The sequence below is a fragment of the Streptomyces antarcticus genome (assembly GCF_026627255.1).
GTDB lineage: Bacteria > Actinomycetota > Actinomycetes > Streptomycetales > Streptomycetaceae > Streptomyces > Streptomyces antarcticus.
In genome coordinates, this window is the sequence record NZ_JAPNLM010000026.1 from 55,221 (window position 1) to 110,433 (window position 55,213).

Genomic DNA, 55,213 nt, shown 5'->3' on the forward strand with positions numbered 1-55,213 from the left:
GAGGCCCCGTCCCGGGGTACCGGGGCGGGGCCCTGTACGCGTCGAACCGGGCGGGCGGCTCAGCCGCCGCACTGGCACGGGGCGCCGGACTGGCAGCCGCAGCCGCAGCCCGAGCCGCAGCCGCAGGCGGCGAGCAGCGGAAGCCGCAGGGGCTCCGGCCTCGGCGGCTGCTCCTGCTCCGGGGTGATGGGGACGGGGGAATCGGGCATGGTTCCTCCTCGCAGGCGGCGTACGGGACTTCGCACGACGGACCGCCTTCGCCTCATTCATGCCCAGCCGCACCGGCGCGTCAACGGCGCATTGGGTCGAGGCCCCGCAAAGCCCGTACGCCAGGCCCGTCCGTACGCCAGGCCCGCCCGTACGTCAGGCCCGCCCGGGCCCCGCCAGGACGCGGCCCCGGGCCGCCTCACGCCAGCCCTACGGCCGTCCGGTCAGACGCCGTCGACCGCCGTCGGCGGCTGGAGCTCGTCCGCGTGCTCGCCCGTCACCAGGTAGACGACCCGCTTCGCCACCGACACCGCGTGGTCCGCGAAGCGCTCGTAGTACCGGCCCAGCAGCGTCACGTCCACCGCCGTCTCGATGCCGTGCTTCCACCGGTCGTCCATCAGGTGCTGGAACAGCGTGCGGTGCAGCTGGTCCATCTCGTCGTCGTCCTGCTCCAGCTGGAGCGCCAGGTCGACGTCCTTCGTGATGATCACCTCGGCGGCCTTCGCCATCAGCCGCTGCGCGAGCTGCCCCATCTCCAGGATGGTGGCGTGCAGGTCCCGCGGCACCGCCGTGTCCGGGAAGCGCAGCCGGGCCAGCTTCGCCACGTGCTGCGCCAGGTCGCCGGAACGCTCCAGGTCGGCGCTCATCCGCAGCGAGGTCACCACGATGCGCAGGTCGGTGGCGACCGGCTGCTGGCGGGCGAGCAGCGCGATGGCGCGGGCCTCCAGGTCGTGCTGGAGGTCGTCGACCTTCTGGTCGCCGGCGATCACGCTCTCGGCGAGCTTCAGGTCGGCGTCGAGCATGGACGTCGTGGCCCGCCCGATCGCGGAACCGACCAGCCGGGCCATTTCGACCAGGCTCTCGCCGATCGAGTCCAGTTCCTCGTGGTACGCGTCACGCATGTCTGGTGTCCCTCTCTTGACCTACTGCGCTACTGCCCGGGGGCCGGGCCGGGGCGGCCTCTTGCCCCACGTTGACACGGTGGGCCGGGAACGCGTCCGACTCCGGCACCGCAAGTGAATCACCCCCGTCGTCAGGGTGAACTCTGGGCGACGAGTGTTCGAGGTGCCACCCGAACGGCTGTGGAAGTGTCGTTCTGCCTGCTTAACCTGGATGCATGGACGTGAACGCGGCGGTCGCCGCAGCTGCAGCGATAGCCGGTCTTTGCACCGGTGTCATCGCCATGCTGGCGTTCCGCTGGAGCGAGCGCGACCAAGCCCGCCCCACCAGGAGCTCCATGCGCCCCGACATCAACGCGGTACTCCCGCCCGGAGTGGACACCGTCCTCTCCGTGCTCCGCTCATCCGCCGTCGTACTGGACGAGGGCGACGCCGTCGTCAAGGCCAGTTCGGCGGCCTACGCCCTCGGGCTGGTCCGCGGCGGCAAACTGGCCGTGGAACCCATGCTGCACATGGCCCGCGACACCCGCCGTGACGGGGAGATACGGCAGGTCGAGCTCGACCTGCCCCGGCGCGGCACCGGCCGCGGCGAGGCCCTCGCGGTCTCGGCGCGCGTGGCCCCGCTGGGGTCCCGCCTCGTGCTCCTCCTGGTCGAGGACCTCACGGAGGCCCGCCGCATCGAAGCCGTACGCCGCGACTTCGTAGCGAACGTCTCCCACGAGCTCAAGACGCCGGTCGGCGCGATCTCCCTGCTGTCCGAAGCGGTCATGGACGCCTCGGACGACCCCGAGGCGGTCAGCCGCTTCGCCGGCCGCATGCAGATCGAGGCCACCCGGCTGATCAACCTCGTGCAGGAACTCATCGACCTCTCTCGGGTGCAGAACGACGACCCGTTGGAGGACGCCGAGCCGATGCGCGTGGACACCCTGGTGGCGGAGGCCATAGACCGCTGCCGCCACACGGCGACCTCCAAGCAGATCACCATGGCCGCCGGCGGCACCGCTGACCTGCGCGTCTGGGGGAACCGCGGCCAGCTCGCGGCGGCCCTGGGAAACCTGGTGGAGAACGCCGTCAACTACAGTCCCGCCCGCACCCGCGTCGGCATCGCCGCGCGCCGGGTGACCTCGCCGGGTGGAGACTTGATCGAGATAGCTGTGACCGACCAGGGCATCGGCATCCCGGAAAAGGACCGCGAGCGCATCTTCGAGCGCTTCTACCGCGTGGACCCGGCCCGCTCCCGCGCCACGGGAGGCACGGGCCTCGGCCTCGCGATCGTGAAGCACGTGGCGGCCTCGCACGGCGGGGAGGTTTCGGTCTGGAGCTCCGAGGGCCAGGGCTCCACGTTCACCCTGCGGCTGCCCGAGGCGGCCGCACCCGAAGCAGCCGCGGCCGACCGGGCCGCGGCCCCCGCGTCCGCCACACCGCTGCACGCGGCAGCACCCGCCGAACCCGCACCGCACACCGCACCAGCCATCCCTGCCCCGGAGGTCCTTCCGTGACCCGAGTGCTCGTCGTCGAGGATGAGGAATCCTTCAGCGACGCCCTGTCCTACATGCTCCGCAAGGAGGGCTTCGAGGTCGCCATCGCCGCGACCGGGCCCGACGGACTGGACGAGTTCGAGCGCAACGGCGCCGACCTCGTCCTCCTCGACCTGATGCTCCCCGGCCTGCCCGGCACGGAGGTCTGCCGGCAGCTGCGCGGCCGCTCCAACGTCCCCGTGATCATGGTGACCGCGAAGGACAGCGAGATCGACAAGGTCGTCGGCCTGGAGATAGGAGCCGACGACTACGTCACCAAGCCGTTCTCCTCGCGGGAGCTGGTCGCCCGCATCCGCGCGGTCCTGCGCCGCCGCGGCGAGCCGGAGGAGGTCACTCCGGCGGCCCTGGAGGCCGGTCCCGTACGGATGGACGTGGACCGCCACGTGGTCACCGTCTCCGGCGGGAAGGTGGACCTCCCGCTCAAGGAGTTCGACCTGCTGGAGATGCTGCTGCGCAACGCGGGCCGCGTCCTGACCCGCATGCAGCTGATCGACCGGGTCTGGGGCGCCGACTACGTCGGCGACACCAAGACCCTCGACGTCCACGTCAAGCGGCTGCGCGCCAAGATCGAGCCGGACCCGGGCGCGCCGCGCTACCTGGTGACGGTCCGCGGCCTCGGCTACAAGTTCGAGCCGTAAGCCGTCATCCTCACGGGTGTACGGGAAGGGCCCCCGGTCGCAGGTGCGACCGGGGGCCCTTCCCGTACGGGTACGGTTCCGCGGCTCAGTGGCCCGCGGAGTGCGAGGCGGATCCCGACGGGGAGGAGCCCGCGGCGCCGCCCGAGGGGCTGCCGGAGGGCGAGCCCGACGGGGAGCCGGAAGCGGCGCCCGACGGCGTGCCCGAGGGGCTGCCGGAGGGCGTGACACCGGCGACCGGGGCCACGGTCGGGCCGAAGCCCGCGTACATGCCGGTGCCCGGGACCACGAAGGCCTCGAGCTCGACGTCGCCCGTGCTGCTCAGCTGGAAGACGACCTTCTGGACGTCGCCGTCCTTGGCCACCTCGGCGCCCGCGCCCGCGTCGATCTGCGCGGAGGCGTTGCCCTTGCCGCCCAGGACCACGGAGCCGCCGGCGGGCACGGTCACCTTGCCGGTGCCCTCGGCCGCCTTCAGCACGACCTTGGCCTTGCCACCCGGGAGGGTGATGCCGTCGAGGGTCTGCGCCTTGGTGCCGGAGTTGAACACCGTCGCCGAGACGGCGCCGGCGCCCTTCTTGTCCTTCTCGCCCTGGGTGATGACCAGAGCGTTCTGGATCTTGATCTCGCCCTTGGTGACGGCGGCGTTGTCCGGCTTGATCTGCAGGGTCTCAGCGTTGTTGCCCGCACTGCATGCAGCCAGCGAGGCGATCGAGAACACGACGGCGGTGGCGGCGAGGGCGCCGCGTCGAAGGCTGCGGCTCACGGCGGCGGCATCTCCTTGGACGAACGGAAGGGGAGGGTGGACGCTCGGAACGGCCGAGGTAAAGCCGCTCTAAGGGTGTGTCAGCGCGCTTAGGTTACCGAGCCGCCGCCCCGCCCCCGCACCCGACCCTCCGCAGCGCGGCCCCGCGCTCGGCCCGCCCCGCGATCTTGCATTCCGCCCCCGGCCGTTCCCCGGGACTTCCCCGCGCCTTCCCCCGCCGATCATGTGGCCGATCGGGCCGGTCCCGCATCCGGTCCTGCATCCGGTCCCGCATATCGTGCGCCGATCACCCGGTGATCAATTCCGGATTCCTTCGAACGCGGCGTCGTGATCAATTCCGGATTGGGCCGGAACCCGCTGGACGGGGGCGCCCGCCAGTCGAACGGAGTAGTTCGTTTTCCGGCCTCCGAACGTCGCAAATCGGGACGTACGTCACTCCAGCGGAGCTGCCGGACGGGTGTAGCGTGGCCCTTTCGCCTGGTCCGCACAGCGCCCCCGACCTGCGGATACCCCCTTCCCGAGCCCTTCCGCAGCACGTTCGTGGCGCTGTTGTCAAGCCCCGAGAGGTGCCCTGACCTGCGAAAACGCCATTCATAACAGTCAGTTCTCGTGTTACCCTGGATAGCCACGGAAGGGGTACCTGTCACATGACGTTCAAGGTTGGCGACACCGTGGTCTATCCCCATCACGGGGCCGCGCTGATCGAGGCCATTGAGACTCGTCAGATCAAAGGCGTGGACAAGACCTACTTGGTGCTCAAGGTCGCCCAGGGCGACCTGACTGTTCGTGTGCCTGCGGACAATGCGGAGTTCGTCGGTGTTCGCGACGTAGTCGGTCAGGAGGGGCTGGACCGGGTCTTCGAGGTGCTTCGCGCACCGTTCGCAGAAGAGCCGACGAACTGGTCCCGTCGCTACAAGGCAAATCTGGAGAAGCTCGCTTCCGGAGATGTCATCAAGGTGGCGGAAGTAGTGCGTGACCTGTGGCGTCGTGAGCGTGAGCGCGGACTCTCCGCAGGTGAGAAGCGCATGCTCGCGAAGGCACGCCAGATCTTGGTCAGCGAGCTCGCGCTCGCCGAGAACACGAACGAGGACAAGGCCGAGGCCCTCCTCGACGAGGTCCTCGCGTCCTGACGCGAGTATCCCGTTCCTCTGAGCACATCAGAACAGTGTTCACACAGTTGTGCCGCGGTGCCCGATGACGAGGCCCCTCCTCCACGAGGGGTCTGTTGCCGGGCGCTGCGGCATGTCTGTCTGCGGGATGCGCGCCCTGCGCACCGTCCGGCGTACCGTCCGGAACCGTACGTACTGAACCTCTGACCCCGCCGGTGTGCCGGGTCCGGGCAGCCGGCTCGACCGGTCGTCACGGAAGGGGCGAGGGCGTCGCACCCGGCACATCACCCAGGGCCATACCCATGTCGCCCGAAGCCACAAACCTGGCCGCGCAACCCGGAGCCGCCGATGTCTGACGAAACGCGACCGCACCGCACCGCCGCGGTGATCCCCGCCGCCGGGCGCGGGGTGCGCCTGGGTCCCGGCGCCCCCAAGGCCCTGCGGGCCCTGGGCGGCACCCCGATGCTGATCCACGCCGTCCGGGCGATGGCCCGCTCCCGCGCGGTCTCCCTCGTCGTCGTGGTGGCCCCCGCCGACGGCGCCGCCGAGGTACGCCTCCTGCTCGACGAGCACCCGCTGCCCGACCGTGCGGAGGTCCTGGTCGTCCCGGGCGGGGACACCCGCCAGGAGTCCGTACGCGCCGGCCTCCAGGCGCTGCCGGCCGACGTCACCTCCGTACTGATCCACGACGCGGCCCGCCCGCTGGTCCCCGTGGACACCGTCGACTCCGTCGTCGAGGCCGTCCGCGACGGCGCTCCCGCCGTGGTGCCCGCGCTGCCGCTGGCCGACACCGTCAAGGAGGTCGAGCCCGGCAGGCCGGGCGAGCCCGAGCCGGTCGTCGCCACTCCCGACCGGGCCCGGCTGCGCGCCGTCCAGACCCCGCAGGGCTTCGACCTCGCCACCCTCCTGAGGGCGCACGCCGAGATCGCCGTCGACGGGGAGGGCGCCACCGACGACGCCGGCATGGTGGAGCGGCTCGGCGTCCCCGTCGTGGTCGTCCCCGGCCACGAAGAGGCCTTCAAGGTCACCCGCCCCCTCGACCTCGTCCTCGCTGAGGCCGTACTCGCCCGCAGGAGGGCCACCGATGCGTACTAGTCCCGCAGACCGCGAGGGTGCTCCGGCCGAGGCCGGGGCCGGGGCGGGGAACGGGTCCGACTCCGGAGCCGGTCCGCAGGCCCCGCTGATCCCGCTCGTCGGGATCGGCACCGACGTGCACGCCTTCGAGACCGGCCGCGAGCTGTGGTGCGCCGGCCTGCTGTGGCCGGGGGAGACGGGCCTCGCCGGGCACTCCGACGGCGACGTCGCCGCGCACGCCGCCTGCGACGCCCTGTTCTCGGCGGCCGGCGTCGGCGACCTCGGCGCGCACTTCGGCACCTCCCGCCCCGAGTGGTCGGGCGCCTCGGGCACCACCCTCCTCGCGGAGGCCGCCCGCATCGTCCGCGCCGAGGGCTACGAGATCGGCAACATCGCCGTCCAGGTGATCGGCGTACGCCCGAAGGTCGGCAAACGGCGCGAAGAGGCACAGAAGGCGCTCGCGGCCGCCGCGGGCGCCCCCGTCTCCGTCTCCGGCACGACCACCGACGGTCTGGGCCTCACCGGCCGGGCCGAAGGCCTCGCCGCCCTCGCCACCGCCCTCGTGTACCGGACGAATCGGGCCTAGGGGGTGTCCGTCCGCGCCGCCGCCGACACCTCTTCGGCAACAAACGCGCCCCGAGCCGCGAAAGGGTCGCGGGGCACTGCTATGGGCGCACTACCCTGGATGCCGTGACTCTTCGCCTGTACGACACCAGCGCCCGGCAGATCCGTGACTTCACCCCGCTCACAGCGGGCTGTGTCTCGATCTACCTCTGTGGCGCCACGGTGCAGGCCGCCCCGCACATCGGGCACATCCGGTCGGGCCTCAACTTCGACATGATGCGCCGCTGGTTCGAGTACCGGGGCTACGAGGTCACCTTCGTCCGCAACGTCACCGACATCGACGACAAGATCATCGCGAAGTCGGCCGAGCAGCGCCGCCCCTGGTGGTCCATCGGCTACGAGAACGAGCGGGCCTTCAACGACGGCTACGCCGCCCTCGGCTGCCTCCCGCCCACCTACGAGCCCCGCGCCACCGGCCACGTCACCGAGATGGTCGAGATGATGCGCGGCCTCATCGAGCGCGGTCACGCCTACGAGTCCGAGGGCAACGTCTACTTCGACGTGAAGTCGTACCCCGGCTACCTCTCGCTCTCCCGCCAGGACCTCGACAACATCCGCCAGCCGGAGAGCACCGGTGAGACCGGCAAGCGCGACGCCCGCGACTTCGCCATGTGGAAGTCCGTCAAGCCCGGTGAGCCCTCCTGGGAGACCCCGTGGGGCCGCGGCCGTCCCGGCTGGCACCTGGAGTGCTCCGCCATGGCGCACAAGTACCTCGGCGAGGCCTTCGACATCCACGGCGGCGGCCTGGACCTGATCTTCCCGCACCACGAGAACGAGATCGCCCAGGCCAAGGCCTTCGGTGACGAGTTCGCGAAGTACTGGGTCCACAACGCCTGGGTGACCATGTCCGGGGAGAAGATGTCCAAGTCCCTCGGGAACTCGGTCCTCGTCTCCGAGATGGTCAAGCAGTGGCGCCCGATCGTCCTGCGCTACTACCTGGGCACCCCGCACTACCGGTCGATGATCGAGTACAGCGAGGAGGCCCTGCGCGAGGCGGAGTCCGCCTTCGCGCGGATCGAGGGCTTCTACCAGCGCGTGGGCGAGAAGGCCGGCAAGGCCGTCGAGCCCGCCGCCGAGGTCCCGCCCGCGTTCGCCGAGGCCATGGACGACGACCTGGGCGTCCCGCAGGCGCTCGCCATCGTCCACACCACGGTCCGTCAGGGCAACAGCGCCCTCGCGGCCGATGACAAGGAAGCGGCCGTCGCGCGCCTGTCCGAGGTACGGGCCATGCTCGGCGTCCTCGGCCTGGACCCGCTCGACCCGTTCTGGGCCGGCGAGACCGACCGGGGCGAGGACCTGCACGGCGCGGTCGACACCCTCGTACGCCTCGTCCTGGAGCAGCGCGAATCGGCCCGGGCCCGCAAGGACTGGGCCACCGCCGACGCCATCCGCGACCAGCTCCAGCAGTCCGGCCTGGTCATCGAGGACAGCCCCACCGGACCCCGCTGGACGCTCGGCCCCCGCTGAGCCCACCGGAGCAGTCCGACTGTGCCGCCCGGCCCCCCGGGCGGCACACTCTTCATACGTACACACCGCAGCACCAACGAAAACAGGTAGAAGTCATGGCCGGGAACAGCCAGCGCAGGAACCGCCGCACGTCCAACAAGAAGGGCGCGACGGTCGGCAGCGGTGGCCAGCGGCGCAAGGCCCTGGAAGGCAAGGGCCCCACGCCCAAGGCCGAGGACCGCAAGAAGCACAAGGCGAACCGCATCAGCAACGCCATGGCCCGGCAGGCCGCCAAGCGCCGCCCGGCCCCGCGCCGCGGCGGTCCCAAGGGCACCAGCGAGATGGTCGTCGGCCGCAACCCGGTCTTCGAGGCGCTGCGCGACGGCGTTCCGGCCACCACGCTCTACGTCCAGCAGTTCATCGACAACGACGAGCGCGTCCGCGAGGCCCTCCAGCTCGCGGCCGAGCGCGGCAACATCAACCTGATGGAAGCCCCGCGCCCCGAGCTCGACCGCATGACGAACGGGCTCAACCACCAGGGCATGGTCCTCCAGGTCCCGCCGTACGAGTACGCGCACCCGGAGGACCTGACCGCCGCCGCGTACGACAACGGCGAGGACCCGCTCATCGTCGCCCTCGACGGCGTAACCGACCCGCGCAACCTCGGCGCGATCGTCCGCTCCGTCTCCGCCTTCGGCGGCCACGGCGTGGTCATCCCCGAGCGCCGCGCCGCCGGCATGACCGCCGGCGCCTGGAAGTCCTCGGCCGGCACCGCCGCGCGCACCCCGGTCTCCCGCGTCACCAACCTGACGCGCGCCATCCAGGAGTACAAGAAGGCGGGCATCACCGTCGTCGGCCTCGCCGCCGAGGGCACGCACACCGTGAACGACCTGGAGGCGCTCGGCGGCCCGGTCGTCATCGTCGTCGGCTCCGAGGGCAAGGGTCTCGGCCGCCTCGTCGGCGAGAACTGCGACTACCTGGTGCGCATCCCGATGCCGGGCGGCGCCGAGTCCCTCAACGCCGGTGTCGCCGCGGGCGTCGTGCTGTACGAGGCCGCCCGCCGCCGCGCCGACCGCGGCCGCGTCTGATCCGCGGGCCCGGCCCGACCGGATCGGCAGGCTTGCCGGCTTCCCGGATCGCCAGGCCCGCCCGGCTCGCCCGGCTTGATCCACTTGGCTCACGGAAAGTGACCCGTGAGCGTGTCATCCCGCCCGTTACGGGCGGGGTGGCTTGATCTTGACGGGTCTCGGACAGATCCCTGATGTCAAGGCAGTGTCCTAAACACTGATCACTCGGTTAGATGAGTGTGGACACCAGAACGTCAGGGTTCGACGACCAGCCCGCGCTGAGCATGGTCAAGGTGCCGTGCGATCCCGCACAGGTCATCGTCAACCACGCCAGCTTCCGCGTGCGGCTCGCACCGAGCCCGAGCGCGCGTTCCAAGCCCGCGAACGCCCCCGGCCGCGCCCCCGTCCTCGGCGGTGCCGTGGTCGCCGCGGCCGGAGCCACCCGCCGCCGGGCCCCCGTCGTGTGGAGCGGCAAGGCCGCTCCCGGCGACGCGGCCGCCATGGGAGGACTCCTCCAGGCCGTACGGGAGGCCGGGCGCGGCCACGACGAGTACGACGGCGGGTCCACCCAGACCATCCCCCGGGTGGACCTGGCGAACGACCTCGCCGACGACACGCTCGCCACGCCGACCGTCATCGGCCAGCGCAGCTACGGGGACCCGGACGAGACCCGCCCGCTGGCCGCCGTACGGGACCTGCCGTACGGGCAGCCGCCCGGCGCCGAGCCCGGGGCGGACTCCCGGCGCGGCGCCACCGACAGCCGCGGGCAGGCCTCGTACTATCCGGGCCGCCGCATGAACCTCGGCGTCGTGCTGCTCCCGCTGCGCGTCTTCCTCGGCTTCATCTCCATCTACGCCGGCATGGGCAAGCTGTGCGACCCCGTCTACTTCGACGGCGGCGAGCGCGGCTCCATGGTCACCTGGCTGCACACCCTGAACCCGTGGGCGCTGGCCGAGCCGCTGCGCGACTTCGCGCTCGCGCACCCGGTGGGCGCCGGCCTGAGCGTGGCCTTCCTCCAGGTCATCGTCGGCGTGCTGACCGTCTTCGGCCTGTGGCAGCGGTTCGCCGCGAGCTTCGGGGCGCTGCTGTCCGCCGCGCTGCTGATGACGGTGAGCTGGAAGACGGTTCCCGCGTACGACGCGCCCGACATCATCTACCTCGCCGCCTGGAGCCCGCTGATCATCGCCGGCGCCCCCGTCTACTCCCTCGACGGGAGGCTCGCGGGCGAGGCCTGGCGCACCCTCGGGCCGCGTTCCGAGGTCTGGCGGCTGCGGCGGCGGGTCCTGCGCCGCGGGGCCGTCATGGCCACCGTCGTCTGCGGGCTCACCCTCCTCGTCGGCTCGCTCCTCGGCGGTGCCGTCCGCTCCAGCACGGTGGTCACCGTCCCCGGGCCCGGGGAGCCGCCGAGCAACTACCTGCCGGGGCAGCCGCTGCCGAAGGCCCCCGTCCGGCAGCAGCCCTCCGAGCAGCAGCCCACCCGGGCGCCGGCCAAGCCGTCCGCCACCGCCTCCGAACCGGCCGCCGAGTCCGGCCGGAGCGCGAGCGGCGAGCCCGCCCGGGAGACCCCCGGAACCGGTACCACCGGTACCGGCTCCAAGTCGCCCTCCGCGACGAAGGGCGCCACCGGTCGGCAGCAGACCCCGCGCAGCACGCCCCGGCAGTCCACCCCGCAGAAGCCGCCGTCCTCCTCCTCGGGGACCGGCGCCGGTCCCGCCGACGGGACCGGCGGGACCGCTCCGTCCAAGAAGCCCGGCCTGGTCGGCGGCCTCCTCGGCTGAGTCCGGCCGTACGGTCGGGGGCCCGGCGCGCCACGGCGTGCCGGGCCCTTCCGCGTGCGCCGGGCGGGTCCGGCGTACGGGCTTCCGGGCGGGGCGCCGTACGGGTGCGCGGGGCGCCGTACGGGTGTGTGAAAAGGCTCAGGAGCCCGTCTGCGCGGCCAACTCCCGTGCGGCCTCGGTCAGGTCCTTCGCGGTGTCGATCGCCCGCCAGTAGGCCCCCTGGGGCAGCGGGAAGCCCGCCAGGCGGCGCTCGCGCGCCAGCCGCGGGAAGGTGGTGCGCTCGTGGTCTCCCAAGTCGGGCAGCAGCGCCGCGAATTCGGGCCCGAAGACGTACACCCCGGCGTTGACCGGGTAGGGGGACGGCGGGGCCTCGATGAAGTCCAGCACCTGCCCGAACTCGTTGGTCTCCACCACGCCCCACGGGATGCGCGGCCGGGCCAGGGCCAGCGTCGCCGTCGCGCCCCGCTCGGCGTGGAAGGCCGCCATCTCGCGGAGCGAGAACCGGGTCCAGACGTCGCCGTTGGTCGCGTACCAGGACAGCTCCGGGTACGGGAGGCTGCGGGCCGCGTACTTCAGGCCGCCGCCGCGCCCCAGCGGCTCCTCCTCGACCACCGTGGTCACGCGCAGCGGCAGCCGGGCCCCGGCCAGCCACTCCTGGAGCACGCCGGCGAGGTGCCCGCAGGACACCACCGCGTCGGTGACGCCCTCCGAGGCGAGCCAGGCCAGTTGGTGCCCGATGATCGGCACGCCGGTCCCCGGGATCTCGACCATCGGCTTCGGGCGGTCGTCCGTGTACGGCCGCAGCCGCGAACCCTGGCCGCCCGCCAGGACGACTGCCTGGACGGGCGCGGCCGGGAACGCGGCTGCGGGATCGGACGGTTGGGGTGCTGCGGGTTCGGGAGCTGCGTCGGTCATGGCCGCCAGCGTAGGGACGCGGCGGGCGTCAGCCCATGGAGGCGACGCCGGTGGCGTACGAGGTGTCGCACACGGGACGGGCGAAGGACTGGGCCTTCGTCGGGCCGTACGCGTCGACGGCGGCGCGCCCCAGGGCCCGCGCGATGCCCACGCAGTGCTCGGCCAGCGACGGCCTGCGGTCCACCTCCTGCTGGAGGTGGGTGAGTACGTCACCCGGCTCCTCGCCCTGCTGCAGTTCGCTCAGCAGCTTGTCGCGCAGCACGTCCTGCGCGGCGCGCGGCTTGGCGGGGACGGAGACGTCCTCGGCGGAGGCGGTCAGGATCTGGGAGGAGGAGGAAGTGTCCGCCCAGGGGACCATGGTGACCGCGAGGGTCCCGGACAGGACCAGGACGGCGGGCAGGACCAGGGCGAGGGAACGGCCGATACGGCGGGCAGTGTGGGTCACGAGGGCGAGAGTAGCGCTCGGTGAAGATTTGGCGACATTTAGTCACCCTGTCGGGGGATGGTTCGACGTGGCTTTTCGAATAACGGGTTGACGGTTGGGGTCGAATGGCCCGGTCTGCCGGGGTTCCGGCACCGGCTCTGGCGTCGGTTGCGGAACCGGTTCGCGGGGCAACCGACGGGAAAGGGGCGCCCCTTGGCGGGGCGCCCCTCCTCACGCTTCGGACCGTGCCGCGGCGGCTACTTGGAGAGCCGCGCGCCCGAGGACGTCGAGAACACGTGGATCTCGTCGGCCCGCGGGACCACGTGCAGCTCGGAGCCCTTCTCCGGGACCTGGCGGCCGCCGACGCGGACCACGAGGTCCTGCGAGCCGTCGGCGGCGGAGGTCGAGCCGTACACGTAGCCGTCGGCGCCGAGTTCCTCGACGACGTTCACGGTGATGGTCAGGCCGCCGGTCGCGGCGATGTCGAAGTGCTCCGGGCGGACGCCGACCGTGACGGTGCGGTCGCCCGCGTCGGCCGCGGCGGACAGGGCCTCGCGCGACACCGGGACGACGCTGTCGCCGAACTTCACACCGCCGTCGGTGATCGGGACCTCGACCAGGTTCATGGCCGGGGAGCCGATGAAGCCGGCGACGAACAGGTTCGCCGGGCGGTCGTACATGTTGCGCGGGGTGTCGACCTGCTGGAGCAGACCGTCCTTGAGGACCGCGACCCGGTCGCCCATCGTCATGGCCTCGACCTGGTCGTGGGTGACGTAGACGGTGGTGATGCCCAGGTCGCGCTGGAGCGCGGCGATCTGCGTACGCGTGGACACGCGGAGCTTGGCGTCCAGGTTCGACAGCGGCTCGTCCATGAGGAAGACCTGCGGCTTGCGGACGATGGCGCGGCCCATCGCGACGCGCTGGCGCTGGCCGCCGGAGAGCGCCTTCGGCTTGCGGTCGAGGTACGCGGTCAGGTCCAGCATCTTCGCCGCGTCCTCCACCTTGCGGCGGATGGTGGCCTTGTCCTCGCCCGCGATCTTGAGCGCGAAGCCCATGTTGTCGGCGACGGACATGTGCGGGTACAGCGCGTAGTTCTGGAACACCATCGCGATGTCCCGGTCCTTGGGCGGCAGGTGCGTGACGTCGCGCTCGCCGATGCGGATGGAGCCGCCGTTGACGTCCTCCAGGCCGGCCAGCATGCGCAGCGAGGTGGACTTGCCGCAGCCGGAGGGGCCGACGAGGACGAGGAACTCGCCGTCCTCGATCTCCAGCTCCAGCTGGTCGACGGCGGGCTTGTCGCCGCCGGGGTACAGGCGGGTCGCCTTGTCGAAAGTGACGGAAGCCATGGTGGTGAATCCCTTCTACCGGCAGGAACGTGCCGGACGATCCGAGTGGAAGGTCTAGTCCAGTTGTCGGACTCCGCTCGACGCTACCCGCCCGGTCGGCTCCTGTCAGCACCCTGACGGACCGGATTGCCGGCCCGGCGCGTTTCCGTGCGCCCTCGCGCGCGGCCGGACGGGCCGCCCGGCGGCGGCGACAACGTGATGGTCCCGGTAAGGGGCCTCTGTGTAGAGTGAGAGCGCCTTGCCTCCTTAGCTCAGCTGGCCAGAGCGCCGCTCTTGTAAAGCGGGGGTCGTCGGTTCGAACCCGACAGGGGGCTCCGCGCACGAAGGCCCCGGACGTTCTCCGTCCGGGGCCTTCGCCGTGCCGTCAGTGGCGGCCCGCGACGCGGTCGGCCAGGCGGGCCAGGGGGGTCGTCCGCGGGCTGCCGGTGGACTCCTCGCGGCGGTCCGCCGCGCGGTAGGCCGCGTACAGGGCGTGGACGCCGAGCCAGCGCAGCGGTTCCGGCTCCCAGCGGCGGACGCGATGGCCGACCCAGGGGAGGGTGGTCAGGTCGGTGGGCTCGCCGAGGACCAGGTCGCGCAGGGTGCGGGCGGCGAGGTTGGAGGTGGCGACGCCCGAGCCGACGTAACCGCCCGCCCAGCCGAGGCCCGTGGCGCGGTCGAGGCTGACGGTGGCGCACCAGTCGCGGGGGACGCCGAGGACGCCGGACCAGGCGTGGGTGATCTCCGTACCCGCGAGCCGGGGGAAGAAGGACGTGAGGAGTTCGGTCAGGGCGGTGATGGTGGCCGGCTCGGTGCGCCCGGTGTTCCCGGCGCCCGCCGCGCGCGATCCGAAGCGGTACGGGGCGCCGCGGCCGCCGATCGCGATGCGGCCGTCGGCGGTGCGCTGGGCGTACATGTAGGCGTGGGCCGTGTCGCCGAGGGTGGCGGCGTCCGACCAGTTGAGGGATTCCCACACCGAGGCGGGCAGCGGGGCCGTCACGATCATCGAGGAGTTCATCGGCAGCCACGAGCGCCGCTGCCCCTTGAGGGCGGCGGTGAACCCCTCGGTGCAGCGCAGGACGTGGGGGGCGCGGACGGTTCCGTACGGAGTGACGGCCCGGCCGGGGGCGATCCCCGTGACGGGGGTGGACTCGTGGATGACGACGCCGAGGCGCTCGCAGGCGGCGGCCAGTCCCGTGACCAGCTTGAGGGGGTGGATGCGGGCGCCGTGCGGGGTCCAGCTGGAGCCGAGCGCGCCGGCGACGTCGACGCGGGCCCGGGTGGCGGCGGCGTCGTACAGCTCGCGGTCGGTCTCGCCGAAGGACAGCTCGTTGGCGTGGAAGGCCCGCAGGCGGGTGAGCTGGGCGGGGGTGCGGGCGACTTCGAGGACGCCGCCGCGGTGGACGTCGGCGTCGATGCCCTCCGCGGCGGCGGTGTCGACGACCTCGGTGACGGTGTCGTTCATGGCCTGCTGGAGGCGCAGGGCCGCCGGGTGACCGTGGAGGGCGGCGTAGCGGTCGCGGCCGGCGATGCCGTTGTAGAGCCAGCCGCCGTTGCGGCCGGAGGCGCCGTAGCCGCAGAAGGCCTGTTCCAGGACGGTGACGCGCAGGTCGGGGGCGGCGCGCTTGAGGTAGTAGGCGGTCCAGAGGCCGGTGTAGCCGCCGCCGACGATGACGACGTCGGCGGTGGCGTGGGCGGTGAGGGGCGCGCGGGGTGGGGTGGTCGGGGCGGTGGGGTCGGACGCGTACCAGAAGGAGATGCCGCCGTTGATCGTCATGAGGGAGTTGCTACACCCGGTTCGGAAGGGGTGTCCAGGGACGGAGTGTCGTGTTCCGGGGCCGGATCGGAGGCCGAAAGGCCGATGCGGGGGCGGGGCGGTCATCCGTACGGTGGGCCGGGGGGTTTGTCGTTGTATGTATGGAGAGGTGCGGTTCATGGCGCGGGTACGGAAGGCAGGGCGCGCGGGCCGCGCCGTCGTGGCGGTCGCGGTGGCGGCCCTCCTCGGCGGGGCCGTGGCGGGCTGCGGGGGCGGTGGCGCGGACGCGGTGGCGCGGACGCGGAGGCGGACCCCGATGCGGCCTTCGCCGTACGGACCAGCCCGTTCGCCGACCGGCTGGCGAAGCTGCCGGCCCGGGTGGAGGGCGGGAGGGTCGTCGTGGGCGCGACGGACGCGCCGCACACGGTGCGGGTGCTCGTCGACCCGCACTGCGGCTACTGCGCGAAGTTCGAGCGGACCGGCGGCGAGGCGCTGCTCAAGCTGGCGGGCGACGGCGGGCTGAAGGTCGAGTACGTACTGGCCTCGTTCCTCGACGAGCGGGGCAGCGGCTCCGGGATCGCCGTGAACGCGCTGCGGGCGTCGGTGGACAAGGGGAAGTTCGCCGAGTACCAGGCGGCGCTGTTCGCGAGCCAGCCGAAGGGGAGGTTCACGGACGAGCTGCTGCGGATCGCCGACGGGGTGCCGGGGCTGCGCGGTGCGGGCGACTTCGACAAGGCCGTCGCGGAGCAGACGTACAAGGCGTGGGTGGGCGAGGCCGCCGAGGCGTTCCGCGCGACCGGTGCGCGGGGGACGCCGCTGGTGCTGCCGGACGGGAAGCCCCTTCCGGCGCGCGCCGCCGGGTCGATCTTCGACGGGGCGGCGCTCGCCGCGGCGCTCAAGGAGGCCGGCGTCGGCGGGTAGCCGGTGGGGGCCGCGCGTGTCAGGCGGGGGCCGGGCGGGTCCGGGGCGGTCCGGGTGCGTCAGGCGGGGGCCGGGCGGGTCCGGGGCGGTCCGGGTGCGTCAGGCGGGGGCCGGGCGGGTCCGTCAGGCGCGGCCCGCGACGAACCAGCGGGCGGGCAGTTCCACCGGGGAGCCGTCCGCCAGGTTCTCGCTCATCACGAGGGTGGTGGGGCCCTCCGCCAGAACGGTGAGGCCGGCGGCGCGCAGCAGGGCGCCGACCTCGCCCTCGGCGACTTCGCCGGGACGGAGGTCGTGTTCCTTGACGCGGCGCAGCTTCGGGGAGGGGCCGCCGGGCTGTTCGGCGATGGCGGCGATGACCCGCTTGGCGTCGCCGGTCGGCTCCAGGACGAGGGCGCGCCCTCGGGCGCCGACGAGGGCGGCGGCGGCGGCGGCGACGGCGGGGCGGTCCTCGGGGTCGCTCTGGTGGAGGACGGCCCGCATGTAGACGTTGCTGTCGCCGAGGCGAACGTGCAGGGCGCGCGCCTGGGCCTGGTCCGCGTCGGCGAGGTTCAGCTGCTCGTACGCGGCGGTGCCCGCCGGATCGGCGCGGCGGGCGTGGGCGACGGCGGCGGCCGAGAGGTCGACGCCGACGGCGCGGGGGAAGCGGGTGGCGAGGTAGCGCGTCTGGGTGCCGTTGCCGCAGCCGAGGTCGGCGATGGGGAGGGCCGGGTCGGCGTACGGGGTGAGGCGGGGGAGGTCGCGTGCGGCGGTGAGGGCGGGGTCGGCGTCCCAGAAGGGCTCGCCCGGTTCGCCGGAGCTCTGCTCCCAGAAGCCGTCCCAGGACGTGCGGTAGCGGTCGGACACGGTCATGCGGTCTCCCTCATACGGTTTCCCGGCGGTGTGTGTTCACCGGTGCTGCGCGCGGGCGATTCGTACGCGCTTGCGTGTGGTCGTGCGTGCTCGTGCGCCGTGTGGTTACCCCGGAAGCGGCCGTCGTAGCCTCGGGACCATGGTCGACAGGGTCGAGGACATCGAGGGCATCGAGGGCATCGAGGGCATCGGGAAGGTCGCGGTCGCGGAGATCCCGGAGGGGCTGGTCGAGGCGCAGGCGACGTACGGCGGTGCGGCGGGCCGGGAGTTCATCGCCGGACTGCCGGCCCTGGCGGGGCGGTTCCTGGCGCGGTGGGAGCTGCGGCGAACGGGGCCCGGGATGCACGGCGTAGCGGCTCTGGTGCTGCCGGTGGAGCGGTCGGACGGGACGCCGGCGGCGCTGAAGCTCCAGCCGGTGGACGAGGAGACGGTCGGGGAGCCGGTGGCGCTGCGGGCGTGGGACGGGGACGGCGCCGTACGGCTGTGGGAGCACGACGCGGCGTCGGGGGCGATGCTGCTGGAGCGTCTGGACGAGCGGCGGCCGCTGACGGCGGTCGCGGAGCGGGACCCGCGCGAGGCGGTGGCGGTGGTCGCCGGGCTGCTGGCACGGCTGACGGCGACGCCGGCCCCGGCGGGGCTGCGGGGGCTCGGCGCGATGGCGGCCGGAATGCTGCAGGACGTACCGGGGGCGCTGCGGCGGCTGGCGGACGGGCGGGACCGGCGGGTGCTGGCGGACTGCGCGGCGGCCCTGGCGGAGGTGGCGGGGGAGCCCGGGGACCGGCTGCTGCACTGGGACCTGCACTACGGCAACGTGCTTGGCGGCGGCGCCGGGGGCCGCGAGGAGTGGCTGGCGATCGACCCGAAGCCGCTGGCGGGGGACGCGGGTTTCGAGCTGCTGCCGGCGCTGGTGAACAACTTCGCGGCGGGGGAGGTGCGGTGGCGGTTCGACCTCTTGGCGGAGGTGCTGGGGCTGGACCGGGAACGGGCGCGGGCCTGGACGCTGGGGCGGGTGCTGCAGAACTGCCTGTGGGAGGTGCAGGACGGGGAGGAGCGGCTGCCGCACGAGCAACGGGCGGTGGCGGAGCTGCTGATGGGGCGGGATGTGTAAGGGCCGGAACGACAGGGGTTGAGTTCGGGACGACAGGGGTTGAGGCCGGGACGACAGGGGTCGAGTTCGGGACGCCTGGGGGCCCGGGATGGCTGGAGGCCGGGATGTCTAGAGTGCGGGCATGATCCGTAACGCGTGTGTCGCCGACGTTCCCGTCATCCGGGACATGATCCGTGAGCTGGCGGAGTACGAGAAGGAGCCGGGGGAGGCCCGCGCGACCGAGGAGCAGTTGCGGGAGGCGCTGTTCGGGGAGCGGCCGGCGGTGTTCGGGCTCATCGCGGAGTCGGAGGCGGGTGAGCCCGTCGGGTTCGCGGTGTGGTTCCTGAGCTTCTCGACGTGGCGCGGGGCGCACGGGATCTACCTGGAGGACCTGTACGTACGCCCCGGCGCGCGCGGGGGCGGCCACGGCAAGGCGCTGCTGGCGGAACTGGCGCGGACGTGCGTGGAGCGGGGGTACGAGCGGCTCGAGTGGTCGGTCCTCGACTGGAACACGCCCGCGGTCGACTTCTACCGGTCGGTCGGGGCGGTGCCGATGGACGGGTGGTCGGTGAACCGCCTGACGGGCGGCGCACTCCGCAAGCTGGGCGGGGCTGAGTAGCCGCCGGGCACCTGCCCGGGACCGTGAGACGACGACACCAGGCGGGTGCGCCGACCGACTACCCGACGGCCGGGACCGGGTGCTCCGGGGAGTCGAGCCAGGCCCAGGAGGTGCCGTTCCGTGATCTTCCGGGGGATTCTCAGGCGCTGTCGAGAGACCGACGGGCGCGGGCGATTACGCGGTGGGCGTCGGCGCCGTAGACCGCAGAATCGGAGAGTGCCTGCCAGACCTTCCGGTAGACGCCGACGCTGTCCGCGTCGTCCAGCCAGAGTTCCGCGTGCCAGTCCTCCGCGGTCACCAGGCGGTCGTCGTAGAGCCAGAAGCCGTTGGCCGGCGGGATCTTCAGGGAGGCGCCGAACGGGACGATGCCCAGGGAGACGGTGTCCAGCCCGAGGACGCCCGCCAGGCGGTCGAGCTGGGCGGCCAGCACGGGCGGAGGGCATACGAGAGCCCGGAGCGCGGCCTCCCACATCACGATGTGGAACGTGCGCCCCGGCTCGTACAGCATCTCCTGACGCTTCACGCGGGCCTGTACGGCCTCCTCCGTGTCCCGGACGGACTGGTGGAGGTCGGCGTAGCGGGTGAAGACGTGGCGGGCGTACTCGGCGGTCTGGAGCATGCCCACGACGGTGGACCCTGCCAGACGTCGAAGAGCCAGAAGTCTTCGTCGGGGAGTTGGAGCCGCTCGGCCTCGGAGCGCCACAGGTTGCGGATGTCCTCGCCCACCGCGCCGTTCCGGCGGGCGTTGTCGAGCAGGTAGCGCTGACCGGGGGTGGGCAGGTTGTCGGCGATCCGTACCCGCTCGAAGCGCTCGCCCAGGGCGGACTGTTCACGCCGGGACACACACCAAGGGTCGTCCAGGTCCCAGCCGGCATCCTCGCCCCGAATGAACCGCTGGTAAGTCTCGGTCTCCTCATCGGACTGGTAGCGACGCCGGGTTTCGAGGCGCCAAGCCGTGTGCGCGAAGGTCCGGAACATCCCGGCGAACTCCTCGAAGCCGATCAGCGCGGGCGTCCTTTCCGCGTCCCGGGGCGCGAAGTCGGCCAGGAGCGCGCGCGGGACGACCACGAACCCCTCCCTTTCCTTGACGTTCCGGAGCTGCGCCACGTCGTGGGGGTCGGTCACCGCGTCGCCTTGGACCAGACCTCCCCGGTGTCCAGGTCCTCGTACAGGGTCGGGCACCCGTCGTTGCCGGAGTTGGTACCGATGAACCGGAGTCGCCGTGCCATGGCCGTTCCCCTCCCACCAGCGGACAAGTCCCGACCAGGATGGGGCGGGTGCGTCCTCACTGCTCAGCTCATCGTCGGCGACCGGTACGCACGCCACGGTGGTCGTCGCGTGGACCTCGGAACCCGGCACCGGACCCCTTGCCGGCCGGACTCTGACGGGGTTGGGCTCGGCTGGTGGCCGCCGGTGGCCGGGTCAGGGTTCCAGGATGACCTTGCCCGTGGTCGCGCGGGTCTCCAGGGCGTGGTGGGCGGCGGCCGCTTCGGCGAGGGGGAAGCGGGTGACGGCCGGGCGGAGCCGGCCGGCGGCCGCCTCGGCGAGGGCGCGGGTTTCCAGGGTGCGTAGCGGATCGGGGGTCCCGACGAGCCGGAACATGGCCGGGCCGAGGACCTGGCGGGTGGTGATGCCACGGGCGGTCAGGGCGGCTTCCTCGGCGTCGGTGAGGGTGAGCGGTCCGGCGGACCAGCCGAAGACGAGGCGCAGGGCGCCGGGGGCGAGCAGGTCGAGGGCGGTGCGGGTGACGGGGCCGCCGACGGAGTCGAAGAGGATGGTGGCGCCGCCGGGGTGGTGGGCGCGGACCGTGTCGGACCAGGCGGGGTCGGTGTAGTCGAGGGCGAGGTGGGCGCCGTTCGCGGCGGCCCGCGCCGTCTTGTCGGGGCCGCCGGCGAGGGCGATGACGGTGGCTCCGGCGCTGACGGCGTACTGGACGAGCAGGGTGCCGATGCCGCCGGCGGCGGCGGGGACCAGGGCGACGCTGTCCGGGCCGAGGTCGGTGAACTGGAGGATGCCGAGGGCGGTGCGGCCGGTGCCGATCATGGCGACGGCCTCGGCCGGACCGAGACCCGGCGGTACGGGGTGCAGCCGGCCGGCGTCGGCGACGGCGTACTCGGCGTACCCGCCGGGGGCGAGGCCGAGGTGGACGACGACGTCGCGGCCGAGCCAGGCGGGGTCGGTGCCGGGGCCGAGGGCGTCGACGGTGCCGGCGACTTCGCGGCCGGGAACGGTGGGGAGCTCGGGGAGGGTGGGGAACGGGCCCAGGTTGCCTTCGCGCAGGGCGGTGTCGAGGAGGTGCACACCGGCGGCGGCCACGGCGATGCGGACCTGGCCGGGGGCCGGGACGGGGGTGGGGGCGGGCTCGTAGACGAGGTTCTCGGCGGGACCGAAGGCGTGGAGGCGGACGGCGTGCATGGGCGGCGCCGGCGGCGGGGGTGTCGGTGCGGCTGCGGCTGCGGGGGCGGGTGCGGGTGTCTGGGAGGGGGCGGGTGCGGGATTCGGTGTCGGCATGGGACCAGGCTGTGACCTCGAGTGTGGTTGAGGTCAAGGGGGTGGTGTCGGTGGGGTGCGTCAGGATGGGTGGATGGCGCGAAACGGGCAGCAGCAGCGGACGGCGAAGGCGGCGGAATCGGCGGAATCGGCGAAGGCGGTGAGGGCGGTGAAGGCGGCGAAGCGGCCCGAGGTGCGGCTGCCGGAGCTGGCGGTGTGGGCGGACGGCGAGCTGGAGCCGGACGGGGACTACGACGGGGTGGAGTTCGCCGACCTGGACCTGACGGGCCAGGAGGGGACCGGGGCCCGGTTCATGGACTGCGCGGTGCGGCGCTGTGTGCTGGACGAGGCGGGACTGGCGAAGGCGCGGGTCCTGGACTCGGTGCTGGAGGGGGTCCGGGGGGTGGGCACGGACCTTTCCGGAGCGTCCTTGCGGGACGTGGAGCTGATCGATGCCCGGCTGGGCGGGGTGCAGCTGCACGGGGCGGTGCTGGAGCGGGTGGTGGTGCGCGGGGGGAAGATCGACTACCTGAACCTGCGCAAGGCGCGGCTCAAGGACGTGGTGTTCGAGGGGTGCGTGCTGGTGGAGCCGGACTTCGCGGGCGCGGTGCTGGAGCGGGTGGAGTTCCGGGACTGCGCGCTGCGGGGGGTGGACTTCACCGCCGCGCGGATGACGGACGTGGACCTGCGGGCCGCCGCCGTGCTGGAGATCGCGCGCGGGGTGGAGGCGTTGTCCGGGGCGGTGATCAGCCCGGCGCAGCTGTTCGACCTGGCGCCGGCGTTGGCTGCGCAGCTGGGGGTGCGGGTGGTCGCGTAGCGGCGGCTCGGGGAGCCGCGGGGCTCCGCCCCGGACCCCGCGCCTCAAACGCCGGCGGGGCTGGTTTGGCCCGGCCCGGCTGGGTACGGGGTTCGGGCCCGGCGGGGCCGGTTTGGTTAGGCCGGGACGCGGGGGTAGCGGGCCTGGAGGGTCCAGATGGCCGGGTTGTCGGCGAGGCCCTCGTGCATGTCGATCAGGTCCGCGATGACGTCGTGCAGGAAGTCGCGGGCCTCGCGGCGCAGCAGGCGGTGGCCGAAGGTCAGCGGCGCCTCCTCGGCCGGCATCCAGTCGGCCTCGACGTCGACCCACCCGAAGCGGCGCTCGAAGAGCATCCGGTCCGTGGACTCGGTGAAGTCGAGTTCGGCGTACTGGCGGTGGGCGGAGCGGTTGCCGCGCGGGTCTTGGTCGAGCTGCTCGACGATGTCGCACAGGGCCCAGGCGAAGTCCAGTACGGGAACCCATCCCCAGGCTGTGGATACTTCCCGGTCCGCATGGGTGTCGGCGAGGTAGACGTCCCCGCAGAACAGGTCGTGGCGCAGGGTGTGGACGTCCGCCGAGCGGTAGTCGGTCTGCGGGGGGTCCGGGAAGCGCCGGGAGAGGGAGTAGCCGATGTCGAGCACGTACCCGATGGTGTCACGGGTCCGGGCGGCCGCCGCCCCCGGCCGTATGGGTGCCGGGGGAGGGGAAGGGAGGGGGAGGTGAGGGGGAGGCGTATGCCGGGCGGTTACGGGAGGAGGCGTTGTTCCTTGGCCACCGAGACGGCGCCCGCGCGGGTGTCGACGCCGAGCTTGTCGTAGATGCGGCCCAGGTGGGTCTTGACCGTGGCCTCGCTGATGAACAGGGCCCGCGCGATGTCCCGGTTGCCGAGGCCGCGGGCCAGCTGGCCGAGGATGTCCAGCTCGCGGTCGGTCAGGGTGGGGCGGGTGCCGCGCATGTGGGCCATCACCCGGCTGGCCACCGGTGGGGAGAGGGTGGTGCGGCCGGCGGCCGCGGAGTGGATGGCGGCGAAGAGCTCCTCGGGCCGCTCCGCCTTCAGGAGGTAGCCGGTGGCGCCCGCGCCGATGGCGCGGGTGATGTCGGCGTCCGTGTCGTACGTGGTGAGGACCAGGACGTGCGGGGGCTCCGGCAGCGCCGTGATGCGGCGGGTGGCCTCCACGCCGTCGATGCCCTCGCCCAGCTGGAGGTCCATCAGGACCACGTCGGGCCGGAGTCTGGCGGCCAGGGCGACCGCCTCCTCGCCGCTGCCCGCCTCGCCGAGCACCTCGATGTCCGGTTCGCTGCCGAGCAGGGCCAGCAGTCCGGCGCGGACCACGACGTGGTCGTCGCAGAGCAGGATCGTCGTCATCCGGTGGGCTCCAGGGGTACGGCCGCGGAGAGGACGGTGCCTTCTCCGGGCGTGGATTCGATGGTCAGGGTGCCGCCCAGCTGGCGTACGCGGGCGCGCATCGCCGGGAGGCCGTGGCCGCGGTCGGAGGCGCCGGTGCCCGTGTCCGTGCCGGTGCGGGGCTGGGCGAAGCCGTGGCCGTCGTCGGCGATGTCCAGGACGACCTGGTCGCCCAGGAAGCTGAGGGTGAGGGCGGCGGTGCGGGCGCCGGAGTGCTCGCGGACGTTGGCCAGTGCTCCCTGGGCGATGCGCAGCAGGGCCGACTGGACGCGGCCGGGGAGCGGCGCGGGGGTGCCCTCGAGGTGGAAGCGGACCTGGATGTGGGGGCCCGCGTCCAGGGCGCGCAGGGCGTCGGCGAGGCCGGCGCCGCCCGCGAGTTCGGACGGGGCCAGGTCGTGGACGAGGCGGCGGGCCTCGGCGAGGCCGCGCGCGGCGATGCCGGTGGCGGTACGGACGTGCGCGCGGGCGGTGCCGGGGTCGGTGTCCCAGGTGCGGTCGGCGGCCTGGAGCAGCATCTGCTGGCTGGAGAGGTTCTGGGCGAGGGTGTCGTGGATCTCCATGGACAGCCGCTGCCGTTCGGCGAGGGTGCCTTCGCGGCGCTCGGTGGCGGCCAGTTCCCGGCGGGTGCGGATGAGGTCGTCGATCAGGGCCCGCTGGGCCTCGGCCTGGCGTTCCGTGTGGACGAAGACGGCGGTGGCGAGGGCGGCCACGGCGGGCGGGGCGAGGAGGAGGTTCGGGTCGAAGGCGGTGGCGAGCTGGAGCTGGGCGATGACGACGAAGGTGGTGAGGAGGGCGACGAGGACGATCGCCGCGCGGGGGCGGAGGGTGCGCAGCGCGGTGTAGAAGAGCGGGACGGCGCACCAGGCGAAGCTGGGCGCGAGCACGACGAGGACCACCCAGGTGGCGACGATCAGGCCGAGCCAGAGCAGCCGTCCGAGGGGCGGGGCCGGTGCGGTGGCCGCGGGGGCGGCGGGGGCGGCGCCCCCGGCGGCCCGGGCGCCGGGGGGCGGGGTGGCGCCGACCGCGGGGCCGAGCACGTACAGCAGGGAGAGCGTGACGCTGAGCGCGATGATCCACGGGGTGCGGGGTTCGCCGGGGTGGCGGAGCAGGAACCGGGCCAGGGACGCGCCGAGGAGCAGGAAGAACGCCGCGTGCGTGACGGTGGCCAGGGTGCGGGTGTCCGGTCGCCGCGGTGGGGGGTGGCTCACGGGGGCTTCTCCTGGGGTGGGGGGCGCGGCCCTCCCATCCTGCCGGGTCCGCGCGGTTCCCTCGCGGGTCGGCCGGTTCCCTGGCGGGGCGGCCGGGCCCCCTCGTGGGGCGGCCGGTTCCGTCGCGGGGCGGCCGGGCCCCTCGCGGGGCGGCCGGGCCCTTGCGGGGCGACGCGGGGCGGGCGGTGGCGCGGGGCGGGTCGGGTACGGGTACGGGTACGGGTACGGGTACGGCTGCACCGTGCTGTGCCGCGCCGCGGGTACGGGCGGGGCCCGCCGGGGTGGGTGTTCGGGCGGGGGCGGGACCGGGTCGCGCCGCCGACGGTGTTCTTGGTGGGGAGGGGGGTGGTGTCAGCCAATACCGGAGTCGGGGGCGGCGCATCGGCCGATCGGTTGACCCCCGGGTCAACCGGTGCGGTCGTCGGCGGGAGCCGGTACGGGGACGGGCCGGCGGGGGTTCCGGCCCCAGGCTTGGAGCAGTGAAGGAGCCGGCCCGCACCGCACCAGCGGAGCGGGAGGCCCCGCCCGATGCCGCCCCCCGTGTCACCGTCCTCAGGAGCAGAGATGAACACCCGTACCCGCGTCCTCACCGGTACCGCCCTCGCCGCCGTCATCGGCGCCGGGACCTTCGGGGCCGTCAGCGCCAGTGCCACCGCCGCCCCGGCCGCCGCCGTGGCGAAGAAGGACGACGACCGGAACTTCACCACCTCGACCCACCTCACCGTCGACGCCGCCACCCGCGCCGCCCGGGCCGCGCTGGACGCCGCCGAGAAGGAGAACCAGCGGGTGACGGTCGCGGTCGTCGACCGCAACGGCAACACCATCGTCACCCTGCGCGGCGACGGCGCGGGCCCGCAGTCCTACGAGTCGGCCGAGCGCAAGGCCTTCACCGCCGTGTCCTGGAACGCCCCGACCTCCGTCCTCGCGGGCCGCCTCGCCCAGACCCCGAACCTGAAGGACATCCCCGGCACCCTCTTCCTCGGCGGCGGCACCCCGGTGCAGGCCAAGGGCGCCCCGGTGGCCGGCATCGGTGTCGCCGGCGCCCCCAGTGGCGACCTGGACGAGAAGTTCGCCAAGGCCGGCGTGGACGCGCTGGACAAGTAGCCCGTCATCTCCCCCGCTTAGGATCGGGCGCGTGGAACACCGTGCCCGATCCCGCTCCTCCCGCCTCGCCGTCCCGGCCGCTGCCGCTGCCGCCCTCCTCGCCCTCACCGCGGCGTGTACGGGCGGCACCGTGCAGGGGCGGCCGGGGGCGTCGGGGCTGCGCGACCCGTACTTCCCCAAGGCGGGGAACGGCGGCTACCAGGTCGAGCACTACGCCCTGGACCTGGACTACGAACCCGCAGGCAACCGGCTGCGCGGCCGGGCCGTCATCACCGCCCGCGCCGAGCAGGGCCTCAGCTCCTTCAACCTGGACCTGAGCGGGCTGCGCGTCGACGCCTTGACCGTGCAGGGCGAGGCCGCCCGGTACAACCGCACCGGGAACGAGCTGACGGTGCGTCCCGCCGAGGACCTGAAGAAGGGCGAGGTCTTCCGTACGGAGGTCGCCTACAGCGGCCGGCCGAAGACCTTCACCGACCCGGACGGCTCCAAGGAGGGCTGGATCACCACCCCGGTCGGCGCGGGAAGCGCGGGCGGTGCGGGCGGTGAGGCCGGCGCGGTCGGCGTCGGCGAACCGGTCGGCTCGATGACGTGGTTCCCCGGCAACCACCACCCCAGCGACAAGGCCGCGTACGACATCACGCTGACCGTCCCGGACGGCTACGAGGCCGTGTCGAACGGCGCGCTGCGCTCCCGCACCCCGGCCGGCGCCGGGCGGACCGCCTTCGCGTGGCACAGCCCGGAGCCGATGGCGAGCTACCTGGCCACCGCCGTCATCGGGAAGTACCGGGTGACCACGGGGCGCACGCCCTCCGGGGTGGCCCTCTACAACGCCGTGACGCCCGACGAGGCCGCCGGGAGCGCCGGGGTGCTCGCGAGGCTGCCGGAGATGGTGGAGTGGGGCAGCGGCCGGTTCGGCCCGTACCCCTTCGGCACGGCGGGCGCCGTCGTGCTGCCCGCCGAAACGCTGGCCTACGCGCTGGAGACGCAGACCAAACCCGTCTTCCCGGGCGCCCCCGGCACCGAGGAACTCCTCCTCCACGAGCTCGCCCACCAGTGGTTCGGCAACTCGGTCTCGCCGGAGTCCTGGAAGGACATGTGGCTGAACGAGGGCTTCGCCACCTACGCCGAGTGGCTGTGGACCGAGGAGCACGACGGACCCACGGCGCAGGAGGAGTTCGACGCCTTCCTGGAAGGCGACACCGAGGTCGACGAGAACGCCGACTCCGACTGGGACGCCTTCCCGCCGGCCGCCCCGCCGGGGCCCGAGGACATCTCCGGGAACCCGGTGTACTACCGCGGCGCGATGGTCCTGCACCGCGTCCGGCAGGAGGTGGGCGACGAGAAGTTCTTCGCGCTCCTGCGCGGCTGGGCCGCCGAGCACCGGCACGGGAACGCGAGCACGGCCGACTTCACCGCCTACGCGGAGAAGACGACGGGACACGACCTGAAGGACGTCTGGGACGTCTGGCTGTACGGCAAGGACCGCCCGGCCGCCCCCGCCCCCCGCTAGCCGGGCCGGCCCACCGGCCTGTCCCCGTACCGGCCCACCGGCCTACGGGGCTTCGAGCGGCTTGCGCAGCACCGCGCAGTCGCGGCCCAGCTCGCGGTCCTTGGCCCGGCGCAGGACGGTGTACCCCTGGGACTCCCAGAAGGCGAGGGCGTTCGGGTTGTTGTCCAGCACCGCGAGCCGCAGGCCGGTGCGCCCGGCGGCGCGGAAACGGTCCTCGACCAGGCCGGCCACGACCCGGCCGTACCCCTCCCGGTGCGCGGTGGCGTCGATCAGCAGCAGCCCGATCCACGGGTCGGGGTCCTCGGACGCCGGGTCGGGATGGTGGGCGAGGGTGGTGGCCAGGCCGACCAGCCGGCCGGCCGAGCGGGCGAGGAGGACCTCGGCGCCGTCGCGGGAGAGTTCGTCGGCGAGGGCGGCCGCGACCTGCTCGACCGTGATGCGGCCGGGGTCGGGGAAATCGCCGCTCAGTTCGAAGAACGCGTGGTTCGTCGCGTAGAGGGTGGCGATCTCGGTGAGGACCGGGCCGGGCAGGGCGCCGTCCAGGGGGACGAGCGGGTGGAGGATCACCTGACGAACGGTAGCGAAGCCCCCTCCCCGGACGGCCGGGAGGGGGCTTCACCAGCGCGGGTGTCCGCCGCGCGGCCGGACGGGGCCGCCCGGCGGGGCTGCCCGGACGGGGCCGCGCGACCGCGTCCGTACGGCAGCCCGCGCGGACCGGTCCGTACGACCGGTCCGCGCGCGGCCGTCGGCGCGGGGTGGAATCAGACGTTGACGCCGAAGTCCTGCGCGATGCCGGTGAGGCCGGAGGCGTAGCCCTGGCCGACCGCGCGGAACTTCCACTCGGCGCCGTTGCGGTAGAGCTCGCCGAAGACCATGGCGGTCTCGGTCGCCGCGTCCTCGGAGAGGTCGTAGCGGGCGATCTCGGTGCCGCCGGCCTGGTTCACGACGCGGATGTACGCGTTGCGGACCTGCCCGAAGTTCTGGTTGCGGGTCTCCGCGTCGTAGATGGAGACCGGGAAGACGATCTTGTCCACGTCGGCCGGCAGGCCGGCGAGGTTGACGTTGATGGCCTCGTCGTCGCCCGCGCCCTCGCCGGTGCGGTTGTCACCGGTGTGGACGATGGTCTGGTCCGGGGTGGACTTGTTGTTGAAGAAGACGAAGTGGCCGTCGGAGACGACCTTTCCGGTCGCGTTGACCGCGATGGCCGAGGCGTCGAGGTCGAAGTCCACACCGGTGGTGGTGCGGGTGTCCCAGCCGAGGCCGACCGTGACGGCAGCCAGACCGGGGGCCTCCTTCGAGAGCGAGACGTTGCCGCCCTTGGACAGGCTTACAGCCATGGGAATGTCCCTTTCCTCATCCAACATGCACGTACAGGCGGTCAAAGTACCGCTGCTCCCTCTAACGCGAGGAGGGGCCTGCCGGGTTCCCGAATGAAATAAGGGTGACGGAGCGGCCGCGGGCACGGATCATAGGGGCATGCCTGGTCCCTATGTCATCCGCGGTTCGGTCGCGCTCCCGGAGTCGGAGCTCGCCTGGCGCTTCTCGCGTTCCTCGGGGCCCGGCGGACAGCACGTGAACACCTCGGACTCCCGCGCCGAGCTGCTCTTCGACCTGGCGGCGACCAGGGCGCTGCCCGAGGTGTGGAAGGAGCGTGCGCTCGAGCGGCTCGCCTCGCGCCTCGTCGACGGGGTCGTGACCGTACGGGCCTCCGAGCACCGCTCGCAGCTGCGCAACCGGGAGATGGCGCTGGTCCGGCTGGCCTCGCTGCTCGCCGAGGCGACGGCGCCGCCGCCGCGGCAGCGCCGGGCGACGAAGATCCCGCGCGGGATCAACGAGCGCCGGCTGCGCGAGAAGAAGGCCAGGGCCGAGACCAAGCGGGGCCGCACCGGCCGCGACTGGTAGCGCACCGGCCACCGCACGCCCCGCCCGCCGCGCCGAGCCCGCCCTCCCCGCCGCCCCCCGCTACTGCCCGAGGTGCCGGTAGCGCCCGCGGAAGTACGTGAGCGGCGGCGAGTCCGGCGACGGCAGCCCCGCCGTCAGCACGCGGCCGACGACCAGGGTGTGGTCGCCCGCCTCCACGCGGTTCTCCGTACGGCATTCGAGGGTGGCCAGGGCGCCGGTCAGCAGCGGGGCGCCGGAGGCTTCGCCGCGCACGTACGGGAGGTCCGCGAACAGCAGGCGGTCGCTGATCCGGTTCTTCATGGAGAAGCGGCCCGCGATCTGGAGCTGGTGGTCGGCGAGCACCGAGACCGCCCACAGCGGCTGCTCCGCCATCAGGTCGTCCATCCGGGAGCCCTCGCGCAGGCTCACCACCACCAGCGGCGGGTCGAGTGATACGGACATGAAGGCGGTCGCCGTCATGCCGACGTCCTCGCCGCGCGGTCCGCCGACCGTCAGGGGGGCCTCGTGCGCGGTGATCAGGCACACGCCTGCCGCCAGCCGGGCCATCGCGGCCCGGAACTCGTCATTGCTCACGCCCTCAGCATGGGGGGTTCGCTCGGGCAGGGTGGTTACGGGGGTCGTCTGGGGCACGCTGAAACGCTAATCGCGCGCCTCGCGCCGCACATCGGGCCCTGGTCCGAGTCGCGCCCCCGCCTCTCGGCCTAGGCCCGGGCGTATCGTTTGCTCCCGGGAAGGAGGGGGAGCGCTCCCAGCCCGGGGAGGTCCATTGGGTACCGTTATTCATCTCATGTGACTTGAGTCACAGAGGGCAAGATTTGTTGACCCTGTGTACCTGCCGCACAGCTCACTGTGATTCAGTGGACGGGACACCGCAACGAAACGCCGATGACAAACCTGGAGTTGCTGTCGAGGTCTCGGGGAGAGCGAGCAATGGAGACCGAGTCGGAGCCGTACGTCCGTCTTGCGACCCTGCGGCAGCTGCACCGGGTGGTGGCCGAGCTCAATACGGCCCGGAGCCTGGCGGACACCCTGCAGACCGTCGTGGACGGCATCGTCGTGGGGCTCGGCTACGAACTCGCCTGTGTCAACCTCGTACGCCCTGACGGGGACCTCGTCGTCGCCGCCTTCGCCGGAGACCCGGCCGCCGAGGCCCTGATCACCGGCCGGGTCGGCTCCCGCGCCTCCTGGGAACGCCGCCTGACGATGGGCGAGAACTGGGACGGGCTCCGCTTCATCCCGCACACCGAGGGCTGGGTCCTCATGGAGGACGACGTCCCCCAGTGGCACACCGAGGGGCCCGAACCGCGGTTCGAGGACGAGTGGCACCCCGAGGACCGGCTCTACGCACCCATGTACGCGTCCGGCGGGGAACTTCTGGGTGTCATTTCGGTGGACAGGCCGCGCAACGGGCGCCGCCCCGGGGCGTGGGGGCGCGAAGCGCTCCAGATGTACGCCTTCCAGGCGGCGATCGCGATCAGCAACGCCAGGCTCCGCGCGAACATGCAGCGGGCCCTGGTCCGGCTGGAACGCGAGCAGCAGGCGCTCCGCGCCAGTGAGGAGTCGTTCCGCCAGGCCTTCGAGTACGCGCCCAGCGGCATGGCCATCGCCGAGATGGGCGGGGACCAGCACGGGCGGCTGCTGCGGACCAACGACGCGCTGTGCCGGCTGCTGGGAAGACCGGCCTCGGTGCTGCGCCGGTACTCCTTCTCCGACCTGGTCCACCCCGAGGACATCGGCACCCTGCTGCGCACCTCCGCCGAGGGCGGCCGGGCCGAGCTGCGCCTCGGCCGCCGCGACGGCACGTACGTATGGGTCTCGCTGCGCAACTCCGTGGTGGCGGACGCCGCCGACGGGCCGCGGTTCCTGCTGACCCACGTCGAGGACATCGAGGAGCGCAAGCGGCACGAGCTCCAGCTCGCCCACCGGGCCAGCCACGACTCGCTGACCGGCCTGCCCAACAGCGCCGAGCTCAGATCCCGGCTCGGGGCCCGGCTGTGCCGCCGCCCGCAGTCCGTGCGGGCCACCGCCGTCGAGGCCCTGGACGCGGCCTACGAGGGACGCGAGGTGCGTACGGGGTACGAGGTACACGGGGAGGCGGGTGGTGCGGGGGAGCACGGCTTTCAGCCCGACGGCACCGACCGGTTCGCCAGGGCCGACTCCTTCGAGTTCCCCGGGGCGGTGGCGGCCCCGGCGGACGGGCCGTACGACCACCACGTGCACACGGTGGCGCCCGCGACCGACATCGACGACGGGACGAAGGGGCTCGCTGTGCTCTTCTGCGACCTCGACGGCTTCAAGTCGATCAACGACCGGTTCGGGCACCACACGGGCGACGCGGTCCTGATCGAGGTCGCCCGGAGGCTGACGACCGGCGTCAGGGACGGCGACACCGTGGCCCGGCTGGGCGGTGACGAGTTCGTCGTCCTCGCCGACGGCCTGGGCGCCGCGGACGCCGCCGACCTCGCGGTCCGGCTGCGGAACGCGATCATCCCGCCGATCCGGGTCGACGGCCGCGCGGTGCGCGTGGGGGCGAGTTTCGGGATCGGATGGGCGAGCTGCGGGATGTCCGCGGACGAGGTGCTGCGCTCCGCCGACCAGCGGATGTACATCGAGAAGCGGTCGCGGTCCAAGTCCCACCGCCGGGCCGGATGAGGCGATCGGCCGCTCGTGGGCGCACGCGTTCGGGGTAGGCTCCCGGGGGTCGAAAGGAGTGACCTGCGATGACGACGCCCGCGAACAACGGCTCGCACAGTGGGGCGAACAAGCCCGAGGACGACGATCCGTTCGGCTACCTCTACGAGGACGGCCAGGCCGCCGGGGCCACCCCGCCCGGTCAGGGCGGCGGATACGGCTACCCCGGCCCGGGCGGCGGTCACCCCGGTACGCAGCCCGGCGTCCCGCGGACCTCCCACCACCAGGTGCGCACGGTCGGCGACCGCAGGAGCAGCGGCGGCCCGCGCGGCCCCGTTCCCCAGCAGGGCCAGCCGTCCTACCAGGCGCAGTACCAGGCTCCCGAGGCCCTCCAGGCCGGCGGCTACGGCGTTCCGCCGCAGCCGGGCGGCTCGGCGCAGTCCTCCCAGACCCAGGCGATCGCCTCGCACGGCGGCGGCGGGGGTCACGGCCACGGCGGCGGGGGCGGCCGCGGCGGCGCCTCCAGCCGCAAGGGCCTGCTCATCGCGGCGGTCGCGGTGGTCGGCGCGGTCGTGATCGGCATCAGCGCGGCCCTGGTCTTCGGCGGCGACGGCAAGGAGAAGGCCGACGACAAGGCCGGTGACGCCGGAGGCGGTCAGCAGTCGGCCGCCCCGCAGAACCCGGCGTCCCCGGCCCCGAGCGGCTCTCCCAAGCCCTCCGAGGCCCCGCTCCCGAAGGGCGAGGCGGCCGGCGCGGGCATGTCCATCACGGGCGGCGCGGCCCTGGAGACCACCGTGCCGGGGGCGAAGAGCTCGGGCGGCCAGTACGTGGGCCGGTTCAACCAGCCCGGCGCGGCCGTGACGTGGACCCTGGACGTTCCCAAGGCCGGGAAGTACAGGTTCTACGTGCGGTTCGGCATCCCGGGCGAGGACGCCAACGGCACGCTGACCATCAACGGCAAGGCCAACGAGGCGCCGATCAGCATGCGCAACTTCGCCAAGTCGCCCAAGGGCGACTGGGAGAAGGGCTGGCAGACGACGTGGGGTCAGGTCAACCTCGACAAGGGCGCCAACACGATCAAGCTCTCGTGCGAGGCCGGCAACAGCTGCAACGTCAACATCGACCAGCTGTGGCTGGAGCAGTTCTGATCCACCGGCCCGTCTGGTGCCGGCACTAGACCGCGGTGACCTTCACCGACCCCCGTACCTCCTCGTAGGTGCGGGGGTCGAACTCTCCCGCCACCGGGGCGAGGACCGTGGCCGCCGACAGGGCGACCGCGCGGGTCAGGCGGGCCGGCCAGTCCAGGCCCTCCGCCAGGGCGGACAGCAGGCCCGCGACCGCGGAGTCGCCGGCTCCGGTGGGGTTGCCTGCCAGCGGGCGCGGCGGGGCGGCCCGCCAGGCCCCCTCGGGGGTGGCGGCCAGCAGTCCGGCCGGGCCGAGCGAGGCGACCACCGCGTGGGCGCCCCGGCGGCGGGCGTCGCGGGTGGCGGGGAGCGGATCGCGGGACCCGGTGAGCTCCGCCAGTTCGGCGGCGTTCGGCTTGATGACCTCCGGGCGGGCGGCGACCCCGCGGCGCAGGGCCTCGCCGCCGGTGTCCAGGAGCACCGGGACCCCGGCCGCGCGGGCGGCCCGTACGAGGACGGCGTACGCGCCGACCGGCACGCCCGGGGGGAGGCTGCCGCACAGGGCGACGGCCTCGGCGCCGGCCAGCAGGGTGTCGTACCGGGCCAGGAACGCCGACCACTCCGGAGCCGTGATCAGCGGGCCCGGCTCGTTGAACTGCGTGGTGTCCCCGGAGGCCGCGTCGGCCACGGCCAGGGTGCGCCGGGTGGCGCCCGCGCAGGGGACCAGGGCGTCGCTCACCCCGGCGGAGCGGGCCAGCAGTTCCCGTACGACGGCGCCGGTCCGGCCGCCCGCGAAGCCGGTGGCGGTGACCTCGTGGCCGAGCGCGGCCAGGACGCGGGCCACGTTGAGGCCCTTGCCGCCGGGGCGTTCGGCGACGTCCGAGACGCGGTGCGAGGCGTGCGGGAGCAGCCGCGGCACGCGGTAGGTGACGTCGAGCGCCGTGTTGAGCGTGACGGTCAGGATCATGGGCACTCCCGGGTCTGTTGCTGCCGGGATCATGCCAAACGGAAAGCGGCCGGCCCAGTCCCGCGGGCCGGCCGCCTTCCACGCGTGTCCTGCCGGTGTCACGAACCGTCAGGAACCGGCCCGAACGGCCGGGGTGACGATCCATTCGCCGCGCCGCATGACGCCCTTGACGTCGAACGCGGCGTCTAGGACGACCAGGTCGGCGTACTTTCCTGCCTCCAGCGAGCCGATCCGGTCGTACAGGCCGATCAGCTTGGCCGGGTTCGCGGAGATCGCCTGGACCACGGACTCCACCGGCAGCCGGTCCACGGTCACCGACCGCTTGAAGGCGGTGTCCAGGGTGAGGGTGGAACCGGCGATGGAGCCGCCCTCCACGAGCCGGGCCACGCCCTGCTTGACCTCGACCTCCAGCGGGCCGAGGTGGTAGGTCCCGTCGCCGAAGCCGGCCGCGTCCATCGCGTCGGTGATCAGCGCCACGCGGTGCGCGCCGGCGTGGTGGAAGGCCAGCTCCAGCATGGCCGGGTGCAGGTGGACGCCGTCGTTGATCAGCTCGACGGTGACCCGCTCGTCCTCCAGCAGCGCCGCGATGGGCCCCGGGGCGCGGTGCTCCAGGCCCGGCATGGCGTTGTAGAGGTGGGTGGCCACGGTCGCGCCCGCGTCGATGGCCTGGCGCGTCTGCTCGTACGTGGAGTCCGTGTGGCCGATGGCCGCGATGACTCCGTGCTCGGCGAGGAGCCGTACGGAGTCCAGGCCGCCCGGCAGTTCGGTGGCGAGGGTGAACATCCGGGCGGCGCCCTGCGCGGCGTCGATCAGCTTGCGGACCTCGGCCGGGTCGGGGTCGCGGAGCAGTTCCTCCTTGTGCGCGCCCTTGCGGCAGGGGTTGATGAACGGCCCCTCGAAGTGGATGCCCGCGATCTCGCCCTGCTGGGTCAGCTCGGCGAGCAGTCCGGCGCGCCGGGCGAGTTCGTCCAGGTCCCCGGTGACGGTGGAGGCGACGAGGGTGGTGGTGCCGTGCTCGCGGTGGGTCCGTACGCCCTTGAGGACCTCCTCGGGGGTGCCGGAGGTGAACGAGGCGCCGCCGCCGCCGTGGTTGTGCACGTCCACGAAGCCGGGGACGATCCAGTGCCCGGACAGGTCCAGGACGTCGGCGCCCTCCCGGGCGCTGCCGGCGATGCGGTCGCCGTCGACGATGACCCGGCCGTTGGCGACGGTCCCGGTGGGCAGCACCACCCTGGCGCCGGAGAGAACGGTGCTGTGAGCGCTTCCGGACATCAGGCGGGTACCTCCGTGGCGAGTAGGTCCCAGGCGAGCAGCCCTGCGCCCAGGCATCCGGCCGTGTCCCCGAGGGCCGCCGGAACGATGTGCGGCAGCCGCTGGAACGTCACGCGCTCCTCGACGGCCGCCCGTAGTGGTGTGAACAAGGTTTCCCCGGCCTCGGCCAGCCCGCCACCGATGATCAGCGTGCGCGGGTCCAGCAGGGTGATCGCGGTGACCAGCCCGTCGGCGAGCGCGCCGACGGCCGTGAGCCAGACCTCGCGGGCCCGCTCGTCACCGGCCTCGACGGCCTTGGCGCAGTGCGCCGCGTCCGCCTCGGGGTCGCCGGAGGCCGCCGCCCACGCGCGCGAGACGGCGGAGGCGGACGCGAGGGTCTCCAGGCAGCCGCGCTGGCCGCAGCCGCAGGCGGGGCCGCCCGGGCGCACCACGATGTGGCCGATCTCGCCCGCGTAGCCGTGGGCGCCGGCCTCGATGCGGCCGGCGATCCCGATGGCGCCGGCGATGCCGGTGCCCAGCGGGACGAAGAGGAAGCGGTCGGCGCCGCGGCCGGCGCCGATGCGGCCCTCGGCGAGGCCGCCCGTGCGGACGTCGTGGCCCAGGGCCACCGGGATGCCGCCGAGGCGTCTGCCGATCAGCTCGCGCAGGGGGACGTCGCGCCAGCCCAGGTTCGCCGCGTAGACGGCGATCCCGTTCTCGGCGTCGACGATGCCGGGTACGGCGACGCCGGCGGCCGACGCGGGCCGCCCGAAGCGCTCCTCGCCGGTGCGCAGCAGCTCCGCGGCGAAGTCCTGGATCGTCTCGACGACGGCGTCGGGTCCCCGCTCGCGGCCGGTGGCGCGGCGCGCCTCGTGCAGCAGGGTGCCGTCCTCGGCGACGAGGGCGGCCTTCATCCCGGTGCCGCCCACATCGAGGGCGATGACGTGTTTCACGGGTTTCACAGGTGACAGTCTCGCGTGCTCGACGGGGAAAGGTCTAGTCCATTGGGAGGGATTGTTGAGTGGCCATACAAAATCGGGACCCCGGTCCGGATACGAAGCGGACACGGACCGCGCCCGGGATGTGGACCAGTCGCCAAAGTGGTGTAGACCTTACGTGGATCGTACGTACAACAAGGGGTGGAACGAGAACTGTGAAGCGCCGTTACCTGAGCCTGGCCGCCTCCGGCGCCGCACTCTGCCTGACGGGCGTGACGCTGACGGGCTGCGGAGCCGTCGACGGACTCGCCGGTGATAACGAGGTGACCCTGCGGGTCGTGGCGGCCGACTACGGGGACAATCCGCAGAACTCCTCCGCCGGGTACTGGAAGGACCTCGGCGACGCCTTCACCAAGCAGCACCCCGGCATCAAGGTCGAGGTCAGCGTCTTGAACTGGTCCGAGGTCGACGCCAAGGTCGCCGCGATGGTCAAGGCCGGCAAGGCCCCCGACATCGCCCAGATCGGCGCCTACGCCGACTACGCGGCCGACGGCAAGCTGTACACCGCGGACGAGCTGCTCTCCGTGAAGACCGAGGCGGACTTCCTGGCCCCGCTCGCCGACGCGGGCAAGGTCAAGCGGGTCCAGTACGGCCTGCCCTTCGTCGCCAGCACCCGCCTGCTCTTCTACAACGAGAAGCTGCTCGGCGACGCCGGGATCGTCCCCAAGGACGGGAAGACCGCCTGGCAGCCGAAGAGCTGGACCGAGCTGGAGGCCGCCGCGAAGAAGCTGAAGGGCTCGGGCGTCCCGACCCCCTTCGCGCTGCCGCTGGGCCGCGAGGAGGCCCAGGCCGAGACGATGATGTGGATGCTCGCGGGCGGCGGCGGCTACACGGACAACGAGGAGAACTACTCCCTCGACTCCGCCGAGAACGCCAAGACGCTGGAGTTCCTGCGCGACAAGCTCGTCGGACAGGGCCTGACCGGCTCGGTCGAACCGGGCAAGCTGGACCGCCAGGCCGCCTTCGACGCCTTCGCGCGCGGCGAGGTCGGCATGCTCAACGGCCACCCGACGCTGCTCAAGCAGGCCGGCGAGCGGGGCGTGAAGTTCGGCATGGTGGCCCTGCCGACCGCGGACGGCACCGAGCACCCGGCGATGGGCGTCGCGGACTGGGTGATGGCCTTCAAGAACGGGCACCGCAAGGAGTCCGGCAAGTTCCTCGACTACCTGTACGAGGCGAAGAACGTGACGGCCTTCACCGAGAAGTACGACCTGCTGCCGGTCACCACGAGCGGCTACCGGGCCGCCGAGGCGGGCACGGGCGGCTCCTCACCGCAGCTCAAGACGTTCCTGGCGGCCCTGCCGAACTCCCGGCTCTATCCGGTCGGCAAGAAGTCCTGGGCGGGCGTGAGCGAGGACATCAAGCAGAAGATCGGCAAGACCGTGCAGCCGGGCGGCCAGCCCGCGAAGGTGCTGGAAGAGATCGCCTTGGCGGCCCGCAAGGCCGACCCGAGCTGACCCGGTACGCCGGTACGCCGGCCCACCGGTGCGCCCACCGGCCGGTACGCCCACCGGTGCGCCCGCGTGTACGCCCGCCGGTCCACCGGCGGCGCCCGGCGCGGGCCGGTGTCGGTGGGCGGCGTTAATCTGGCGGTATGACGGACGAGGGGCGGCTGACGGCCACGGAGGCCGAGGTGCTCGCGTACGAGGCACGCACCTGGCCCGGACCGGGCGCCAAGGAGCGGGCGGTGCGCGAGGGGCTGGGGATGACCCCGGTCCGGTACTACCAGCTGCTCAACGCGCTGATGGACGATCCCCGGGCGCTCGCCCACGCCCCGGGCACGGTGAACCGGCTGCGCCGCATCCGCGAAGCCCAGCGGGCGCGGCGGTGACCGTCCGGGGCGGGCCGGATCGGACGGGTACCGCGCCGTAGCCGCCGCCCCGCTCGCCCGTTAGGGTCGTCCGTATGGGGAGCCATCCGCACGACCTGCCGATGCCCGTCACCGCAGCCGGACGCGAGGGACTGGAAGCCCTGCTCCGCGCACCCCGCCGGTCCGTGGTCGCCCTCGACTTCGACGGCACCCTGGCCGACATCGTTCCCGACCCCGACCAGGCCCGAGCCCACCCCGGAGCCGTACCGGCCCTGGCCGCGCTCGCCCCCGAGGTCGCCTCCGTCGCCGTGGTCACCGGCCGCCCCGCGGGCGTCGCCGTACGCTACGGCGGCTTCGCCGGCGTCCCCGGACTCGAGCACCTCGTGGTCCTCGGGCACTACGGCGCCGAGCGCTGGGACGCCGTCACCGGCACCGTCCACGCCCCGGCCGAGCACCCCGGGGTCGCGGCGGTCCGGGCGGAGCTGCCGGGGTTCCTGGAGTCGATCGGGGCCTGGCGCGGCACCTGGATCGAGGAGAAGGGCCAGGCGCTGGCCGTCCACACGCGCCGCGCCGCCGACCCCGCCGCCGCCTTCGACGCCCTGCGCGAGCCGCTGGCCGACCTGGCCGCACGGCACGGGCTGATGGTGGAGCCCGGCCGGGCCGTGCTGGAGCTGCGGCCCCCGGGCATGGACAAGGGCGTCGCGCTGACCGAGTTCCTGGAGGAGACCGGCGCCGAGGCCGTGCTGTACGCCGGGGACGACCTGGGCGACCTCGCCGCCTACGCCGCCGTCGAGAAGCGGCGGACCGACGGGCACCCGGGGCTGCTGGTGTGCAGCGGCTCCGCGGAGGTCCCGGAACTGGCCTCGCGGGCCGACATCGTGCTCGCCGGCCCCGCCGAGGTCGTCGCCCTGCTGGCCGCCCTGGCGGACGCGCTGCGGTCCTGACCCCCGCCTTCGCGCGCGGCTCCGGGGCCCGGCCCCGCAGCCGCGCGCACCGCGGCGGCGGGTCAGGCGTCCGGGGCGCCCAGGGCGTCCAGCTGGGCGCGGAACCAGGCCGCCGGGGGCAGCGCCGTGGCCGCCGCCGCGAGCCGCTTCGTACGCTCCGCGCGCTCCGGCTCCGGCATGGTCAGCGCCTCGTTCAGGGCCTCCGCCGTCCGCGTCACGTCGAACGGGTTCACCGTGAGCGCGTGGTCGCGCAGCTCCTCGTACGCCCCCGCGCCCGTCGACAGCACCAGCGCGCAGCCCGCCTCCGACACCACCGGGATCTCCTTCGCCACCAGGTTCATCCCGTCGCGCACCGGGTTCACCAGGGCCACGTCCGCCAGCCGATAGGCCGCCAGCGAGCGCGTGAAGTCGTCCTTCACCGACACCAGCACCGGCTGCCAGCCCTCCGCGCCGAACTCCGCGTTGATCTCCGCCGCCAGCTCCGCCACCGACGCCGTGTAGTCCCGGTAGACCTTCAGGTCCTGCCGCGACGGGTACGCGGAGGCCAGGTGCACGACCCGGCCGCGCCACTCGGGGTGGACCGTCAGCAGCTCACGGTAGGCCAGCAGGCCGCGCAGGATGTTCTTCGACAGCTCCGTGCGGTCCACCCGGACGACCGTCCTGCGGTCCCCGACCTCCGCCCGCAGCTCCGCCAGCTTCGCGTCGACCTCGGGCCGGTGCGCGAGCGCTCGCAGGTCGTCCCCGTCGACGCCCAGGGGGAAGGCGGTCACCTCGGTGAACCGGGGCTCCTCCGGCGGCTCCTCGCGCCGTCCGTCCTCCACCGTCCTGCGGTGCCGCACCCCGCTGGGCCCCGCGGCCGGCCAGAAGCCCTCCGCCACGCCGCTCGCGTCGTCGGCCTGCGCACCCGCGACGAAGTTCCGGGCCCACTCGCCCGTGTGGAAGCCCAGCACGTCCGCGCCGAGCATCCCCCACACGAGCTGCTGGCGGACGTCGTCGGGGAGCATGCCGAGGAATTCGGGCGAGGCCCACGGCGTGTGCGTGAAGTGCGCGATCCGCAGGTCCGGCCGCAGCTCGCGCAGCTGCCCCGGGACCAGCGCCAGGTGGTAGTCCTGCACCAGGACGCGGGCGCCGGGCGCCGCCTCCTGCGCGAGGGCCTGCGCGAAGGCGCGGTTGTACTCGGTGTACGAGTCCCACTGGCGGCGGAACCGCGCGTCGAAGACCGGCTCGCGCGGGACGTCGTACAGGTGGTGGTGGGTGAACCAGAGCACGGAGTTCGCGATGCCGTTGTACGCGTCGTCGTACACCGTGGGATCGATGTCCAGCATCCGGACGCCCGGCTCGGCGACGCCCCGGCGCACCGCCTCCCGGTCGGCGTCCGAGAGCGCCGCGCAGATCCACAGTGCGTCCGGCTGCTCCGCGAGGGCGGCGGAGAGCCCGGAGACGAGTCCGCCCCCGCCGCGGCGGGCGCTGAGCGCTCCGTCGTCCGCCAGGGCGTAGGAGAGCGGGCCGCGGTTCGCTGCAACGAGTACCTGAGAAGCCATGCCGCCAACCTAGCCGGGCCCGGGCCCCCTCAAACCGTCCGATTCGTCACGCCACGCGGCGTACGGCGTACTCCTCGACCTCGCGCATCGGCGGCCGCTCCTCGGTGTCCACCGCGTACGTGCGCGGCACGAAGCCGTCGGGACCCCGCTCGAACTGCGTCAGCTCCGGCCGTACGAGGTGGCCGCGCGAGAGCCGCAGCTGCGCCGTGCGGTAGATCGCCGCGGCCATCCGGCCCAGCGCCTGCCCGTCCTGGTGGCGGTGCACCCGTACGCCCACGTCGACCTGGGCCAGCGCGTCCAGCCCGACCGTGTGCAGCGCGTCCACCAGCAGGCCCAGTTCGACGCCGTACCCGACGGGGAAGGGGAGCCGCTCCAGCAGCGAGCGCCGCACGGCGTACTCGCCGCCCAGCGGCTGGACGAAGCCCGCCAGCTGCGGCCAGTGCAGGTTGAGCAGGGGCCGGGCGACCAGCTCGGTCACCCGCCCGCCCTGGCCCGGGGCGCCGCCCAGCGGGCGGTCGTACATCGCCTTGACGAACTGCACCTCGGGGTCGGTCAGCAGCGGTCCCACGATGCCGGAGACGAAGGAGGCCGAGAAGTCCCGCAGGTCGGCGTCGACGAAGCACACGACGTCGCCGGTGGTGGCCAGCAGCGAGCGCCACAGCACCTCGCCCTTGCCGGGCAGCGCCGGGACGCGGGGCAGGATGCCGTCCCGGTGCTCCACCCGGGCGCCGGCCTTCGCCGCCACCTCCGCCGTCCGGTCGGTGGAACCCGAGTCGACCACGAGCAGTTCGTCCACCAGGGGGACGGGCAGCCCGTCCATCAGCTCGCGCCGGATCACCTCGACGATCTCGCCGACCGTCGCCTCCTCGTCGAGCGCGGGCAGCACCACGCTGACCGTGGTGCCCGTGGCCCGCTTCCGTTCGATCAGCTGGGCGAGCGGTCGGTCGGCGGCGGCCCAGGAGCGCTCGGCCAGCCAGCGCTCCACCTCTTGCAGCACTCTCGGCACTCCCTGGTTACTCGGCGGTATAAGCCGAAATGTGATCCATCTCGCGGTTCGGACGGCTGTCTCAACCACCCGGACCTTCCGTTACAGTCTTGAACAACGCGAAGCACCACCGCATGCCGGGGGTGCTCGCCCACAAATGCCCGGACGCGCCAAGAGCGCGCGGCCCGGTGCCATACCGCTCATCCAGAGGGGCAGAGGGACACGGCCCGTTGAAGCCCCGGCAACCCTCCAGTCGGTTCTCGCGATGCGTTCTGCGCACACTCCGCGAGGTCCCCGGCTAGGGAAGGTGCCAATTCCGTCTCATGGCGAAGTGCGCCATGGGGAAGATGAGGAGAAAGGGCCTCGCCATCATGGCTGCACAGACCGAAACCACCTCTGTCGATCTCGGACCCGCCACCGGCCTTTCCTGTCGCGAGTGCGGTACCCGCTTCGAACTCGGCCCCATCTTCGCGTGCGTCGAGTGCTTCGGCCCGCTGGAAGTCGCCTACGACCTTCCCACCGGTGACCCCGAGGCCCTGCGCGCCGCGATCGAGGCCGGCCCGAACAACATCTGGCGCTACGCGCCGCTGCTGCCCGTCCCCGCCGACGTGGCCTCCAAGCCGAGCCTGAACCCGGGCTTCACCAAGCTCGTGGACGCGGCCAACCTCGCCAAGGAACTCGGCGTCACCGGCAAGCTCTACGTCAAGGACGACTCCGGCAACCCGACGCACTCCTTCAAGGACCGCGTCGTGGCCATCGCCGTCGAGGCTGCCCGCGCCTTCGGCTTCACCACCCTCTCCTGCTCCTCCACCGGCAACCTGGCCGGCGCCGTCGGCGCCGCGGCCGCCCGCGCCGGCTTCCGCTCCTGCGTGTTCATCCCGCACGACCTGGAACAGGGCAAGGTCGTCATGGCCGGTGTCTACGGCGGCGACCTCGTCGGCATCGAGGGCAACTACGACGACGTCAACCGCTTCTGCTCCGAGCTCATCGGCGACCCGCTCGGCGAGGGCTGGGGCTTCGTCAACGTCAACCTGCGCCCGTACTACGGCGAGGGCTCCAAGACCCTCGCGTACGAGATCTGCGAGCAGCTCGGCTGGCAGCTGCCCGACCAGCTGGTCATCCCGATCGCCTCCGGCTCGCAGCTGACGAAGATCGACAAGGGCCTCCAGGAGCTGATCAGGCTCGGTCTGGTCGAGGACAAGCCGTACAAGATCTTCGGCGCCCAGGCCGAGGGCTGCTCCCCGGTCTCGACCGCCTTCAAGGCCGGCCACGACGTGGTCCGCCCGCAGAAGCCGAACACCATCGCCAAGTCCCTGGCGATCGGCAACCCGGCGGACGGCCCGTACGTCCTGGACATCGCGCGGCGCACCGGCGGCTTCGTCGACGACGTCAACGACGAGCAGGTCGTCGAGGCCATCAAGATCCTGGCGCAGACCGAGGGCATCTTCGCCGAGACCGCGGGCGGCGTGACCGTCGGCGTCACGAAGAAGCTGATCGAGGCCGGGCACCTCGACCCGGCGCTGACCACCGTCATCCTGAACACCGGGGACGGCCTCAAGACCCTGGAGGCGGTGGCCGCGGACAGCGGGCAGACCGCCACCATCCGCCCGAGCCTGGACGCCTTCCGCGCCGCCGGCCTGGTCTGATCCTCCCTCGCACACCGGAAAGGCAGTAGCGCCATGAGCGTCAACGTCCGCATCCCCACCATCCTGCGCACCTACACCGGCGGCAAGACCGAGGTCTCCGCCGAGGGCGCGAACCTGGCCGAGGTCATCGAGTCGCTGGAGAAGAGCCACCCGGGCATCGCCGCGCGCGTCCTGGACGACCAGGGCAAGCTCCGCCGCTTCGTGAACGTCTACGTGAACGACGACGACGTGCGCTTCGAGGGCGGCCTGGAGGCCGTCACCCCGGACGGCGCCGGCGTCTCGATCATCCCGGCCGTCGCGGGAGGCTGCTGACCGGCTGTGCGGTCGGCCGCCCGCGCGGTGACACCCCGCGCGCGGTGACACGCGAAAACCGAAATTGCCCCCTCCGCTAATAAGCGGAGGGGGCAATTCTGCTTGATTGGGCGCGGTAAGGTTGGGGAAGTCCCCTCCGCTGTTCTTGCCCGCCGCATATGAACGGGCCGCGTGAGGGTCGACATCGGGTCAATGTGCGTGTGCGCTATGGGGCTTTGGCGAGAGATGTCAGGCCCGAGTTGCCCTGGAGTATGCCAAATTTTCACTCTTTTTCAATGTTTCCGGGTGGCCGGATTTCTCGTCGGATTGACCTGTTGCAGACAGCATCGGCGCGGATACATTCAGCCTCGGTCGACGCGTTCCGACGCAAGTTCTGACCCGGGATCGCGAAGTGCGTTCCTGCGCAAGGGCCAGTAATAGGGGAGTTAGGCATGGCTCAGGGCACCGTCAAGTGGTTCAACGCGGAGAAGGGCTACGGCTTCATCGCGGTCGACGGTGGCGCGGATGTGTTCGTCCACTACAGCGCCATCCAGATGGACGGTTACCGCACCCTTGAAGAGGGTCAGCGGGTCGAGTTCGAGATCTCGCAGGGCCAGAAGGGGCCGCAGGCTGACATGGTCAAGCTCGCGGCCGCCGGCTAGTCCCCACGCGATCGGCCACCGACGCGTACGTACGGCGTGCACGGCAGGACCGTAGTGCGGCGTACGAGGCACTACGAGGGGCCCACATCCTGGACAAGGGATGTGGGCCCCTCGTGCGTCCGGCCTCCACGGCCCGTGCGGCGCCTGCCTCTTCCCGGGGTGTTGACCGAAGCCGCTTGCACTCGAGGGGGCCGAGTGCTAATCATTGGCGTTAGCACTCTCCCGGTGAGAGTGCTACTAAAACGAGGACCGGGTCGGTGAGGCCCACAGCGTCCGGCGGGAAGGAACCGCCGGGTGCTCAGGCCGTCCGTCGCGGGCGCGGGCGCGGTCCGGAGCAATCCACCCCTGTCCGGGAGGACCACTTCAGATGGCCAAGATCATTGCGTTCAACGAGGAGGCCCGGCGCGGTCTCGAGCGTGGGATGAACCAGCTCGCCGACGCCGTCAAGGTCACCCTTGGCCCCAAGGGTCGCAACGTCGTCCTTGAGAAGAAGTGGGGCGCCCCCACGATCACCAACGACGGTGTCTCCATCGCCAAGGAGATCGAGCTCGAGGACCCGTACGAGAAGATCGGCGCCGAGCTGGTCAAGGAAGTCGCCAAGAAGACGGACGACGTCGCCGGCGACGGTACGACCACCGCCACCGTGCTCGCCCAGGCGCTCGTCCGCGAGGGCCTGCGCAACGTAGCCGCCGGCGCCAACCCGATGGCCCTCAAGCGCGGGATCGAGAAGGCCGTCGAGGCCGTCTCCGCCGCCCTGCTCGCCCAGGCCAAGGACGTCGAGACCAAGGAGCAGATCGCCTCCACGGCCTCCATCTCCGCCGCCGACACCCAGATCGGCGAGCTCATCGCCGAGGCGATGGACAAGGTCGGCAAGGAAGGCGTCATCACGGTCGAGGAGTCGCAGACCTTCGGTCTGGAGCTCGAGCTCACCGAGGGCATGCGCTTCGACAAGGGCTACATCTCGGCGTACTTCGCCACCGACATGGAGCGCATGGAGTCGTCCCTCGACGACCCGTACATCCTGATCGTCAACTCCAAGATCGGCTCGGTCAAGGACCTGCTGCCGCTCCTGGAGAAGGTCATGCAGTCCGGCAAGCCGCTGCTGATCATCGCCGAGGACGTCGAGGGCGAGGCCCTGTCGACCCTGGTCGTCAACAAGATCCGCGGCACCTTCAAGTCCGTCGCCGTCAAGGCCCCGGGCTTCGGCGACCGCCGCAAGGCCATGCTCGGTGACATCGCCATCCTCACGGGCGGCACGGTCATCTCCGAGGAGGTCGGCCTCAAGCTGGAGAACGCCGGTCTCGACCTGCTGGGCCGCGCCCGCAAGGTCGTCATCACCAAGGACGAGACCACCATCGTCGACGGTGCCGGCGACAGCGACCAGGTTGCCGGTCGCGTCAACCAGATCCGCGTCGAGATCGAGAACTCCGACTCGGACTACGACCGCGAGAAGCTCCAGGAGCGCCTCGCGAAGCTGGCCGGCGGCGTGGCCGTCATCAAGGCCGGCGCCGCGACCGAGGTCGAGCTCAAGGAGCGCAAGCACCGCATCGAGGACGCCGTTCGCAACGCGAAGGCGGCCGTCGAGGAGGGCATCGTCGCCGGTGGCGGCGTGGCCCTGCTGCAGGCCTCCGCGGTCTTCGAGAAGCTGGAGCTCACGGGTGACGAGGCGACCGGCGCTGCCGCCGTCAAGCTCGCCCTGGAAGCCCCGCTGAAGCAGATCGCCGTCAACGCCGGCCTCGAGGGTGGCGTCGTCGTGGAGAAGGTCCGCAACCTGACCCCGGGCTGGGGTCTGAACGCGGCCACCGGCGAGTACGTCGACCTCATCGCCGAGGGCATCATCGACCCGGCGAAGGTCACGCGCTCCGCGCTGCAGAACGCCGCGTCGATCGCCGCGCTGTTCCTGACGACCGAGGCCGTCATCGCCGACAAGCCCGAGAAGGCCGGTGCCCCCGCGGGCGGCGGCATGCCGGGTGGTGACATGGACTTCTGATCGGCCCCGGCTGATCGGCTGTTCTCGAACGAGGGCGGCACCCCCCGCGGGGGGTGCCGCCCTCGGGCGTTTGTCCGGCCGCCGGGAGCGGGGGCGTGGGCCGGGTCAGAGCTGCTTGAGGAAGTACACGTCCTCGTGGCCGCCCGGGAAGCCGGGGACGCGGGCCGTCTCCACGTAGCCGTGGCGGGCGTAGAAGGCCGGGGCCTGGAAGGTGAACGACGAGACGAGGACGCTCACGCAGCCGCGCCGGCGGGCCTCGTCCTCGGCGGCTGCCAGCAGCCTGCCGCCCCAGCCGTCGCCGCGGCTGTCCTCGCGCACCCAGGTCATGCCGATGCCCGCCCGGTCGCCCCAGCTCCAGCCGCTGAGCCCGGCGACGAGCGCGCCGTCCGCGTCCGTGACCCGGACGGTGAACTCGGACTGCTCGTGTCCCGCCGTCGCCGCCTGGTTGAAGGCGTCGAGCTCCTTGCCGAGCCGTGCGTCGAGCCCGGCGTCCGCGCCGCCTGTGGTGATCCCCACCCTGTTGTCGTTCATCGGACGATTCTGCGGGCCGCGGCCGCGCCGCCACGAACGGTTTCCGGGGCCGCTTCGTCGGCGACGAAGAGATCGGGGCCGTACGCGCGACCGGCCGAGGGAAACCGGAAGAGAAAGGGGGAGGTCTCCACGATGTGCCCGTCCGGAGCCTCTGCCTCCAGCTGTCGGCGCAGGGCACGCATGGGGCGGACGTAGCGCAGCTTGGACCACGGTGACACGACGATCTTCCCCCGGATGAGCTCGGCCCTGAAGCCGTCCGGCGTGTTCATCTCCTCGACAGTGCGCAGGAGGCTCCCGAATGTCGGAGGAGCCGACGGTGTGGTGTCCATGGGTGTGGCCCGTTCGGTCATGGTGGTCACCGTGGTCCTCCGCATGGCGTGCGTGCTGTGCCGGGCCGGGGCCCGTGTCTCAGATCAGGCTAGCGCCGGGGCCGGGGCCGGGGCCGGGGCCGTGCCCGGTCCTCGGGACGGAGTGCCACGGGGCGGGCGGGTTTGGTTGACTCGGGGGATGAGCGAGAGCAGCGCACCCTTCGTCAAGATCTGCGGCCTCAGGAACGCGCGCGACGTCGAGGCGGCCGTGGCCGCGGGGGCGGGGGCCGTCGGGTTCGTGTTCGCCCCGGGCAGCCCGCGTACGGTCGACGCCGCGACCGCGCGCGCCCTCGCGGCGGAGGTGCCGGAGGGGGTGCTCACCGTCGGGGTGTTCCGGGGGCAGTCGGTGGCGGAGGTCCGCCGGTTCACCGAGGAGAGCGGCGTACGGGGCGTCCAGCTGCACGGCGAGGAGGGCCCCGAGGACTTCGCGGCGCTGCGGGCCGGGGGCCGGACGCTGCTGCGGGCCACCGCGGAGCACGTCCGGCGGTGCGGGGAGTACGGCGAGGACCTGCTGCTGATCGACGCGCCCGATCCGGGCTCCGGCAAGCCCTGGAACTGGGGCTCCGCGGAGTTCACGGCGCCGGAGGGCCGCTGGCTCCTGGCGGGCGGACTGACCCCCGGCAACGTCCGGGAGGCCCTGGAGACCACGGGAGCGTGGGGCGTGGACGTCTCCAGTGGAGTCGAGGGGGAGCGGGGAGTGAAGTCCCCGGCGCTCATCGACGCCTTCGTGCGCGCGGCGCACGCCTCTGTTCGCTGAAAGCGTTCATGCGATTACTCTCAGCGAGAACCGGAGGTTCGGCCGGTTTCCGGCGGGCAAAGCACTGACATGCTCTCGGACACGCTCGGATGGCTGCGGCGCCTGACAAGCCGCCTCGTTCCTCAGGGCGGTGGAGGCGTGCCCGTGTTCGCGCCGCGCCGCACTCCCGTCTTCACCGCCGACTTCGCCTCCACCTCCCAGTGGGTCGCCGGCCGCTCGTGGGCGTATCCCGGCGGCGGCCCGGTCAACCCGAACGACAACAAGCTGGACCACCTCGTCGCCGACCCCTCCTACAGCCGTGGCGGGGTCTTCCGGGCGACCCTGCGCCCCGACGGCAACTGGGACGCCGGCCTGCTCACCACCGAGGGCAGCGACGGCGGGTTCATGGCGCGCACCGGCGACGTGCTGGAGGCCCGGGTGAGGCTCCCGGTGGAGCGCGGGGCGTGGCCCGCGATCTGGACCTGGCGGGACGGCGGGCAGGAGATCGACGTCTTCGAGTACCACCCCGACAACCCGGACCTGCTGGAGCTGTCCAACCACGTCCGCGAGGGCCACCGCTACCACCGCGACCCGTCGGTGCGGCCCGGCGGGTGGGTCGACCTGAAGGTCGAGTTCGGGAGGAACTCGGTCGTCTGGTGGGTGAACGGGGCCCGCGTCTTCAGCGACGGCCGGGGCGTCGGCCGGAACTGGCGGGCGTACCTCATCGTCAACCTCTCGGTCTCGGCGGGCCGTTACCACCCGGCGCCGGACCCGGGGGCCACGGAGATGTCGTACGAGGTGTCGGCACTGCGGGTGTACCGGCGCTAGTCCGTTCCGTCCGGAACACCCGGCGGACGGGGGCGGCGCGGCGCGGAGACAGCTGCGTGCGCCCCCCCGATCGTGGGACGCTGGATGGAGCGGCTCCCGGGCCATGGCCGAACCCGGCGAGCGGGTGGCCTTCGGCGAAGCGCTGAAGCTCCCGGACCCCTTCTCGGTGACGTTGGAGACGGAGCACTTCCCCCACTGATCCGCCGACAGGCCCCGTTCCCGCCCGGGGTCGGCCGACGGGAAGCGGGCCGGCCTGTCCTCAGAAGATCCCGGAGCCGGACGCGGTGCCGTCCGCCTCGACGGACCGCACGATGGACCGCGTCGCCCGGAGGTCCTCGACCTGCTCCGGGGAGAGGCGGGCGGCGAATCCGTTCAGGGCGTCGCGGTACACGTGGATCGGGGTGATCCCGTAGGCCTCGGCGACGGTGCCCGGGTCGAGTTCCGGGTGGACGGTGACGATGTACGTGGGATGGTCGGCGGCCGGAGCGGCCGGAGCGGCCGGAGCGGCCGCGCGGAACTCCGGTACGGGGAGGGGCGTGGCGGCGGCCGCGGGCAGGGCTGCCACGGCGGCCAGGACGGTGGCGGCCAAGGGCACGGTGGCTCGGCTCAGGGGGTTGCGCATGGGGCCGAGGGCATCACGCCGGGCGGGACCGGTCAACGACCGCCCGGGGTGCGGCGGGGTCACGGGGAGCGCACCGGCCGTGCGCCCCGGGGTGGCGGAAGGCCGTACGGGTGATCTTGCCCGGGCGGCCCCGGACCGTACGCGCCCGGAATAACCGTTTCCGCAGCCCGCGAAGCGGGCGTATCGGGGCGCGCGGCGCCCGGCCGGCGGGCGCGCGGGGCTGGTTCAACCCGCCGAGGGGTGGCACCGATGGACGGAAGGCCGCCCCCGCGGCAGCACCTGACAGCCGCGGGGGCGGCTCGTCCGCGCCGCCCCCACCCCGTCAGGGAGCTTCCCCCATGCGCCTGTTCGTACGTGTGGCCACCGCCACGCTCATCGCCATGACCCCGGCTCTGGCCGGGACGGCGTCCGCCGCCGCTCCGGAACCGACCCCGGTGCCGCTGAAGACCGCCGCCAACGCCGTGCCCGGCCGGTACATCGTGACCCTCGAGAAGGGGGTGGACGCGGCGCAGGCGGCGAAGCGGCTGGGCCTGAAGCCGTCGTTCCTCTACACCTCGGCGCTGAACGGCTTCGCCGTCCCGCTGACCCCGCTCCAGCTGACGATCGTCCGCAACAGCCTGGGCGTGAAGGCGGTCGAGGAGGACGCGAAGGTCCAGTCGGTGCCCAAGCCGAGCAGGACCGGGGCGACGCGGGCGCCGGCCTCGTCGTGGGGGCTCGACCGGATCGACCAGCGGGCGTGGGACAAGGCGAACGGGCAGGGCGACGGCCAGTTCACCACCCAGGGCAACGGCTCCGGGGTGACCGCGTACATCCTCGACACCGGCATCGAGTACGGGCACGACGAGTTCGGCGGCCGCGCCGTCTTCGGCTTCGACGCCGTGGGCGACGGCCAGGGCGGCGCGGACTGCAACGGTCACGGTACGCACGTCGCGGGCACGGTCGGCGGCAGCACGTACGGGGTCGCGAAGAAGGCGAACCTCGTCAGCGTGCGGGTGCTCGGGTGCGACGGTCAGGGCACGCTCTCGGGGATCGTCGCCGGACTGGACTGGGTGGCCAGGAACGCCACGCAGCCCGCCGTGCTGAACGCCTCCCTCGGCGGGGACAGGTCCGACGCCGTGAACGACGCCGCCGACGCGGTGACCGCGGCGGGCGTCCTGCCGGTCGTCGCGGCCGGCAACTCCTCGAAGGACGCCTGCCTGGTCTCCCCGGCGTCCGCGTCGAAGGTGGTGACGGTGGCGGCCTCCGACAAGTGGGACGAGGAGACCTCCTTCTCGAACTACGGCGGGTGCGTGGAGATCTACGCCCCCGGCGAGCAGATCCTGTCCGCGAAGCTGGGCGGCGGCAGCGTGGCCCTGGACGGTACGTCCATGGCGTCGCCGCACGTCGCCGGGGTCGTCGCGCTCTACAAGCAGGCGAACCCGAAGGCGGCGCCCGAGGACATCGTGGCGTGGCTCGGCGACGAGTCCACCAAGGACGTGCTGAGCAGCATCAGCAAGTCCAGCCCGAACGGGCTGCTGTTCACCGGCGGGATCTGACAGCCGGACCCGGCGCTCCGGCGGCGCGCCCGCTCAGTCGGTGCGCAGGCGGGCGTGCAGGTGCTCGTCGTGCCAGCCGTCCGCGTGCAGGAGCGCGCCGCGCATGATGCCCTCCAGGGGGAACCCGGCGCGGAGGGCGACGACGCAGGACGCCGGGTTGCGCACGGAGTGGGTGATGCGCAGGCGGTGCAGGCCGAGGGTCTCGAAGGCCCAGCGGCTGACCAGGTCGATGGCCCGCGCCATCACCCCGACGCCGCGACCGGCGGGCAGCAGCCAGTACAGGAACTCGGCGCTGCCGCCCGCGAGGTCGACGTCCCCCAGGCCGACCAGGCCGAAGGCCTGGCCGCCCTGGGCGGGTGCCACGGCCCAGAGCACGCCCTCCTCGGCCTGCCGGCGGGTTTCCCAGCGGGCGATCCGCGCCACCGCTCCGGCCTCGTCGAGCAGGCTGGGGCGGTTCCAGAACCGGATGTCCGGGTCGTGGCAGGCCTCGACGAGGGCGGGCGCGTCGTACGCGGTCCAGGGGCGCAGGTGCAGCCCGCCGGTACCGGGGAGGTAGAACTCCGGCTGGGGCAGGGCGGCCAGTCGGCCTGTGGGGACCACAGGGGGTATCGCGTCGCTCATGAGCGCATCCTGCCGGACCCGCGGGGCCGGACGGGAATCGAGTGGGGCGGGCGGCGGGAGGGGTGGCCGAAGGACTCCACGTACGGGTCAACCGGTCTGCGACACATACAAACTGAAAGATCATCATGTGTGGCAAATCGGATCATCCTTCCTGGTCTCTGCTCCTGCGTCGAGTGCGGGTGAAGGGACGAAGCTGGTCGGCGTGGCGGCGCCGGCGCGGGGTTCAGGCCAGGGCGGGCTGTTTGTCGGGGTCGGGGTCGGAGCCGGTGGCCGGGGCGGGCGGGGCGGGTTCCGGGGCGGTGTTGAGTTCGGCCAGCATCTGCCGCGTGAAGCCGAAGAAGTAGGTGGCGGCGAAGCCCACCAGGTAGCCGACCGCCAGACCGCCCGCGTAGATCGCGAGGGTGGCGCCCATGCCCGACGTGCCGTCCAGCAGCGGGAAGAGGGCCCAGCCCGAGGGGCCGATGGCGGTCGAGCCGAAGCCCACGCCCAGCTGGTTGAAGAGACCGACGAAGGCCCCGCCGGCCGCGCCGCCGACGCAGGCGGTGACGAAGGGGCGGCCCAGCGGCAGCGAGACGCCGTAGATCAGCGGCTCGCCGACGCCCAGGAAGCCGGCCGGGAGCGCGGACTTGATGGTGGAGCGCAGCGAGCCGTTGTGCGGGAGCTTGTAGTAGACGGCGACGGCCGCGCCGACCTGGCCCGCGCCCGCCATGGCGAGGATGGGCAGCAGGACGGTGTACCCGGACTGCTCGATGAGCGTGGTGTGGATGGGGATCAGGGCCTGGTGCAGGCCCAGCATCACCAGCGGCAGGAACAGCCCGCCGAGGACCAGGCCGGCGAAGGCGCCGCCGGTGGCGAGGAGCCAGTCGGCGAAGGTGCCGATGGCGGTGGAGGCCTCACCGGCGAGGAACATCAGGCCGAAGAGGGTGACCAGGCCCGAGATCAGGACCGTGAGGGTGGGCGTGACCAGTACGTCCAGCGCCTCGGGGACCCACTTGCGGCACCACTTCTCCACGTACACGGCGAGCAGGGCCGCGGCGAGCGCGCCGAGGACGCCGCCCTGGCCGGGCTTGAGCTCCAGCCCGAAGGCGGCGACCTTCGCGACGCCGGGGAAGACGATGATCGCGGCGACGGCGCCGCCCAGGATCGGCGTACCGCCGAACTCCTTGGCGGTGTTGTAGCCGACGAAGACCGCGATCAGCGACATGAAGCCTGAGGCGATGGCGGCGAGCGCCGGGACGATGGCGGGCAGCCAGCCCAGGTTCGTCAGCAGGCCGTTCAGGCCCGCGATGACGCCGCAGCCGATCAGGGCGGGGATGAGCGGTACGAAGATGTTCGCGATGCGGCGCAGGAACAGCTTGAAGGGGGTGGCGTTCCTGGCCTTGCGGGCCTGCTTCAGTGCCGCACCCTGCGAGGCCAGCTCCGAGGCCGTGACCGGATGGCCGCCGGGGCCGCCGGGGCCGCCGGGGCCGCCGGGGGCGGGCGTGGACACCCCGGCCGCGGCCGGCGCCGCCGCGCGGCCCTCCGCGACGAGCGCCTCGAACTCCGGGGTGACCCGGGCGACCGTGCCCGGCCCCAGCACGATCTGGTAGGTGTCGTCCTCGACCACGCCCATGACCGCCGGGACGGCCTTGAGGGCCTCCTCCTGGACCAGGCTCCGGTCGCGCAGGCCGATGCGCAGGCGGGTCATGCAGTGCGCGATCGAGGTGATGTTGTCCGGGCCGCCGACCAGAGGAAGGATCGCGGCGGCTGTGGCGCGGTTCTTGTCAGTGGACATGCTGGGGTCGCCTTGCGTCGGGGGTGCGGGCGGGGGCGGGTTGCGGGCGGGGTGGGGCCGGTCAGGAGGCCGCGGCGAGCGCGGCGCGCAGGTGCCCCCGCGAGGAGGCGAGCAGCTCGGCGGCCTTCGGGCCGTCGACGCCGCCGAGGACGACGAGGATGGCGTTCTTCACCTCGCCGCCGGTGGCCGTCAGCGCGGCCTCGATCTCCTCGTCGGGCGCGCCGGTGGCCAGGGCCACGATGCGGCGGGCGCGGGCGCGCAGCTTCTCGTTCGAGGAGCGCATGTCGACCATCAGGTTCCCGTACGTCTTCCCGAGCCGGATCATCGTCACCGTCGAGATCAGGTTGAGTACGAGCTTCTGGGCGGTACCGGCCTTCAACCGGGTCGATCCGGTGAGCAGTTCGGGCCCCACGACCACCTCGATGCCGTGCTCGGCGGCCGCGGCGAGCGCCGAGCCCGCGTTGCAGGACAGCCCGAGGGTGAGCGCGCCGCGCGTACGGGCGAACTCGACGGCGCCGATCGCGTACGGGGTGCGCCCGGAGGCGGAGACGCCGACCACGGTGTCGTCGGGGCCCAGCTCCAGCGCGGTGAGGTCCTCGGCGGCCAGCTCCCGGGAGTCCTCGGCGCCCTCGACGGCCTTGACCATGGCCGAGGGGCCGCCGGCGATCAGGCCGACGACCTCCGCCGGGTCGGTGTTGAAGGTGGGCGGGCACTCGCTGGCGTCCAGCACGCCCATCCGGCCCGCGGTGCCGGCGCCCGCGTAGACGAGCCGGCCGCCGCGCGCCATCCGCTCGGCGATCGCGTCGATCGCGGCGGCGATCTCCGGCAGCCGCGAGGCGACGGCGGCCGGGACGGTGGCGTCCTCGGCGTTCATCAGGCGGGCGATCTCCAGGGTGGACAGCCGGTCGACCTCGGCCAGTTCGGGCCGGAAGGCCTCGGTGGTCAGGGTCTCCAGCTGGGCGCGGAGGGCGGTGTACGCGGTCATGGTCGGGCTCCTAGCGGGCGGTGCTGCTGCGCTTGCCGGTCGGTACGGCGGTCTGGTGGCGGGGGGCGAGCGCCTCGTACGAGGCGGCGAGGGCGGGTGCGGCGGTCTCGTACGTCCGCTGCGCCACGCCGACGAACAGGCAGTCCACGACGAGGAGCTGGCTGGTCCGGCTGGACATGGCGGCCGGGCGCAGCTGGGTCTCGCGGGCGGCGGAGGTGGCCAGGACGTGATCGGCGTAGTGGGCGACGGGGGCGTTCGGGCGGCCGGTGAGCGCGATGGTGGTGGCGCCGCGCTCGAAGGCCGTACGGAGCGGCTCGATGACGTCGCCCGTGGAGCCGGAGTGGGTGACGGCGACGGCCACGTCGCCGGGGCGCAGCAGGACGGCGTTGGTGACGGCGAGGTGGGTGTCCTGGTGGGCGTGGGCGATCAGGCCGATGCGCAGCAGCTTCTGGGCGAGGTCCTGGCCGACGAGGGCGGAGGCGCCGACGCCGTAGATGTCGATGCGCCGGGCGGTCGCGAGGGCGGTGACGGCGCCGGCCAGCTGGGTCAGGTCGAGCCCGGCGGCGGTGTCGGCGAGGGTCTGCGCCTCCTCGTGGGCCAGCTTGGCGACGACGTCCGCGAGGGGGTCGTCGACGGCTATGTCGACGGTGACGGCGGGCGCGGCGCCGGACTCCTGCTGCGCGGCGAGCGCGGCCAGCGCGAGGCGCAGGTCGCGGTAGCCGGGGTAGCCGAGGAGGCGGGCGGTGCGGACGACGGTGGCGTCGCTGGTGCCGGTGTGCTCGGCGAGGGCGGAGACGGTGAGCTGCGCGCAGCCGGCCGGGTCGGAGGCGACGGCCTCGGCGACGGCCTGCACGGAGCGGGTCATGGACGGGCCGAGGCTGCGGACCCGGGCCCGGAGGGCGGAGGGTGCGGGGGTGGTGGG

At 73.1% G+C, this 55,213-nt stretch carries 56 protein-coding genes, 1 tRNA gene and 1 riboswitch; of the genes, 28 read left to right on the top strand and 29 right to left on the bottom strand.

The features are described 5' to 3' along the window. Positions 1–59 precede the first annotated feature (59 nt). A complete protein-coding gene (locus OTB16_RS30735) occupies positions 60–209 on the bottom strand; it encodes a hypothetical protein (protein WP_167344738.1) in 150 nt (49 codons plus the stop codon). Between the two features lie 222 nt (positions 210–431). Continuing rightward, complete coding sequence (phoU, locus tag OTB16_RS30740; protein WP_267724472.1) at positions 432–1,109, bottom strand: phosphate signaling complex protein PhoU; 678 nt, start codon at positions 1,107–1,109, stop codon at positions 432–434. A gap of 215 nt (positions 1,110–1,324) precedes the next feature. Between phoU and phoR the strand changes: the two genes are divergently transcribed. Together phoR and phoP are read left to right on the top strand one after the other, a co-directional pair. Next, on the top strand, positions 1,325–2,605 hold the full coding sequence (gene phoR, locus OTB16_RS30745) for a two-component system sensor histidine kinase PhoR (RefSeq protein WP_267724474.1): 1,281 nt from the start codon (positions 1,325–1,327) through the stop codon (positions 2,603–2,605). Between the two features lie 5 nt (positions 2,606–2,610). Further along, the gene (gene phoP / locus OTB16_RS30750) at positions 2,611–3,282 is read left to right on the top strand and encodes a two-component system response regulator PhoP (protein ID WP_465270536.1); all 672 of its coding nucleotides are present in this window, start codon (positions 2,611–2,613) and stop codon (positions 3,280–3,282) included. A gap of 85 nt (positions 3,283–3,367) precedes the next feature. On the opposite strand, the gene OTB16_RS30755 is transcribed toward phoP, so the two are convergent. After that, positions 3,368–4,042 (bottom strand): DUF461 domain-containing protein, encoded by a 675-nt coding sequence (locus OTB16_RS30755; RefSeq protein ID WP_267724480.1) that lies wholly within the window; start codon positions 4,040–4,042, stop codon positions 3,368–3,370. Positions 4,043–4,689: 647 nt separating this feature from the next. Here OTB16_RS30755 and OTB16_RS30760 point away from each other — a divergent pair. The 6 genes from OTB16_RS30760 (at position 4,690) to OTB16_RS30785 (ending at position 11,140) form a co-directional block, all read left to right on the top strand. Beyond that, on the top strand, positions 4,690–5,172 hold the full coding sequence (locus OTB16_RS30760; protein WP_206960214.1) for a CarD family transcriptional regulator: 483 nt from the start codon (positions 4,690–4,692) through the stop codon (positions 5,170–5,172). Between the two features lie 327 nt (positions 5,173–5,499). Continuing rightward, positions 5,500–6,246, top strand: a complete 747-nt coding sequence (ispD, locus tag OTB16_RS30765; RefSeq protein ID WP_267724484.1) for a 2-C-methyl-D-erythritol 4-phosphate cytidylyltransferase — start codon at positions 5,500–5,502, stop codon at positions 6,244–6,246. Then, complete coding sequence (ispF, locus tag OTB16_RS30770) at positions 6,236–6,811, top strand: 2-C-methyl-D-erythritol 2,4-cyclodiphosphate synthase (protein WP_267724485.1); 576 nt, start codon at positions 6,236–6,238, stop codon at positions 6,809–6,811. The genes ispD and ispF overlap by 11 nt, the downstream gene beginning before the upstream one ends. A 104-nt stretch (positions 6,812–6,915) precedes the next feature. Next, positions 6,916–8,316 carry a cysteine--tRNA ligase gene (gene cysS, locus OTB16_RS30775; RefSeq protein WP_267724487.1) on the top strand — a complete coding sequence of 467 codons (1,401 nt, stop codon included), beginning with the start codon at positions 6,916–6,918 and terminating at the stop codon, positions 8,314–8,316. Between the two features lie 95 nt (positions 8,317–8,411). Then, positions 8,412–9,383 (top strand): 23S rRNA (guanosine(2251)-2'-O)-methyltransferase RlmB, encoded by a 972-nt coding sequence (gene rlmB / locus OTB16_RS30780; RefSeq protein WP_267724489.1) that lies wholly within the window; start codon positions 8,412–8,414, stop codon positions 9,381–9,383. A gap of 212 nt (positions 9,384–9,595) precedes the next feature. Beyond that, positions 9,596–11,140, top strand: a complete 1,545-nt coding sequence (locus OTB16_RS30785) for a DoxX family protein (RefSeq protein WP_267724491.1) — start codon at positions 9,596–9,598, stop codon at positions 11,138–11,140. Positions 11,141–11,278: 138 nt separating this feature from the next. Here the strand turns inward: OTB16_RS30785 and OTB16_RS30790 are convergent, their stop codons facing one another. The 3 genes from OTB16_RS30790 to OTB16_RS30800 form a co-directional block, all read right to left on the bottom strand. Beyond that, complete coding sequence (locus OTB16_RS30790; protein WP_267724494.1) at positions 11,279–12,055, bottom strand: nucleotidyltransferase family protein; 777 nt, start codon at positions 12,053–12,055, stop codon at positions 11,279–11,281. Between the two features lie 28 nt (positions 12,056–12,083). Then, positions 12,084–12,500: a hypothetical protein gene (locus OTB16_RS30795; protein WP_267724497.1), complete on the bottom strand. Its 417-nt coding sequence runs from the start codon at positions 12,498–12,500 to the stop codon at positions 12,084–12,086. A gap of 236 nt (positions 12,501–12,736) precedes the next feature. Continuing rightward, positions 12,737–13,825 carry an ABC transporter ATP-binding protein gene (locus tag OTB16_RS30800; RefSeq protein WP_267724499.1) on the bottom strand — a complete coding sequence of 363 codons (1,089 nt, stop codon included), beginning with the start codon at positions 13,823–13,825 and terminating at the stop codon, positions 12,737–12,739. 240 nt (positions 13,826–14,065) lie between these two features. On the opposite strand from OTB16_RS30800, the gene OTB16_RS30805 reads away from it, so the two are divergent. Next, positions 14,066–14,139: transfer RNA gene (locus tag OTB16_RS30805), tRNA-Thr, on the top strand. Positions 14,140–14,189: 50 nt separating this feature from the next. Here OTB16_RS30805 and OTB16_RS30810 read toward each other — a convergent pair. Continuing rightward, a complete protein-coding gene (locus tag OTB16_RS30810; RefSeq protein ID WP_267724501.1) occupies positions 14,190–15,581 on the bottom strand; it encodes an NAD(P)/FAD-dependent oxidoreductase in 1,392 nt (463 codons plus the stop codon). Positions 15,582–15,959: 378 nt separating this feature from the next. On the opposite strand from OTB16_RS30810, the gene OTB16_RS30815 reads away from it, so the two are divergent. After that, positions 15,960–16,481 (top strand): DsbA family protein, encoded by a 522-nt coding sequence (locus OTB16_RS30815; protein WP_267724502.1) that lies wholly within the window; start codon positions 15,960–15,962, stop codon positions 16,479–16,481. A gap of 123 nt (positions 16,482–16,604) precedes the next feature. On the opposite strand, the gene OTB16_RS30820 is transcribed toward OTB16_RS30815, so the two are convergent. After that, the gene (locus OTB16_RS30820; protein WP_267724505.1) at positions 16,605–17,330 is read right to left on the bottom strand and encodes a class I SAM-dependent methyltransferase; all 726 of its coding nucleotides are present in this window, start codon (positions 17,328–17,330) and stop codon (positions 16,605–16,607) included. A gap of 187 nt (positions 17,331–17,517) precedes the next feature. Between OTB16_RS30820 and OTB16_RS30825 the strand changes: the two genes are divergently transcribed. Next, positions 17,518–18,438, top strand: coding sequence for an aminoglycoside phosphotransferase family protein (locus OTB16_RS30825; RefSeq protein ID WP_420717837.1), 921 nt, complete (start codon positions 17,518–17,520; stop codon positions 18,436–18,438). A gap of 121 nt (positions 18,439–18,559) precedes the next feature. Further along, positions 18,560–19,036, top strand: coding sequence for a GNAT family N-acetyltransferase (locus tag OTB16_RS30830; protein WP_267724510.1), 477 nt, complete (start codon positions 18,560–18,562; stop codon positions 19,034–19,036). A gap of 139 nt (positions 19,037–19,175) precedes the next feature. Here the strand turns inward: OTB16_RS30830 and OTB16_RS30835 are convergent, their stop codons facing one another. The 3 genes from OTB16_RS30835 to OTB16_RS30845 form a co-directional block, all read right to left on the bottom strand. Then, positions 19,176–19,655: a DUF5753 domain-containing protein gene (locus tag OTB16_RS30835; RefSeq protein ID WP_420717835.1), complete on the bottom strand. Its 480-nt coding sequence runs from the start codon at positions 19,653–19,655 to the stop codon at positions 19,176–19,178. After that, entirely contained in the window at positions 19,556–20,161 is a 606-nt protein-coding gene (locus tag OTB16_RS39360) for a DUF6879 family protein (RefSeq protein ID WP_420717836.1), read from the bottom strand. Before OTB16_RS39360 ends, OTB16_RS30835 begins: the two co-directional genes overlap by 100 nt. A gap of 297 nt (positions 20,162–20,458) precedes the next feature. Continuing rightward, positions 20,459–21,451: a zinc-binding dehydrogenase gene (locus OTB16_RS30845; RefSeq protein WP_267724595.1), complete on the bottom strand. Its 993-nt coding sequence runs from the start codon at positions 21,449–21,451 to the stop codon at positions 20,459–20,461. A gap of 169 nt (positions 21,452–21,620) precedes the next feature. Between OTB16_RS30845 and OTB16_RS30850 the strand changes: the two genes are divergently transcribed. Further along, positions 21,621–22,343, top strand: coding sequence for a pentapeptide repeat-containing protein (locus tag OTB16_RS30850; RefSeq protein ID WP_267724513.1), 723 nt, complete (start codon positions 21,621–21,623; stop codon positions 22,341–22,343). A gap of 116 nt (positions 22,344–22,459) precedes the next feature. Here OTB16_RS30850 and OTB16_RS30855 read toward each other — a convergent pair whose 3' ends face one another. The 3 genes from OTB16_RS30855 to OTB16_RS30865 all read right to left on the bottom strand — a co-directional run bounded on the left by OTB16_RS30855 (position 22,460) and on the right by OTB16_RS30865 (position 24,935). Next, complete coding sequence (locus tag OTB16_RS30855; protein WP_267724516.1) at positions 22,460–22,963, bottom strand: hypothetical protein; 504 nt, start codon at positions 22,961–22,963, stop codon at positions 22,460–22,462. A gap of 104 nt (positions 22,964–23,067) precedes the next feature. After that, positions 23,068–23,688 carry a response regulator gene (locus tag OTB16_RS30860; protein ID WP_267724519.1) on the bottom strand — a complete coding sequence of 207 codons (621 nt, stop codon included), beginning with the start codon at positions 23,686–23,688 and terminating at the stop codon, positions 23,068–23,070. After that, a complete protein-coding gene (locus OTB16_RS30865) occupies positions 23,685–24,935 on the bottom strand; it encodes a sensor histidine kinase (protein ID WP_267724521.1) in 1,251 nt (416 codons plus the stop codon). Before OTB16_RS30865 ends, OTB16_RS30860 begins: the two co-directional genes overlap by 4 nt. 564 nt (positions 24,936–25,499) lie before the next feature. On the opposite strand from OTB16_RS30865, the gene OTB16_RS30870 reads away from it, so the two are divergent. Both OTB16_RS30870 and OTB16_RS30875 read left to right on the top strand, forming a co-directional pair. Then, positions 25,500–26,039 (top strand): GlcG/HbpS family heme-binding protein, encoded by a 540-nt coding sequence (locus tag OTB16_RS30870; RefSeq protein ID WP_267724522.1) that lies wholly within the window; start codon positions 25,500–25,502, stop codon positions 26,037–26,039. A gap of 31 nt (positions 26,040–26,070) precedes the next feature. Next, entirely contained in the window at positions 26,071–27,549 is a 1,479-nt protein-coding gene (locus OTB16_RS30875) for a M1 family metallopeptidase (RefSeq protein ID WP_267724524.1), read from the top strand. A 42-nt stretch (positions 27,550–27,591) separates the two neighbouring features. Here the strand turns inward: OTB16_RS30875 and OTB16_RS30880 are convergent, their stop codons facing one another. Together OTB16_RS30880 and OTB16_RS30885 are read right to left on the bottom strand one after the other, a co-directional pair. Continuing rightward, on the bottom strand, positions 27,592–28,116 hold the full coding sequence (locus OTB16_RS30880) for a GNAT family N-acetyltransferase (RefSeq protein WP_267724526.1): 525 nt from the start codon (positions 28,114–28,116) through the stop codon (positions 27,592–27,594). A gap of 194 nt (positions 28,117–28,310) precedes the next feature. Beyond that, on the bottom strand, positions 28,311–28,886 hold the full coding sequence (locus OTB16_RS30885; protein WP_267724528.1) for a TerD family protein: 576 nt from the start codon (positions 28,884–28,886) through the stop codon (positions 28,311–28,313). A 139-nt stretch (positions 28,887–29,025) separates the two neighbouring features. On the opposite strand from OTB16_RS30885, the gene arfB reads away from it, so the two are divergent. Further along, entirely contained in the window at positions 29,026–29,451 is a 426-nt protein-coding gene (gene arfB / locus OTB16_RS30890; protein WP_267724530.1) for an alternative ribosome rescue aminoacyl-tRNA hydrolase ArfB, read from the top strand. 60 nt (positions 29,452–29,511) lie between these two features. Here the strand turns inward: arfB and OTB16_RS30895 are convergent, their stop codons facing one another. After that, positions 29,512–29,997, bottom strand: a complete 486-nt coding sequence (locus tag OTB16_RS30895; RefSeq protein ID WP_420717838.1) for a flavin reductase family protein — start codon at positions 29,995–29,997, stop codon at positions 29,512–29,514. Between the two features lie 384 nt (positions 29,998–30,381). Here OTB16_RS30895 and cdgB point away from each other — a divergent pair, with 384 nt between their 5' ends. Both cdgB and OTB16_RS30905 read left to right on the top strand, forming a co-directional pair. Then, positions 30,382–32,103, top strand: coding sequence for a diguanylate cyclase CdgB (cdgB, locus tag OTB16_RS30900; RefSeq protein WP_267724534.1), 1,722 nt, complete (start codon positions 30,382–30,384; stop codon positions 32,101–32,103). Between the two features lie 68 nt (positions 32,104–32,171). Then, complete coding sequence (locus OTB16_RS30905) at positions 32,172–33,230, top strand: CBM35 domain-containing protein (protein WP_267724536.1); 1,059 nt, start codon at positions 32,172–32,174, stop codon at positions 33,228–33,230. Between the two features lie 25 nt (positions 33,231–33,255). On the opposite strand, the gene OTB16_RS30910 is transcribed toward OTB16_RS30905, so the two are convergent. The 3 genes from OTB16_RS30910 to OTB16_RS30920 form a co-directional block, all read right to left on the bottom strand. Continuing rightward, entirely contained in the window at positions 33,256–34,173 is a 918-nt protein-coding gene (locus tag OTB16_RS30910; RefSeq protein ID WP_267724539.1) for a 1-phosphofructokinase family hexose kinase, read from the bottom strand. A gap of 108 nt (positions 34,174–34,281) precedes the next feature. After that, positions 34,282–35,445, bottom strand: a complete 1,164-nt coding sequence (gene nagA / locus OTB16_RS30915; protein WP_267724542.1) for an N-acetylglucosamine-6-phosphate deacetylase — start codon at positions 35,443–35,445, stop codon at positions 34,282–34,284. Then, positions 35,445–36,377 carry an ROK family protein gene (locus OTB16_RS30920; protein ID WP_267724596.1) on the bottom strand — a complete coding sequence of 311 codons (933 nt, stop codon included), beginning with the start codon at positions 36,375–36,377 and terminating at the stop codon, positions 35,445–35,447. The genes nagA and OTB16_RS30920 overlap by 1 nt, the downstream gene beginning before the upstream one ends. Before the next feature lie 200 nt (positions 36,378–36,577). Here OTB16_RS30920 and OTB16_RS30925 point away from each other — a divergent pair, with 200 nt between their 5' ends. From OTB16_RS30925 to otsB, 3 genes are all read left to right on the top strand, one after another. Next, positions 36,578–37,879: an extracellular solute-binding protein gene (locus OTB16_RS30925; protein ID WP_476470175.1), complete on the top strand. Its 1,302-nt coding sequence runs from the start codon at positions 36,578–36,580 to the stop codon at positions 37,877–37,879. Positions 37,880–38,016: 137 nt separating this feature from the next. Next, positions 38,017–38,253: a DUF3263 domain-containing protein gene (locus tag OTB16_RS30930; protein ID WP_267724545.1), complete on the top strand. Its 237-nt coding sequence runs from the start codon at positions 38,017–38,019 to the stop codon at positions 38,251–38,253. Between the two features lie 74 nt (positions 38,254–38,327). Continuing rightward, positions 38,328–39,176 carry a trehalose-phosphatase gene (gene otsB / locus OTB16_RS30935; RefSeq protein ID WP_267724548.1) on the top strand — a complete coding sequence of 283 codons (849 nt, stop codon included), beginning with the start codon at positions 38,328–38,330 and terminating at the stop codon, positions 39,174–39,176. A gap of 62 nt (positions 39,177–39,238) precedes the next feature. On the opposite strand, the gene OTB16_RS30940 is transcribed toward otsB, so the two are convergent. Next, positions 39,239–40,717, bottom strand: a complete 1,479-nt coding sequence (locus OTB16_RS30940; RefSeq protein ID WP_267724551.1) for an alpha,alpha-trehalose-phosphate synthase (UDP-forming) — start codon at positions 40,715–40,717, stop codon at positions 39,239–39,241. Positions 40,718–40,763: 46 nt separating this feature from the next. Continuing rightward, on the bottom strand, positions 40,764–41,714 hold the full coding sequence (locus tag OTB16_RS30945) for a glucosyl-3-phosphoglycerate synthase (RefSeq protein ID WP_267724553.1): 951 nt from the start codon (positions 41,712–41,714) through the stop codon (positions 40,764–40,766). Positions 41,715–41,899: 185 nt separating this feature from the next. Next, positions 41,900–42,056, top strand: a riboswitch (SAM riboswitch). Here OTB16_RS30945 and thrC point away from each other — a divergent pair. From thrC to groL, 4 genes are all read left to right on the top strand, one after another. After that, the gene (gene thrC, locus OTB16_RS30950) at positions 42,050–43,348 is read left to right on the top strand and encodes a threonine synthase (protein WP_267724555.1); all 1,299 of its coding nucleotides are present in this window, start codon (positions 42,050–42,052) and stop codon (positions 43,346–43,348) included. It overlaps the preceding riboswitch by 7 nt. A gap of 33 nt (positions 43,349–43,381) precedes the next feature. After that, positions 43,382–43,660: a MoaD/ThiS family protein gene (locus OTB16_RS30955; protein ID WP_267724557.1), complete on the top strand. Its 279-nt coding sequence runs from the start codon at positions 43,382–43,384 to the stop codon at positions 43,658–43,660. Positions 43,661–44,091: 431 nt separating this feature from the next. Beyond that, positions 44,092–44,301 carry a cold-shock protein gene (locus OTB16_RS30960; RefSeq protein ID WP_030232479.1) on the top strand — a complete coding sequence of 70 codons (210 nt, stop codon included), beginning with the start codon at positions 44,092–44,094 and terminating at the stop codon, positions 44,299–44,301. 367 nt (positions 44,302–44,668) lie between these two features. Next, positions 44,669–46,291, top strand: coding sequence for a chaperonin GroEL (groL, locus tag OTB16_RS30965; RefSeq protein ID WP_267724562.1), 1,623 nt, complete (start codon positions 44,669–44,671; stop codon positions 46,289–46,291). 105 nt (positions 46,292–46,396) lie between these two features. On the opposite strand, the gene OTB16_RS30970 is transcribed toward groL, so the two are convergent. Together OTB16_RS30970 and OTB16_RS30975 are read right to left on the bottom strand one after the other, a co-directional pair. Continuing rightward, positions 46,397–46,822: a GNAT family N-acetyltransferase gene (locus OTB16_RS30970; protein WP_267724564.1), complete on the bottom strand. Its 426-nt coding sequence runs from the start codon at positions 46,820–46,822 to the stop codon at positions 46,397–46,399. After that, the gene (locus tag OTB16_RS30975) at positions 46,819–47,181 is read right to left on the bottom strand and encodes a hypothetical protein (protein ID WP_267724566.1); all 363 of its coding nucleotides are present in this window, start codon (positions 47,179–47,181) and stop codon (positions 46,819–46,821) included. The genes OTB16_RS30970 and OTB16_RS30975 overlap by 4 nt, the downstream gene beginning before the upstream one ends. Positions 47,182–47,329: 148 nt before the next feature. On the opposite strand from OTB16_RS30975, the gene OTB16_RS30980 reads away from it, so the two are divergent. Together OTB16_RS30980 and OTB16_RS30985 are read left to right on the top strand one after the other, a co-directional pair. Beyond that, the gene (locus OTB16_RS30980; RefSeq protein ID WP_267724568.1) at positions 47,330–47,947 is read left to right on the top strand and encodes a phosphoribosylanthranilate isomerase; all 618 of its coding nucleotides are present in this window, start codon (positions 47,330–47,332) and stop codon (positions 47,945–47,947) included. 138 nt (positions 47,948–48,085) lie between these two features. After that, complete coding sequence (locus tag OTB16_RS30985) at positions 48,086–48,754, top strand: LamG domain-containing protein (RefSeq protein ID WP_267724570.1); 669 nt, start codon at positions 48,086–48,088, stop codon at positions 48,752–48,754. Between the two features lie 259 nt (positions 48,755–49,013). On the opposite strand, the gene OTB16_RS30990 is transcribed toward OTB16_RS30985, so the two are convergent. After that, entirely contained in the window at positions 49,014–49,376 is a 363-nt protein-coding gene (locus OTB16_RS30990; protein ID WP_267724572.1) for a protease inhibitor I9 family protein, read from the bottom strand. Positions 49,377–49,714: 338 nt separating this feature from the next. Here OTB16_RS30990 and OTB16_RS30995 point away from each other — a divergent pair, with 338 nt between their 5' ends. Further along, entirely contained in the window at positions 49,715–50,911 is a 1,197-nt protein-coding gene (locus tag OTB16_RS30995) for a S8 family peptidase (RefSeq protein WP_267724574.1), read from the top strand. A 33-nt stretch (positions 50,912–50,944) separates the two neighbouring features. Here OTB16_RS30995 and OTB16_RS31000 read toward each other — a convergent pair whose 3' ends face one another. From OTB16_RS31000 to OTB16_RS31015, 4 genes are all read right to left on the bottom strand, one after another. Beyond that, positions 50,945–51,532 (bottom strand): GNAT family N-acetyltransferase, encoded by a 588-nt coding sequence (locus tag OTB16_RS31000; protein ID WP_267724575.1) that lies wholly within the window; start codon positions 51,530–51,532, stop codon positions 50,945–50,947. 223 nt (positions 51,533–51,755) lie between these two features. Further along, complete coding sequence (locus tag OTB16_RS31005) at positions 51,756–53,306, bottom strand: PTS transporter subunit EIIC (RefSeq protein ID WP_267724577.1); 1,551 nt, start codon at positions 53,304–53,306, stop codon at positions 51,756–51,758. A gap of 61 nt (positions 53,307–53,367) precedes the next feature. Then, the gene (gene murQ / locus OTB16_RS31010; RefSeq protein WP_267724579.1) at positions 53,368–54,291 is read right to left on the bottom strand and encodes an N-acetylmuramic acid 6-phosphate etherase; all 924 of its coding nucleotides are present in this window, start codon (positions 54,289–54,291) and stop codon (positions 53,368–53,370) included. Between the two features lie 10 nt (positions 54,292–54,301). Then, positions 54,302–55,213, bottom strand: a 912-nt coding sequence (locus tag OTB16_RS31015) for a MurR/RpiR family transcriptional regulator (protein WP_267724581.1), incomplete at its 5' end; no start/stop codon positions are given.

Coding starts and splice junctions, on each gene's coding strand:
- OTB16_RS30735 (WP_167344738.1), bottom strand. CDS start 209: ATGCCCGATTCCCCCGTCCCCATCACCCCGGAGCAGGAGCAGCCGCCG.
- phoU (WP_267724472.1), bottom strand. CDS start 1,109: ATGCGTGACGCGTACCACGAGGAACTGGACTCGATCGGCGAGAGCCTG.
- phoR (WP_267724474.1), top strand. CDS start 1,325: ATGGACGTGAACGCGGCGGTCGCCGCAGCTGCAGCGATAGCCGGTCTT.
- OTB16_RS30760 (WP_206960214.1), top strand. CDS start 4,690: ATGACGTTCAAGGTTGGCGACACCGTGGTCTATCCCCATCACGGGGCC.
- ispD (WP_267724484.1), top strand. CDS start 5,500: ATGTCTGACGAAACGCGACCGCACCGCACCGCCGCGGTGATCCCCGCC.
- ispF (WP_267724485.1), top strand. CDS start 6,236: ATGCGTACTAGTCCCGCAGACCGCGAGGGTGCTCCGGCCGAGGCCGGG.
- rlmB (WP_267724489.1), top strand. CDS start 8,412: ATGGCCGGGAACAGCCAGCGCAGGAACCGCCGCACGTCCAACAAGAAG.
- OTB16_RS30785 (WP_267724491.1), top strand. CDS start 9,596: ATGAGTGTGGACACCAGAACGTCAGGGTTCGACGACCAGCCCGCGCTG.
- OTB16_RS30790 (WP_267724494.1), bottom strand. CDS start 12,055: ATGACCGACGCAGCTCCCGAACCCGCAGCACCCCAACCGTCCGATCCC.
- OTB16_RS30800 (WP_267724499.1), bottom strand. CDS start 13,825: ATGGCTTCCGTCACTTTCGACAAGGCGACCCGCCTGTACCCCGGCGGC.
- OTB16_RS30810 (WP_267724501.1), bottom strand. CDS start 15,581: ATGACGATCAACGGCGGCATCTCCTTCTGGTACGCGTCCGACCCCACC.
- OTB16_RS30820 (WP_267724505.1), bottom strand. CDS start 17,330: ATGACCGTGTCCGACCGCTACCGCACGTCCTGGGACGGCTTCTGGGAG.
- OTB16_RS30830 (WP_267724510.1), top strand. CDS start 18,560: ATGATCCGTAACGCGTGTGTCGCCGACGTTCCCGTCATCCGGGACATG.
- OTB16_RS30835 (WP_420717835.1), bottom strand. CDS start 19,655: ATGCTCCAGACCGCCGAGTACGCCCGCCACGTCTTCACCCGCTACGCC.
- OTB16_RS30845 (WP_267724595.1), bottom strand. CDS start 21,451: ATGCACGCCGTCCGCCTCCACGCCTTCGGTCCCGCCGAGAACCTCGTC.
- OTB16_RS30850 (WP_267724513.1), top strand. CDS start 21,621: ATGGCGCGAAACGGGCAGCAGCAGCGGACGGCGAAGGCGGCGGAATCG.
- OTB16_RS30860 (WP_267724519.1), bottom strand. CDS start 23,688: ATGACGACGATCCTGCTCTGCGACGACCACGTCGTGGTCCGCGCCGGA.
- OTB16_RS30870 (WP_267724522.1), top strand. CDS start 25,500: ATGAACACCCGTACCCGCGTCCTCACCGGTACCGCCCTCGCCGCCGTC.
- OTB16_RS30885 (WP_267724528.1), bottom strand. CDS start 28,886: ATGGCTGTAAGCCTGTCCAAGGGCGGCAACGTCTCGCTCTCGAAGGAG.
- arfB (WP_267724530.1), top strand. CDS start 29,026: ATGCCTGGTCCCTATGTCATCCGCGGTTCGGTCGCGCTCCCGGAGTCG.
- OTB16_RS30895 (WP_420717838.1), bottom strand. CDS start 29,997: ATGGCCCGGCTGGCGGCAGGCGTGTGCCTGATCACCGCGCACGAGGCC.
- cdgB (WP_267724534.1), top strand. CDS start 30,382: ATGGAGACCGAGTCGGAGCCGTACGTCCGTCTTGCGACCCTGCGGCAG.
- OTB16_RS30905 (WP_267724536.1), top strand. CDS start 32,172: ATGACGACGCCCGCGAACAACGGCTCGCACAGTGGGGCGAACAAGCCC.
- OTB16_RS30910 (WP_267724539.1), bottom strand. CDS start 34,173: ATGATCCTGACCGTCACGCTCAACACGGCGCTCGACGTCACCTACCGC.
- nagA (WP_267724542.1), bottom strand. CDS start 35,445: ATGTCCGGAAGCGCTCACAGCACCGTTCTCTCCGGCGCCAGGGTGGTG.
- OTB16_RS30930 (WP_267724545.1), top strand. CDS start 38,017: ATGACGGACGAGGGGCGGCTGACGGCCACGGAGGCCGAGGTGCTCGCG.
- otsB (WP_267724548.1), top strand. CDS start 38,328: ATGGGGAGCCATCCGCACGACCTGCCGATGCCCGTCACCGCAGCCGGA.
- OTB16_RS30940 (WP_267724551.1), bottom strand. CDS start 40,717: ATGGCTTCTCAGGTACTCGTTGCAGCGAACCGCGGCCCGCTCTCCTAC.
- thrC (WP_267724555.1), top strand. CDS start 42,050: ATGAGGAGAAAGGGCCTCGCCATCATGGCTGCACAGACCGAAACCACC.
- OTB16_RS30955 (WP_267724557.1), top strand. CDS start 43,382: ATGAGCGTCAACGTCCGCATCCCCACCATCCTGCGCACCTACACCGGC.
- OTB16_RS30960 (WP_030232479.1), top strand. CDS start 44,092: ATGGCTCAGGGCACCGTCAAGTGGTTCAACGCGGAGAAGGGCTACGGC.
- groL (WP_267724562.1), top strand. CDS start 44,669: ATGGCCAAGATCATTGCGTTCAACGAGGAGGCCCGGCGCGGTCTCGAG.
- OTB16_RS30970 (WP_267724564.1), bottom strand. CDS start 46,822: ATGAACGACAACAGGGTGGGGATCACCACAGGCGGCGCGGACGCCGGG.
- OTB16_RS30980 (WP_267724568.1), top strand. CDS start 47,330: ATGAGCGAGAGCAGCGCACCCTTCGTCAAGATCTGCGGCCTCAGGAAC.
- OTB16_RS30990 (WP_267724572.1), bottom strand. CDS start 49,376: ATGCGCAACCCCCTGAGCCGAGCCACCGTGCCCTTGGCCGCCACCGTC.
- OTB16_RS30995 (WP_267724574.1), top strand. CDS start 49,715: ATGCGCCTGTTCGTACGTGTGGCCACCGCCACGCTCATCGCCATGACC.
- OTB16_RS31000 (WP_267724575.1), bottom strand. CDS start 51,532: ATGAGCGACGCGATACCCCCTGTGGTCCCCACAGGCCGACTGGCCGCC.
- OTB16_RS31005 (WP_267724577.1), bottom strand. CDS start 53,306: ATGTCCACTGACAAGAACCGCGCCACAGCCGCCGCGATCCTTCCTCTG.
- murQ (WP_267724579.1), bottom strand. CDS start 54,291: ATGACCGCGTACACCGCCCTCCGCGCCCAGCTGGAGACCCTGACCACC.